General features: G+C 45.0%; 54 protein-coding genes and 1 pseudogene (1 of these 55 only partly in view). 25 read left to right on the top strand and 30 right to left on the bottom strand.

Features of this window, described 5'->3' with window-relative positions:
- Positions 1 to 90 precede the first annotated feature (90 nt).
- A complete protein-coding gene (locus tag O9X84_RS03515) occupies positions 91 to 1,050 on the top strand; it encodes an ion transporter (RefSeq protein WP_269518179.1) in 960 nt (319 codons plus the stop codon).
- A 170-nt stretch (positions 1,051 to 1,220) separates the two neighbouring features.
- Here the strand turns inward: O9X84_RS03515 and O9X84_RS03510 are convergent.
- The 10 genes and pseudogenes from O9X84_RS03510 to O9X84_RS03465 form a co-directional block, all read right to left on the bottom strand.
- Positions 1,221 to 1,412: pseudogene (locus tag O9X84_RS03510) on the bottom strand (dienelactone hydrolase family protein); the annotation flags it as partial.
- Between the two features lie 155 nt (positions 1,413 to 1,567).
- The gene (locus tag O9X84_RS03505; RefSeq protein ID WP_269518178.1) at positions 1,568 to 3,349 is read right to left on the bottom strand and encodes a lysophospholipid acyltransferase family protein; all 1,782 of its coding nucleotides are present in this window, start codon (positions 3,347 to 3,349) and stop codon (positions 1,568 to 1,570) included.
- Positions 3,346 to 3,801, bottom strand: a complete 456-nt coding sequence (locus O9X84_RS03500) for a hypothetical protein (RefSeq protein ID WP_269518177.1) — start codon at positions 3,799 to 3,801, stop codon at positions 3,346 to 3,348. Before O9X84_RS03500 ends, O9X84_RS03505 begins: the two co-directional genes overlap by 4 nt.
- Before the next feature lie 17 nt (positions 3,802 to 3,818).
- Positions 3,819 to 4,265, bottom strand: a complete 447-nt coding sequence (locus tag O9X84_RS03495; RefSeq protein ID WP_269518176.1) for a YHS domain-containing (seleno)protein — start codon at positions 4,263 to 4,265, stop codon at positions 3,819 to 3,821.
- Positions 4,266 to 4,312: 47 nt separating this feature from the next.
- Entirely contained in the window at positions 4,313 to 5,086 is a 774-nt protein-coding gene (locus O9X84_RS03490) for an NRDE family protein (protein WP_269518175.1), read from the bottom strand.
- Position 5,087: 1 nt separating this feature from the next.
- A complete protein-coding gene (locus O9X84_RS03485; protein ID WP_269518174.1) occupies positions 5,088 to 5,636 on the bottom strand; it encodes a hypothetical protein in 549 nt (182 codons plus the stop codon).
- Between the two features lie 15 nt (positions 5,637 to 5,651).
- Positions 5,652 to 6,779 carry a D-alanine--D-alanine ligase gene (locus O9X84_RS03480; protein ID WP_269518173.1) on the bottom strand — a complete coding sequence of 376 codons (1,128 nt, stop codon included), beginning with the start codon at positions 6,777 to 6,779 and terminating at the stop codon, positions 5,652 to 5,654.
- Positions 6,766 to 7,359: a DedA family protein gene (locus O9X84_RS03475; RefSeq protein ID WP_269518172.1), complete on the bottom strand. Its 594-nt coding sequence runs from the start codon at positions 7,357 to 7,359 to the stop codon at positions 6,766 to 6,768. Before O9X84_RS03475 ends, O9X84_RS03480 begins: the two co-directional genes overlap by 14 nt.
- Positions 7,360 to 7,489: 130 nt before the next feature.
- Positions 7,490 to 9,199, bottom strand: a complete 1,710-nt coding sequence (locus tag O9X84_RS03470; protein WP_269518171.1) for a DUF1223 domain-containing protein — start codon at positions 9,197 to 9,199, stop codon at positions 7,490 to 7,492.
- Between the two features lie 9 nt (positions 9,200 to 9,208).
- Positions 9,209 to 10,660 (bottom strand): radical SAM protein, encoded by a 1,452-nt coding sequence (locus O9X84_RS03465; protein ID WP_269518170.1) that lies wholly within the window; start codon positions 10,658 to 10,660, stop codon positions 9,209 to 9,211.
- Between O9X84_RS03465 and O9X84_RS03460 the strand changes: the two genes are divergently transcribed.
- Complete coding sequence (locus tag O9X84_RS03460) at positions 10,659 to 11,813, top strand: hypothetical protein (RefSeq protein ID WP_269518169.1); 1,155 nt, start codon at positions 10,659 to 10,661, stop codon at positions 11,811 to 11,813. The genes O9X84_RS03465 and O9X84_RS03460 overlap by 2 nt on opposite strands.
- 55 nt (positions 11,814 to 11,868) lie before the next feature.
- Positions 11,869 to 12,378 carry a hypothetical protein gene (locus O9X84_RS03455; protein WP_332108313.1) on the top strand — a complete coding sequence of 170 codons (510 nt, stop codon included), beginning with the start codon at positions 11,869 to 11,871 and terminating at the stop codon, positions 12,376 to 12,378.
- 210 nt (positions 12,379 to 12,588) lie between these two features.
- On the opposite strand, the gene O9X84_RS03450 is transcribed toward O9X84_RS03455, so the two are convergent.
- From O9X84_RS03450 to O9X84_RS03425, 6 genes are all read right to left on the bottom strand, one after another.
- Complete coding sequence (locus tag O9X84_RS03450; RefSeq protein WP_269518168.1) at positions 12,589 to 12,843, bottom strand: DUF2442 domain-containing protein; 255 nt, start codon at positions 12,841 to 12,843, stop codon at positions 12,589 to 12,591.
- Positions 12,824 to 12,982 carry a DUF4160 domain-containing protein gene (locus O9X84_RS03445; protein WP_332108312.1) on the bottom strand — a complete coding sequence of 53 codons (159 nt, stop codon included), beginning with the start codon at positions 12,980 to 12,982 and terminating at the stop codon, positions 12,824 to 12,826. Before O9X84_RS03445 ends, O9X84_RS03450 begins: the two co-directional genes overlap by 20 nt.
- 152 nt (positions 12,983 to 13,134) lie before the next feature.
- Positions 13,135 to 13,446, bottom strand: coding sequence for a helix-turn-helix transcriptional regulator (locus O9X84_RS03440; RefSeq protein WP_269518164.1), 312 nt, complete (start codon positions 13,444 to 13,446; stop codon positions 13,135 to 13,137).
- A gap of 8 nt (positions 13,447 to 13,454) precedes the next feature.
- Positions 13,455 to 13,844: an immunoglobulin domain-containing protein gene (locus O9X84_RS03435; protein WP_269518163.1), complete on the bottom strand. Its 390-nt coding sequence runs from the start codon at positions 13,842 to 13,844 to the stop codon at positions 13,455 to 13,457.
- A gap of 4 nt (positions 13,845 to 13,848) precedes the next feature.
- Positions 13,849 to 14,298, bottom strand: coding sequence for a hypothetical protein (locus O9X84_RS03430; RefSeq protein ID WP_269518162.1), 450 nt, complete (start codon positions 14,296 to 14,298; stop codon positions 13,849 to 13,851).
- 158 nt (positions 14,299 to 14,456) lie between these two features.
- Complete coding sequence (locus O9X84_RS03425; RefSeq protein ID WP_269518161.1) at positions 14,457 to 17,315, bottom strand: DUF2339 domain-containing protein; 2,859 nt, start codon at positions 17,313 to 17,315, stop codon at positions 14,457 to 14,459.
- Positions 17,316 to 17,467: 152 nt separating this feature from the next.
- Here O9X84_RS03425 and O9X84_RS03420 point away from each other — a divergent pair, with 152 nt between their 5' ends.
- The 4 genes from O9X84_RS03420 (at position 17,468) to envZ (ending at position 21,951) form a co-directional block, all read left to right on the top strand.
- On the top strand, positions 17,468 to 18,376 hold the full coding sequence (locus O9X84_RS03420; protein WP_032095351.1) for a phosphoribulokinase: 909 nt from the start codon (positions 17,468 to 17,470) through the stop codon (positions 18,374 to 18,376).
- A gap of 110 nt (positions 18,377 to 18,486) precedes the next feature.
- Positions 18,487 to 19,620, top strand: coding sequence for a DUF2855 family protein (locus O9X84_RS03415; protein WP_269518160.1), 1,134 nt, complete (start codon positions 18,487 to 18,489; stop codon positions 19,618 to 19,620).
- Positions 19,621 to 19,861: 241 nt separating this feature from the next.
- A complete protein-coding gene (gene ompR, locus O9X84_RS03410) occupies positions 19,862 to 20,584 on the top strand; it encodes an osmolarity response regulator transcription factor OmpR (protein WP_269518159.1) in 723 nt (240 codons plus the stop codon).
- A gap of 41 nt (positions 20,585 to 20,625) precedes the next feature.
- The gene (gene envZ / locus O9X84_RS03405) at positions 20,626 to 21,951 is read left to right on the top strand and encodes a two-component system sensor histidine kinase EnvZ (protein WP_269518158.1); all 1,326 of its coding nucleotides are present in this window, start codon (positions 20,626 to 20,628) and stop codon (positions 21,949 to 21,951) included.
- Positions 21,952 to 21,969: 18 nt separating this feature from the next.
- On the opposite strand, the gene O9X84_RS03400 is transcribed toward envZ, so the two are convergent.
- The 5 genes from O9X84_RS03400 to hslR form a co-directional block, all read right to left on the bottom strand.
- Positions 21,970 to 23,139: an MFS transporter gene (locus tag O9X84_RS03400; protein ID WP_269518157.1), complete on the bottom strand. Its 1,170-nt coding sequence runs from the start codon at positions 23,137 to 23,139 to the stop codon at positions 21,970 to 21,972.
- Between the two features lie 221 nt (positions 23,140 to 23,360).
- Positions 23,361 to 25,760, bottom strand: coding sequence for a TIM-barrel domain-containing protein (locus O9X84_RS03395; RefSeq protein WP_269518156.1), 2,400 nt, complete (start codon positions 25,758 to 25,760; stop codon positions 23,361 to 23,363).
- Positions 25,761 to 26,034: 274 nt separating this feature from the next.
- On the bottom strand, positions 26,035 to 27,597 hold the full coding sequence (locus tag O9X84_RS03390; protein ID WP_269518155.1) for a phosphoenolpyruvate carboxykinase: 1,563 nt from the start codon (positions 27,595 to 27,597) through the stop codon (positions 26,035 to 26,037).
- A 437-nt stretch (positions 27,598 to 28,034) separates the two neighbouring features.
- A complete protein-coding gene (gene hslO / locus O9X84_RS03385) occupies positions 28,035 to 28,934 on the bottom strand; it encodes an Hsp33 family molecular chaperone HslO (protein WP_269518154.1) in 900 nt (299 codons plus the stop codon).
- A gap of 21 nt (positions 28,935 to 28,955) precedes the next feature.
- The gene (hslR, locus tag O9X84_RS03380) at positions 28,956 to 29,360 is read right to left on the bottom strand and encodes a ribosome-associated heat shock protein Hsp15 (protein WP_269518153.1); all 405 of its coding nucleotides are present in this window, start codon (positions 29,358 to 29,360) and stop codon (positions 28,956 to 28,958) included.
- Positions 29,361 to 29,486: 126 nt separating this feature from the next.
- Between hslR and gspC the strand changes: the two genes are divergently transcribed.
- The 14 genes from gspC to O9X84_RS03310 all read left to right on the top strand — a co-directional run bounded on the left by gspC (position 29,487) and on the right by O9X84_RS03310 (position 43,421).
- Positions 29,487 to 30,410, top strand: a complete 924-nt coding sequence (gspC, locus tag O9X84_RS03375) for a type II secretion system protein GspC (RefSeq protein WP_269518152.1) — start codon at positions 29,487 to 29,489, stop codon at positions 30,408 to 30,410.
- 106 nt (positions 30,411 to 30,516) lie between these two features.
- Entirely contained in the window at positions 30,517 to 32,562 is a 2,046-nt protein-coding gene (gspD, locus tag O9X84_RS03370; RefSeq protein WP_269518151.1) for a type II secretion system secretin GspD, read from the top strand.
- Position 32,563: 1 nt separating this feature from the next.
- Positions 32,564 to 34,126, top strand: a complete 1,563-nt coding sequence (gene gspE / locus O9X84_RS03365; RefSeq protein ID WP_269518397.1) for a type II secretion system ATPase GspE — start codon at positions 32,564 to 32,566, stop codon at positions 34,124 to 34,126.
- 1 nt (position 34,127) lies between these two features.
- Positions 34,128 to 35,354 (top strand): type II secretion system inner membrane protein GspF, encoded by a 1,227-nt coding sequence (gspF, locus tag O9X84_RS03360; protein WP_032095340.1) that lies wholly within the window; start codon positions 34,128 to 34,130, stop codon positions 35,352 to 35,354.
- Positions 35,354 to 35,791, top strand: a complete 438-nt coding sequence (gene gspG, locus O9X84_RS03355; protein ID WP_032095339.1) for a type II secretion system major pseudopilin GspG — start codon at positions 35,354 to 35,356, stop codon at positions 35,789 to 35,791. The genes gspF and gspG overlap by 1 nt, the downstream gene beginning before the upstream one ends.
- Before the next feature lie 18 nt (positions 35,792 to 35,809).
- Positions 35,810 to 36,436, top strand: coding sequence for a type II secretion system minor pseudopilin GspH (gene gspH / locus O9X84_RS03350; protein ID WP_269518148.1), 627 nt, complete (start codon positions 35,810 to 35,812; stop codon positions 36,434 to 36,436).
- A 2-nt stretch (positions 36,437 to 36,438) separates the two neighbouring features.
- Positions 36,439 to 36,837, top strand: a complete 399-nt coding sequence (gene gspI / locus O9X84_RS03345; protein WP_269518147.1) for a type II secretion system minor pseudopilin GspI — start codon at positions 36,439 to 36,441, stop codon at positions 36,835 to 36,837.
- Between the two features lie 4 nt (positions 36,838 to 36,841).
- Positions 36,842 to 37,471, top strand: a complete 630-nt coding sequence (gene gspJ, locus O9X84_RS03340) for a type II secretion system minor pseudopilin GspJ (RefSeq protein ID WP_269518145.1) — start codon at positions 36,842 to 36,844, stop codon at positions 37,469 to 37,471.
- A complete protein-coding gene (gspK, locus tag O9X84_RS03335) occupies positions 37,468 to 38,571 on the top strand; it encodes a type II secretion system minor pseudopilin GspK (RefSeq protein ID WP_269518144.1) in 1,104 nt (367 codons plus the stop codon). Before gspJ ends, gspK begins: the two co-directional genes overlap by 4 nt.
- Entirely contained in the window at positions 38,571 to 39,770 is a 1,200-nt protein-coding gene (gspL, locus tag O9X84_RS03330) for a type II secretion system protein GspL (RefSeq protein WP_269518143.1), read from the top strand. The genes gspK and gspL overlap by 1 nt, the downstream gene beginning before the upstream one ends.
- Complete coding sequence (gene gspM, locus O9X84_RS03325; RefSeq protein ID WP_032095335.1) at positions 39,767 to 40,246, top strand: type II secretion system protein GspM; 480 nt, start codon at positions 39,767 to 39,769, stop codon at positions 40,244 to 40,246. The genes gspL and gspM overlap by 4 nt, the downstream gene beginning before the upstream one ends.
- On the top strand, positions 40,243 to 40,998 hold the full coding sequence (locus O9X84_RS03320; protein WP_269518142.1) for a type II secretion system protein N: 756 nt from the start codon (positions 40,243 to 40,245) through the stop codon (positions 40,996 to 40,998). The genes gspM and O9X84_RS03320 overlap by 4 nt, the downstream gene beginning before the upstream one ends.
- Before the next feature lie 51 nt (positions 40,999 to 41,049).
- Positions 41,050 to 42,492 carry a YdgA family protein gene (locus O9X84_RS03315; RefSeq protein WP_269518140.1) on the top strand — a complete coding sequence of 481 codons (1,443 nt, stop codon included), beginning with the start codon at positions 41,050 to 41,052 and terminating at the stop codon, positions 42,490 to 42,492.
- A 38-nt stretch (positions 42,493 to 42,530) separates the two neighbouring features.
- Positions 42,531 to 43,421 carry an alpha/beta fold hydrolase gene (locus O9X84_RS03310; RefSeq protein ID WP_269518139.1) on the top strand — a complete coding sequence of 297 codons (891 nt, stop codon included), beginning with the start codon at positions 42,531 to 42,533 and terminating at the stop codon, positions 43,419 to 43,421.
- Positions 43,422 to 43,556: 135 nt separating this feature from the next.
- On the opposite strand, the gene O9X84_RS03305 is transcribed toward O9X84_RS03310, so the two are convergent.
- From O9X84_RS03305 to yrfG, 3 genes are all read right to left on the bottom strand, one after another.
- Complete coding sequence (locus O9X84_RS03305) at positions 43,557 to 44,936, bottom strand: NAD-dependent succinate-semialdehyde dehydrogenase (protein ID WP_269518138.1); 1,380 nt, start codon at positions 44,934 to 44,936, stop codon at positions 43,557 to 43,559.
- 376 nt (positions 44,937 to 45,312) lie between these two features.
- Complete coding sequence (gene yjjX, locus O9X84_RS03300; RefSeq protein WP_269518136.1) at positions 45,313 to 45,858, bottom strand: inosine/xanthosine triphosphatase; 546 nt, start codon at positions 45,856 to 45,858, stop codon at positions 45,313 to 45,315.
- 2 nt (positions 45,859 to 45,860) lie between these two features.
- Positions 45,861 to 46,559 (bottom strand): GMP/IMP nucleotidase, encoded by a 699-nt coding sequence (gene yrfG / locus O9X84_RS03295; protein ID WP_269518134.1) that lies wholly within the window; start codon positions 46,557 to 46,559, stop codon positions 45,861 to 45,863.
- A 76-nt stretch (positions 46,560 to 46,635) separates the two neighbouring features.
- Here yrfG and nudE point away from each other — a divergent pair, with 76 nt between their 5' ends.
- The 3 genes from nudE to O9X84_RS03280 all read left to right on the top strand — a co-directional run bounded on the left by nudE (position 46,636) and on the right by O9X84_RS03280 (position 48,784).
- Entirely contained in the window at positions 46,636 to 47,199 is a 564-nt protein-coding gene (gene nudE, locus O9X84_RS03290; RefSeq protein ID WP_269518132.1) for an ADP compounds hydrolase NudE, read from the top strand.
- A gap of 3 nt (positions 47,200 to 47,202) precedes the next feature.
- Positions 47,203 to 48,048 carry a 3'(2'),5'-bisphosphate nucleotidase CysQ gene (gene cysQ, locus O9X84_RS03285; protein WP_269518130.1) on the top strand — a complete coding sequence of 282 codons (846 nt, stop codon included), beginning with the start codon at positions 47,203 to 47,205 and terminating at the stop codon, positions 48,046 to 48,048.
- Between the two features lie 154 nt (positions 48,049 to 48,202).
- Positions 48,203 to 48,784, top strand: a complete 582-nt coding sequence (locus O9X84_RS03280) for a YceI family protein (protein WP_269518129.1) — start codon at positions 48,203 to 48,205, stop codon at positions 48,782 to 48,784.
- 168 nt (positions 48,785 to 48,952) lie between these two features.
- On the opposite strand, the gene mdoH is transcribed toward O9X84_RS03280, so the two are convergent.
- Positions 48,953 to 50,929 (bottom strand): glucans biosynthesis glucosyltransferase MdoH, encoded by a 1,977-nt coding sequence (mdoH, locus tag O9X84_RS03275; RefSeq protein ID WP_269518395.1) that lies wholly within the window; start codon positions 50,927 to 50,929, stop codon positions 48,953 to 48,955.
- A 4-nt stretch (positions 50,930 to 50,933) separates the two neighbouring features.
- A complete protein-coding gene (locus O9X84_RS03270; RefSeq protein ID WP_442864503.1) occupies positions 50,934 to 52,553 on the bottom strand; it encodes a glucan biosynthesis protein G in 1,620 nt (539 codons plus the stop codon).
- Between the two features lie 722 nt (positions 52,554 to 53,275).
- On the opposite strand from O9X84_RS03270, the gene O9X84_RS03265 reads away from it, so the two are divergent.
- Positions 53,276 to 53,845 (top strand): outer membrane beta-barrel protein, encoded by a 570-nt coding sequence (locus tag O9X84_RS03265; protein WP_269518126.1) that lies wholly within the window; start codon positions 53,276 to 53,278, stop codon positions 53,843 to 53,845.
- A 62-nt stretch (positions 53,846 to 53,907) separates the two neighbouring features.
- Here the strand turns inward: O9X84_RS03265 and O9X84_RS03260 are convergent, their stop codons facing one another.
- The 4 genes from O9X84_RS03260 to O9X84_RS03245 form a co-directional block, all read right to left on the bottom strand.
- Entirely contained in the window at positions 53,908 to 54,144 is a 237-nt protein-coding gene (locus O9X84_RS03260; protein ID WP_269518125.1) for a YheU family protein, read from the bottom strand.
- Between the two features lie 45 nt (positions 54,145 to 54,189).
- Complete coding sequence (locus O9X84_RS03255; RefSeq protein ID WP_269518124.1) at positions 54,190 to 55,230, bottom strand: hydrolase; 1,041 nt, start codon at positions 55,228 to 55,230, stop codon at positions 54,190 to 54,192.
- 69 nt (positions 55,231 to 55,299) lie between these two features.
- Positions 55,300 to 55,866, bottom strand: coding sequence for a TIGR02444 family protein (locus tag O9X84_RS03250; protein WP_269518123.1), 567 nt, complete (start codon positions 55,864 to 55,866; stop codon positions 55,300 to 55,302).
- Positions 55,847 to 57,671: the 3' portion of an ATP-binding cassette domain-containing protein gene (locus tag O9X84_RS03245; protein WP_269518122.1), read on the bottom strand. 122 nt of this gene lie beyond the right edge of the window; 1,825 of the gene's 1,947 nt are visible here — the last part of the coding sequence; its start codon lies off the right edge, out of view; the stop codon is at positions 55,847 to 55,849. The genes O9X84_RS03250 and O9X84_RS03245 overlap by 20 nt, the downstream gene beginning before the upstream one ends.

Here is a 57,671-nt window from a genome sequence, read left to right as displayed (position 1 = left end):
TGTTTCAATCATTTTGGTTTCTTGCTGCTCTATGCGAACTGGTATTAAGTTGCTACATTAATGATGTAGCATTAACTAAGTTAACTAACAATGACATTGCAACAAGCCTGCTATCACATACTTGCGCCCGCCTCTGAAGCCACTCATTTTAAAAGGGCGAGCCGTCTCTTTGACTTCTGCCTAGTTGTTATCATTACAGTTAATGTTGCTGCAATGATGCTCGAAACAATTCCTGATATATCCCAAGCTTGGTTAGTCAAACTTCACACTATTGAAATTATTTCGGTGGTTTTATTCGCCGTAGAGTACGTACTGCGTGTTTACAGCAGTGCATCAGACCCAAATATAATTAATAGAGCATCTACACCTGCAGGCTCTGCAAAAGCTGGCTCGCCATGGCAAAAGCGCTGGCATTACATTAAAAGCCCTATGGCTATTATAGACTTAATGGCCATACTGCCGTTTTTCCTCAGTATGTTCTTGGTGTTCGATTTGCGTATTTTACGTATTTTCAGAGTGCTAAGAATATTAAAAATTGGGCGCTACTCTCGCTCTATCCAAACCCTCGTGGATGTAGTGCGCAGCGAGGCCCATTCTCTTATCGCCGCACTGAGTGTATTAATGCTGTTTACGGTGATTGCCGCTACCTGTATTTACTACATCGAACACAATGCCCAGCCCGAGGTGTTTAGCAGTATTCCTGCCTCGCTGTGGTGGGCCGTAGTGACTTTAACCACAGTGGGCTATGGAGACGCTGTACCCATCACGTCACTCGGTAAAGTCTTTGGCGGCTTTATTACCATAATGGGGATTTGCTTTTATGCATTACCAGCGGGGATTTTATCTTCGAGCTACACAGGAAAAATGCAGCTTAAACGAGACCGATTTAAAGATACCGTTCGCACCGCGCTAGATGACGGTGTGCTCAGTGAACATGACGCTCATCATATTGAACGGGTACGAGGTTTACTTGATTTAGACGAAGAAGAAGCCCACCTTATCATTCGCTTACTGCAGCACCATCACAACGGTAAGTCGAAAGATGAATGATAGGTGCTGGTCTGTTAATTATTGGTCTATTAATTGACTGGCCCATTATTTAATTAGAAAGCTACAGATTGCGTTAAACGCAGTGGCTAATATCTAAATTGACACTTTTTATTCTTTGGTTTATGTACCATCTGAAAGGCCGATTAGGCAAATTGCAGGCATTCATTAGAAGGTTCGGCAGCGTCTAACTTGTCAGGTATGCTGGCTACTAGAAAATTAGCAATATACCCACCAAAGCAAACACCCACTTCGCCCAGCTTGCCTGTAGTCTTTTCGTGATCTTTTAACCACAGCGCTACCATATCTTGTTCTATCTTGTCCTTATCAAGGCTCTTTTGCATAGCGCGGCCATCGTCATCATTTGAAGAGCTTCTTCTACTGAATTACTTAACTTTGCGCTTTCATCTGATTTCATACCGTTCAATACGTTAAAATATAGAAAATTTCACCTACATGGTGCCCAAATTACATTCTGATAAACGCTGTAAACCAATGGAAAAACAATGAGAAATTGTGTTTATCCACTTTTTTTATTCTGTTGTCGTTGTGTGTATCGCTGAGCGTTTTCTTTACCCATATACTTACCCAAAGTACGCGTATCCACTTTCGTGAGATTAACAACAATCAAACCATCCAACGCATCATTAAATGCAGGATCAACGTTAAAACAGACAAGTTTTCCGTTCAGCCCCAGATACTGTTTCAGTAAAATCGGAATTCCTGGGCCCTTCTCTAGACGGGACAGCACTTTAGAAAATAAACCTACGTCGCCTAAGGAAGACAACATATCTGATTGCCAAAACGTATTATTAGAGGGCGCTAAAGGAGTGGTCGGCTGAACAAGTTTCGCCTTTTCATTGTCATAATGAGTGACCGTCATCACTGAAGCAATAAGTTGTCTAGCAATAGGGCTATAGTCGTTGCTAATACTCACCGGCCCAAACAAATGAGTATATTTAGGGTTCTTGGCAACGAAATGAGCAATACCTTTCCATAACAGTAATAAAGGCTGTAGTTGACGCTGGTACGCCGGCGCCACCACAGAACGTCCCACTTCAATACTGTCGTCCATGCTGTTCAAAAAAGCAGAATCATAGTTAAATAAGCTGCGTGAATATAAGCCTTCAATACCGCTTTGTTGAATTAGCTCTTTTGTGATGCCTAACCTATAGGCTCCCACAATATCGTGTTTTTGTTTTTGCCAAACGAAGAGCTGTAAATAGGACCGGTCGTACTCGTCTGTATCACTAGCATTTCCACTTCCTTCTCCAACTGCGCGAAAGCACAATTCCCTGACCCTACCAATTTCCAAAAGAATATTGGGAATCCGGTTTGAAGATACGCAATAAACTTCAAAATCACCTTGAGAGAGTAACAAATCATCATCGTTAAGTTCTTTAACTTCTTCGACGAGTAATGCCTTATCTACAGCCTCCATCACCGGAGTAGCATAATAATTACAGTTTTCATCTCCATTTATTGAGGTGCTGTCACCATTTTTTGAGGAATTCAGCAAATAGGTATTAAGTCTTAGGTAATCAGCAATGCGCTTATCACTATCAAGCTTATTTAGCTCCTTCGCCTCAATAACATCTCCTAAAGAAACCGTTATTGTTTTCCCGCTTTTATTAATAAGCTCACGAGGAAGCAGCAGCGTTCTTAGCAACGGGTGTACTCTGCCAGCTTGGTAAAACAACCGGCTATTCGCTCCACCAATAAACAAAGGCAATACTTGCGCTTTTGAACGTCGCACAAAACCGCCAATAGACTTACTCCAATCTTTGTCGGTAATTTGATTTTGCCCAGATTGCCAAGACGACACCTCGCCAGCGGGAAAGACAATGAGTACACCACCTTCGCTTAAATGGCGATGCGCTTCCTTTACTGCCCGCGTATTTGTTAAGCGAGAAGATTTAGTTTTAAAAACATCCACACCAATAAATAATCGAGCAAGCTGTGGAATTCTGGATAACATTTCATTGGCAAGCACTTTTACGTCTTGACGGACTTTGCCGATTAGCGCAGCAAGGATCACTCCCTCTAGACCACCTAATGGATGGTTGGCAACGACGACTAACGGCCCTTTTTTCGGAATATCACCGATGCTACCTCGCTCTATTTCATAACGCGTATTAAGCTGCACAAGAACTTCGTTAGCAAACTCAAACGAATCGTCTGAAAAAGCGTATTTTTCATAAATAGCATCAAGTTTAGATAACCCCGATACCTTCTCAATTACCTTTTCACCGAAGCCAAAAGGGGTTTTTCTAGGCAGCTTGAATGGGCTAACAGCACTCATTTAAGCCCCTTATTAAGTAGCTTGTAGGTGATCCCTTCTGGGTTTTTCATGTCTTTAACAAGCAAAATCACGCCGCTTATCCACACTAAACATGCCATTACGAATAAGGTGCCACTATCATTTCCAACTATGTTTCCGGCTGCATCAAATTCAGGCATAGCAATGCCTAATGGAGTAAATAAATGAAAGAAAATTGCACCCGACATGATACCAACAGTCATTGCGGCGCCTAAACCATGCAGCCGGCTAAATAAGAGAATAGATGTGATTAACTCTGCTGTACCAACTAAATAGCCACCATATTCTTTGAACCAAGCTAGATTTGCCCAATCACCCAAGGTACTAAAAATATGAATTGTTTCTATCGAATTAGTAAATTTAAAAAACAATGATTGGACAAAAATAAAGGCGACAAAAACCGATAGAACAATCTTTAATGGTGGTTTTTTCATGTTTTATATATCTTTCGTTATTTACTAAGAATTGGCCAATTCAAATCAGCTTGTGAAATGTGTAAAGCGCGATCAGCGTCCCAGTCATTTTTGACTTTTTTGTTGTAATTTAAATATAGCTTGCCATCAACAATTGCCCAGTATTTTGCATCGCCTGGCGCAAAATCATTCATAGCTGAAACAGCCCACGCGCAATACCCACCATATTGCGGAACATAGCGTTCAGGATCCGCCCTAAACTTTTCAAGGTTAGTTTTAGAAGAAAAGTACCAATTAGCACCTTTGTATTCGGTAACCCAATCACTTTTTCCTTTCACAGGAGCATCGCCTTTATCTAGCGAAAAATAGGCAACTGTATCGTACCCACCCACCGCTTCACTGCTAAATAAACCTGTGTAAATTGCATCTTCTGCAAATGTATTAAAGCTAATTATTGCAATAAAAAGTAACGCTATTCTCTTCATATTTTGACCCTTAGTTTTTGCATTGGCACAGCGTTGTCACTTACCAATTAATTTTGTTCTACTTCGCAGAGCGAATCGTCTATAGCCACTTTGACTATCACCGCCTCATTTGAGGCGCATTTGTGAACGGCGGCTTCGCTAAACAGGCTGTCCTCTATCGACTCGTAATACATGTCTTGTAACTCTTTAGAAACAAAAATAGACGTTAAACTTACCGTTCTAGCGTCTTCTCTATTCATGAGAGGTGAGAGAAAAGGCTCCTGTTTATTATAAGACCGGTGAAATTGCGGCCCTATTTCATTGCTAGGTAAGGTTTTACATAGGCGGTTAAAAAGTGAATGGCGGTATTGATAGGCTTCTTCAAAATGAAGCGCTGCTGAAACTAGCGGTGGTTTAACTTTCTTTTCAGTAAGGTTGTGTCCATCCCAGATCCAACTCTGAATTTCCTGCCCTGTGAAATCTCTGTCAAAAATGGCTAGCGTAAAAGGCGCTGTTCGCTCAAGTTCATAGCGTCGTAATCGGAATAACACGTCGCTGTAGGAATTCGCGCTAGCTAAATGTTTTACCAACAAACCTCTGCTAATTAGCGGACCCTGAGGAACTTCTCCTTGGTAATAGTTCAATAGGCAAACAGCTAAACCGTATTCGTTTACAGAAATCCACGTTCCCTGCCCCTCAGGGTCTATAGGCATGGTGCAATAAACGCCATCGAGTAGAAAGGTCTGTGGTTTTAACGCGCTTTTTCGTGTTCGCTGCTCGTCTCTATTAAAGTAAATACGAGTGGTTCCATCTTCTGTCTTTTGCCAGCTTAACGTACACATACTATTGCGCCCGTCTAAAGCTTGCAGTACTAGGGGCCACACCAAAATTACTTACCGCTTTTATTCCCTGCATAGAAGCCGCTAGTTTGGTCATGGCAAAATGGTGGGTGGCATGAAGAGCGACGAAGCTAAGCTCTCGTCCTAACGTTGATGAGGCTTCATCAATAGCCTTTTTTGAAACTAATGTTTCAAGCTCAACTTGTATAACTGCACCCAAACAAGCATCGCTAATATCACAAAGCCAGTTATTCAATATTGCGATCTCTTTTTTTGCGACCTCTATATCTCTTTCTACTGCGTGCCCACGCCGGCGAATGTTGTAATCTACTTTGTCTTCAGCACTGGCTAATGAATGAAATAAATCTAACCAGTGCCTAAAGTGTTCGCCTATTGAACTTTCCATGTGCGGAGTGCATACCGCAACATAGTCGCTCTGAGAAATACTCTCTAAAAAATCTAACCCCTGGTTAAGTACTTCTTCACACCCTAAGATAATGGAAGATACTGACGATCGTTGACTCGTCTTTTCGTTTAAATGAATGGATTTCATAATACCTCGCAAAGACTAATCAGTAGACGGATAGTGCTGTACTAGCTGCTTTTCTTCTTTCCAAGCTGAAAGTAACTGCTTAATTGACGGTGGGTTAATGCCTCGCTTTTTTTGTTTATACCCAATTTGATATAGCAAGCGATATTGATACATTAACGTAGAAAAGATGTCGGTAAGCGAAGCATCACTATCCCAGATATGGGCGGCTTCACTGCTTGCGCCGTTAATTTCTAAAATATCAAAGTCACCACCCAACATTAGCTGGCTAATGTCGTCGAACTTAATATCCAGACGCCCGTAATGAAAACCATCAAAATCTTTAAGTACTTCGTCAAACTTCTGTTCCATCTGGGGGGTTATAAACGCGTTACCATTTTTAAAAATAGAACCGCGCGAGTGACTCCCAGCAAAGGCTAATTGAAACTCCTCGCCTTCTGGCACTACCCAATTAAGCTTTTCTTTATGCCTTGGCAAATACAAATGCGCCAGTTTCCCCGCACGAGGATCTCGTTGGATAAGTGCTTCTAAGGTATCTACACCGTTACCCACAACGCATGCAGCATATTTGAAGGTCATTGAAATTATCTTGCCCTTTTCTTCATCAGGTTGTCGCACATAAAACACCCCTGCCTCGGCTTGATAAATGGACTTGGCTTGCAGTAAAAAGCGGCTGTCCGTAGGAAAGCTTTCGATGTAATTAAACAAGTCCTTATTATTTTTTATCAGCTTAACGCCTGCCCCTCGACAACCCAAGTCTGGCTTCGCTACCAGCGGATATTGAAGACCTTGGGTTTCAAGTGTAGGTAAAAGTTTGGACAAAATATCATCGCTGTTGCCTGTCGTCTTTTTAACCGTATAAAAAGGGAGAATATACTGTTTGGTAATCGGCCCCACTGCTTCGAAAATATCGTTTTTTGACTCGCCCACCATACCGCTTAGTTTAATTGCGGGGTTTGCAGAAAGTGGAAGTGCCCAGTCGAACCTCGCCAAACCTATGATCAAGCTTTGCAAAACGACAGGGGCGTAAGCCACCCACGCAGGAATAAATTCAAATGGCGAGATATCTCGTTTAGAAATAGGAAGTTGGGGCAACCCTGCATTAACGCGACCTTGCTCGATTACACAAATATTATTTAGTGGCACTATAAGCCTCTCTTTTAAAATAGCTTTGCAACGTTTTATTAACCAACCACATGATCACCGCTGCACTTAGAACAAACAAAAGCATGTTTTGCTGAACCACATTAATTGAACCTAATTTATGAAGCGCACCAAAAATTATGCTAGTCCAAAGCACGCTAGCCAAAAGCACTGCTGCCGTAAAAATCCACACGGGAACGGCTATAAAACCACTTACAGAGTAGCCCACTGTTCTTAAGCCTGGTACAAAACGAATAATGAACAAATGAACGAAAGCGCGCTTCAGTAGGCGTTTTTGAATAGCACGAAACTTTTGTTTTTTTACCAGCCTGAAACGCATAGCCCTTACTTTCCTTGCCATTCTTCCTAACCAGTAAAGCCCTAAATCACCGGTGGCAATGCCTAGAAAAATAGCTAAAAGCGCTAAGTGCGTGGGCAACAAGTCGTTTGAAGACATAGCTGCTGCCGTGACGATAGCGACGTCCTCTAATAAATAAGACAGAATTACAATGCCAACCATCAACAGGGCTGTAGAGTGCGAACCATTTAAAAGCCCGTGTTGAATTGATGTAACAAACTCCATGCTGTTCTTCTTAAACTTTAGGTATACGTCTTAAAAGATAGCTGTAAGACAATAAAAATTTCTTAAACATCTAAGAATTAGACTAATTAACTAATTTTTCTGGCAAAAGACATAGGTTTAAAGTGGAAAATCAATTCAACCAAGATGCTGCGACCTGAAGTGGCGAAGGGTCGCTTTCTTGCGATACCCAAACCACAATAGCCTTTCGAGTTGTACTAGTTTGACTATTTTCTGGAAACGGTAAATGCCCTTGATAATACTGAGTATCGAAGCTCAACGAACCCTGTTCATAGTCGATAACAACAAAATCATGAACGAGTTTCCGCCCTGCGTTTTCACCTCGCTTTACCGATGTTTCTATGCCAAAACCAAGTAATGCCGCGTGAACCGTAAGCGAAGGATTATCCTTATTGGCGTTTATTTTATTGAACGTCACGTTTATATTGTCGTTGTCTGCCGAAGCATGGAGTACGCCAGTCAAAGGGGCAGTTTTGTTCGGTAAAGACTGCCCGCGAAACCACCCGTTCCAAGCACGGCCATTTAAGGCAAAACCGGGCGTGGCAATAGTGTTGGCTTTGCCTACACGCTTGTAGTCTCGTTGTCGTTGACTAAAAGTGCTATCAGCAAACGGATCTTTCCAACCCAGATAATCCCAGTAGTCCACATGAAAGTTAATAGGAACCAACTCAGTCCATAACTTCTCGCTATCTACAAAGCCTGAAATCCACTTCTCTGCCGGTGGGCAGCTACTACAGCCTTGGGATGTATAAAGTTCCAACACTGTCGTTTGATTTGGCGTACTGGTAACTAAAAAGGGCGCCTTTGATGCAGCTTCCTGCTCAGGTTCATAAGTATTAATTTCCCGGGAATGAAGCGCAAAAGCAGCTTCCACTATGGGATTCTTTGAAGTTTGGCTAGGCGCTTTGTTTAAACTGCTAGCAAGGGCCTTTGTATTATTGTTTTGTTCCGGCTGTGCATTAATACGCCAGTCGTAATCAATAAAGCGAAGCTTGTAGTTCGAAGGTATGGATTGCTCAATATATTGGTTAATATATTGGGGTAAGTCTTTGGCTCTGCCCGACGCTACGAAATCCTCAGTGTAAAAATCTAATATTTCTGATACATACGCTCGCTCATGTTTATCGTCCAAATAGAAGTGCTTTTGCTTGTTGAAAAATTCGTGAGTAAGTTGCTCTAGCGTTTCATTTAATGATTCTGGGTAAAATGGCGTTTTGGGTAGTCGTGGACAATCTTTCACCATACAGTTAAGTGCGAAGTGAGCCCTTGGTTCGTTAAGCGGCCTTATCACGTCATTTTCATAGTCGTATAGATTAGTGACTTTCCCGCCAATCACCACATCCCGAAACTTAAAAAAAGCGGCGCGAGAGAAGAAACTTGTAAAGCCATCTGGAATACCTTTTTCAATCACGCCAAACATTGCCAATGCGTTGTAGCTATTAATGTGATAGCTCATTACTTCTTCTGGCGAACTGAACAACTCTGGTGTTGCTGCCGGGCTAGCAAAGCCAATAAAAGACACAACGTTTTCTAGTGGTGCAATATCGTCAGACAAGGCCTTAAAATTAGTTCGCCCTTCTTCATCGACATAATTTGCTAATACATACTCCCAGTCTTGGGTCGCTTGTTTGTAAGCTTGCTTCAGCGAAACACGCGCTTGTTGTTCAGCGTTAGCACTTATTGAATGTACTTCACTTGGCTTTTCGCTTGCACTAGCATTTTGTACAAAAAACAACACGAAAAATGCCAAAACCCATGACGCAGACACCCACAATGCGTCACCGAATGCACTGTTAAACTTAAACGAATTAGAATACTGCATGGCCTTTCCTTATCCTATTTCTGAAGTTTGTTGATTTGAGGAAACGCTACTTGGTCTAGCGCCAAGATCGTTATTTACCCCGTGAATTAACTCATGAGTTAGCTCCTGGTTTATCTCGCTAACTGGCTTACTGATTGATTCATTCGATGACTTTTCATTGGGCTCGTGAGCAGGCCTATCATCGGCATGCAGTCGAATAGGGATCACGTTATCCTCTCGATAGCGCTCTCCCAACGGCTGGTATTGCTTTACCTGCCCGCGATGGTTGGTGTATGTCAGTGGTTTTAATATATGCTCATCACGCTCGGCATTGTGTTTGCACATGGAAACAGGGCCACCTGCGGTCATCACCATGAATGAACACGCATCAATTCTGTCTTGCTGCAGCGCACTGGCATCCATAAAGTTTTGAACAAAAAACGACAGTTTATGCACACGCCCGCGACTTTTAATTAAACTGCTCCGCATTTCTAACAGCTTTGCCGATGTTGCTTTGGCGAGCTTCCAAATCCACAGTGGACGAGCAAGCATTGCTTTGCTGTAATCCCATATAATCTTAGCGGTGCCGTGCTGCCTGGTTGTTTGTATGTACTTAAAGTCTTCAATAAATTGCGCAAACAATTGCGCGTCATCAACGACAGAATAGACCTGCTTATCGGTCACTAACGTTGGCATGTAGCTATGGCAATCACTATGCCCGATACGTACCTTTTCCCATGGCAAAGCTTTAGAAATTGTTTTCTCGATTGCCGCTTTCACGGTAAGCGGGTCGACTACATCCGTTCGTGCGCCCCACTCGCCACGGCCAGTTTCAGCTTGTAGCTGAAACGAAGCAAAACTTACCGCATCTGCGTGCTGTACAAAAAAATCCACCAGCATGGGCAGTTCGCTGAAGTTGCCGGTGTGCACTGTGGTATTAAAGATAACCATAAGGCCCAGACCTTTAGCTCGCACTATGTATTCCTCACGAATAGCATTTAGCGATGCTTCATCATCATAACCTTTGCGCTCTTGGGTGGTGTCTACATGAAATGCAATGTCGTTAAGCCCAGCTTCAGCAAGCTCAGTGAGCAGGTCTCTAGTGGCAGCAATACCATTTGTAAATAGCGCCGTATGTAAGCCAAGTTGATTTGCATAGGCAACAATATCGATAAGCTCGCTGCGTTTTCTTAACGTAGGGTCGCCCCCAGTAATTTGTACGCTGGTTCCAGGCCCATAGTGTTTAAGCACGTTGTCTAATCGCTTGAATACTTCTTGGATGGGAATATCACGAACTGCTTGCGAATGCTCTGACAAATAGCATAAGGTGCAATCAAGATTACATTTTTGCGTGATTTCGACAGCAACACAGCCAATGGTATGCGTTCGCCCCAAGAGTTGATTGGGAGTAAAATGTTCGCCCATTCGCTTTTGTGTAGAGGCAAGTTGTTGATTTCTTGTGGTACCAGGGGAGCACGCCATGTCAATGCACCTTCTTCAAACTATTCAGTATCAACAAAGACCTTTTACATTTAAAAATACTTTCACGGCATGTCGTTTTTTTGCACTGACCACATTATTTAATTGTGTAACAACTTATGCCGAAACTGGTGGAAACCAGTTGGGTTTAGCTACGCCGTTGAGGCCGTTCGAGGAAGTGAAAAGTCTTGTTTTTTCTGACCCTTACGCAAGCCTTCCGCAATATGAAGTGTCGCGCAAACACTTTGATATTAACGGCGAAAACATACTTTTAAAACACGCCCAAAGAACCCTTTCATCTGATGCAAATTTTATCGAATTAGGTACTGAACATAAGCTACTTCAAGCCAACGGAATATGCTTTGTTGGCACATGGAAGATGAATCAAAGCAGCCCTTACTCTGGGCTTTTTCAACCGGGTACAGAGGTACCTATTATTGTTAGGGCTTCAGTCAGTTTAAGCGGAACAAAGCAGCGAGATAAGCGTGCTTTTGGTATGGCAATTAAGCTCTTCCCCAATGCCCATAGTGCACTTACTGAGAACATATTTCTCATGCACTCCCTTGGTGGTACAAAAACAAAGCATGTTGCAAACTTGCCTATGACTAACGAACCAGCGCTTGGTGAACTGCCGCCCTTTAGCCAATTGCTTACCGCCTATCGATTGGAAAGCGACCTTGAGAAAGCCGATAAAGCCTCTAGCGGTAAAAAAGCCAACGCGCGGTTTAGACCCGTTTCTCATTTAGCCGCGGTAAAGATCGGTGATGCAAAACCCAGACTGGCACAACATACAGAAGAAAGTATGTTAAAACTGAGCATTTCAGCGCCAATTACTTCGAAAGAAATCGAAATAGAGCGCGAAGCTGATAAAAAAAGCGAAGCTGAAATAAAAACCGACAAACAAGGCCCTCATTGGCTGAAAGCATCGTTAAAACCAAATACACTGCTGGTAAATAAAGATGACTTTCGGGATGAACTGTCGCTACAACATTACCCCAATCAGGCGCTGTCTTGGATTTTATCTGCTTCCAATTTCAACGATGCAGGAATAGAGAGAGCGCATTGGCAAGAAATTGGCGAAATTATATTAACCGAGTCAGTCGTTTCACTTACCTGCGATACAAGGCTTCACTTTAATCACCCCGCAATTAAATGACACCGGATAATTCCGTTTAAATGGAAAGCAATTCGCCTTATTAAAGCCAGCAACCATATCCAGAATAGACCTAGGTAAATCCGTCGTTCCAATAGCCGCTTACGCATTTGAGGCCCAACGGCCCATTGATTGTACTCAAGACAAGAAACAGTCTCCCAGGGTTGTTGACAAAGGACCCAAAATTCGCGGTATGGGCGCATACTCTCCAACTCCCGTTGTTACTCAAGTTATTAACGACCACGTTATGAAAGTAGTGATCATACCTACGGTTGAAGGCATGGCGGCGGAAGGTAAACTGTTTGGCGGCTTTATTACCATAATGGGAATTTGCGTTTATGCATTACCGGCGGGGATTTTATCTTCGAGCTACACAGGAAAAATGCAGCTTAAACGAGACCGATTTAAAGATACCGTTCGCACCGCGCTAGATGATGGTGTGCTAAGTGAACATGACGCTCATCATATTGAACGGGTACGCGGTTTACTTGATTTAGACGAAGAAGAGGCCCACCTTATCATTCGCTTACTGCAACATCATCACAACAGTAAGTCGAAAGATGAATGAAAGGCACTGGGCTGTTAATTGATTGGTCTGTTAGTTGACTGGCCCATTAATTGATTAGGCAGCTATAGATGGCACCAAACGCACTATGGACCTTGCCGCGACCTCAGCCTATCTTATAGGATTATTAAACAAACTCATGAAGTATCCTTCTCTGAATCACATAACTGCTGTTTGTGTCCCAGTGTGCTAGCGCATGACTTGAAACATTTGTTATCTTCTTCCTTGGTTGCCTAAAAGAAGCCCATTTACACTTAGGTCTTCGTCCAGTTGGGGCCAGTGGATACCTTCCCCGTCCCCAAGTATTTCCCAATCTTGGAGTTGACTAGCTGTCGCAGATGACAGCGTTGGATACCACGCCAAAGGAACGGATAAAGTGCGCCCGTCGACAAGGCTGACAATAAGTGAATCGGTATCAAAGCTTACTGAATGAGCAAGGGGATGATGTTCAACTGCTAAAATAGCCATTCCAAGCCTCCAAAAACGTATCTTTATTTTCGACCACCAATTGCTCAAGTTTTCTTAACTCTTTTGGTGAAAACCGAGTAGAACTCGCAAGTGCTACTGGCGTTAACCAGAATTTAGCAAGCATCTTCTCGCGCTGAATATGAATGTGAGCGGGTTCGCCGTTTTCATTACTATAAAAGAAGAAACGTTAAGGCCCTAATCTTAATACTGTAGGCATAGTTGAAGATTATCCTAGAAGAGCGCGGATGCCAATTGGAAGATAACAATTTAATATGTTAACACTAAGCGACTTTAAAGCAGCGCTAAAATCGTTGTACTGGCTCCACCACCAACCACAAGACCACATATAAAAATAAATAGGTATGCTTTTACTGGATTTTGTCGTACTGGCTCTACTTCTGCAACTTCCGGTACTTTGAATAATGTCTGACGCTTTACATCAAAGGCAACGCATAAGGCCATGATGGTCTCTAGCGATGCGTTCCCTTTATTTTCCACCCGCTGAATGGTGCGCAAGTTTACGTCGCATAATTCTGCCAGCTGCGCTTGGGTCCACGCTCGCTCTATGCGCATTTCTTTAACAATATCGCCTCTCACTTCCATGTGTTATGTCACCCTGCAAAGTGCATAACTGCAAAATAACCAAACACCGCCCCCAAAGCGGCAATACCGGCAATCACAGCGATGTTTTTAAAGAGCGAATTTTTGCGAGACAGCATAGATATGGTCTCTCTCTGCACAGTACGTGCACCTTTTTTTAGGCGCACCTGCGTACGGTAAGTGAAAGGGTTCTCCACTTCCACTTCAAGAGTATAATCTTGGTTGTTTAGCCTAAGCGCATGTCGCCCCGTAAACCGAAACAAGTTGCGATGTTCTGATACAGGGTGATCGTCCACATACACAACCTCTTTGCCCGACCACAAACTGCAGTGCACTGCTATATTGTGGCCTTCGTGTTGCAAGTGACACCAAAGCCCCTGCCTCATTGTTATTTGCGTCATAATACTATCCGGAGAAACTCATAAAGCCTAAATAACCGCAAAGAAAGCCCACAATTAACCCTACGAATAAAAACCTATCCATACTGAAAAAGGATTTCAATAAATTCCCTTTTTCCAATTGCGATAACGTCTCGCTGGCCACTTCTTTACCATCACAAAACAGCGTGACGTTTAATTCACCCCGTAAAACATGGGTCATGTGTGTTTTTACTAGATACTCATGACCATTTTTAGTAAACGCATGTTCACTTTTTGTGCTGCTTAAATTTCTAAACGACGATACCACTTCGTTATTGAAAGACACTTTTTCCTTACCACTAAACACCGAGCCCCACATAGAGATATCATTACCCTCGTGGTCGAAATAAAACCAATACCCATTGTTTAGCGATACTTGACTCATATGTTCTCTTCTTGATACCTGCGATTGTTTTATAACTTCATTTGATTGCATGATTGTTCTCCTTTGTCTCAATGCCAGCGTATTTCACCGGAAATAGCGAGAAGGTGAAACGGCACTAATGCGACAGGACAGTAAATCATCGGTTTTTGTCATACGACACCCCTGTGTCGTATAGGTAAACTATTAAAATATAAAAAGAAAGTAAAAACTCATGCATTAAGCAATTCAGCATCGCCACGAAGCTTTTGGAACAGCCATCCAATGCCTACAAGGCTAAGTCCCAGCCCAATGAAGGACAGCGCACGGTATAAACCTTCAAGGTTTGCCATATCAACAACGAATGCTTTTAAAATAACTAACGCGAGTAAACCAAAACCCAGTTTTACCGCAAGCTGGTGTTGCTTAAATTGGCCAATAAATATGGTTGCAGTAGCGATTACTAACCAGCACACAGAATACGTATAAAGCTCAGGCTGAGTGAAGCCATTCTCCAATAATAGGTTTGCATTGTGAAAGGCGCCGCGAATGATGCTGTTAATGTATAAAAAGGCGAATCCACCTGCAATTACACCTAAATTAATGCGGACTTTTTTGCTTAAAATAGTATTCAGCGCATCGGGAGCGCCCAAAATCATGCGCTGCAATGCACTAGACAACACGCTTGTGACGAGTAATGCTGGTAGTAGCCATTGCAATAGTAACCAGTTAAACACGGTTCCCTCGCCAGTAGGTTGAGAGTGAATAAAGGGGTTATTGGCAACACTAATATCCATATGAGTAATACCTACCCCGATTAACAGCACCAATGCAGCAACGCGATACAACACTGTCATAGACTGAGCAATAAACGCTCTATAACAGTAGGCCGCAGCGAGTGCACACCACCCTAAGGCTACCAGCACTCGCTCTTGATAATCACCTGCCAGTAAATCAGGGTAACTTCCGATGAGGTAATAGCTTGGTTCCGTTGTAATGAAAAGGGCTGCAACGTGAATGAGTGCACCTTCTAACCACAGTTTTAACGTTGTGGATGGGTTGTATTTTTTGGCAATAATTAACGCTGCAAAAATAAGAGGATAAATAATGGCGGTCCAGTGAACCCCCAAAATGCTCTCGTTAGCATAATCTGCCACCCACGGGGCGGCCGTAATTCGCACTAATACGGCAGTTAGCAATATTTTGTATAACCAATCAGGTAGTGTCACTTTATAGCGAGCACTTAATACGCTGATACTTGCTACCTGCAAGGCCAAGGCGAACGATAAAACGGCCGCCTCTAACAGCATGGTAAGACATAAAGTAAGGCACGCATTAGCCAGCACGGCATAAGTAAGCTGACCTAAACCACGAGACTTTAAGGCCACTGTTGTACTGACTATTGCTAATAGCGCTAATTCGAATGCCCAAACACGATATAAAGCCTCCTGCGCCGATGCCGTACTTACCACATAGCTCACACCATATAAAGCAATTGGAAACACGACAATATAAAACCAAAATGCTGGACGACCTGTTCTATGGGCCATAAGCGCCACATAGGATGTAAAGGCAACCACGGCAATCTGCACGTATAAATAATACCCTGTAAATAGCGTTGCCAAGTCTTGCGAATTAAGCGCATCTGGAGCAAGACCAGCTGCGTTACCAGAATTGGCGTAAGCGAAAGGCATGATATCTTTTAACAGCAGTATATGAATGATTGAGGCAACAACCAGTAGACATGGCCAACTGTCGAAGGTGCTGTGTCGGTAAGAAGGCAATAACAATAAAGCGCCTAAGACAGCACTGCTTACCCAAATATGCATATCACTGCCATGAGCCATTAAATAGACGTGCAGCAACGCAAAAGGCAACAGTATGCCAAATAATTCACGAGAGGGTGTTAGCATCGCCTTTACTGACTTAACATCGCTGCACTGCTCTTGCAGTGACCAGCCCAGCGTATGGGTAAAAGAAAACAAATATACAGAAAAAGTAGTAAAGCCAAGCCACACCCAAATATCGAGAGGACCGGTATGATTCACAGCGACAAACGCCCACACAAAGTGCCCAATCATACTTAGCCGCCAGGGCCATATTTGCCCGACCTTCTGAGACACCCACACCCCAGAAAGTGACACTAAAGACACAAAAACAAGCAAAGTGGTAATACTGTTAGAGTCTGACTGAATTAACGCTGGAATGGCATAAGCGCCTGCAATGCCAATTAACGCCAGTAGCGGACCGTAGCGAAGCGCCAGAGAGATAGCGCCAAATGCCACTGCAGCCAACAACGAAAATGCAAATAGTGGCGGAAAAAACTGATAAAAGTCGTAGGCCACCAGAATGATGGCATAACAGGTTATTACCCCGCCACTAGCCAGTGCCGCGCAGATGGTAGGTGAGTAAATGCTGAATTTTTCTCGATGGCGTGCAAGGTATTCGGCCAACCCAACAAGACAAAGACCAAAAGCAGCTCCGAATACAATGCGGACCTTGGCAGATACCAGCCCTGCTTCAATAGAATAAACTGCTAAAAAGACACCGCCAACAGCAAGCACTGCCGCACCTAGCCACAGTAATGCGTTGCTTTTTATGGATGCCATTAAACTGGAGTCGCTGGAAAAGAAACGTTTAAAAAACGAAGGTGTACCTGCGTTTTCTTTTGATTCTGATTGGTGAAATACACCGTCTGCTGCGACATCGTCTGGGCTCTCTACCGATTCTGAAGTAGCACTGAATGCGCTAGAAGAAGTGCTTGGAATATCTGATGAGTCTGCGGAGCTTAAATCTAAGGGGCTTGAATCAGGAAGGCTTAAATCTACGTAGCTTGGATCGTTTGAGCCTGATTTCGTGAAGCTTGAGCCTAACGAGCTTTCACCTGGGGAGCCTGCACCTACAGAGCCTGCATCTAAAGAGCTTTGAGTTTCTATGTCATTGCTTTCATGTAAGGAGTCTCGTTGTGACATCTGCTTTTTAAGCAGTTTTACTTCTTTCACTAACGCCGTTATTTGGCTTTGCTGGGCAAATGATAAAATAGCTCCAGCGCATATAACGATGGCGAAAAGAACACCGAATAAGAACAACATAACCAAGGTCCCTGTAGTAATGTGTCGTAAATCGACAGTGTGCTAAGTTGCGTTAAGCGCGTTAAAATGTCAACTTGCTATCCCGCAGTACCCTTGATTCTTCAGCCACATCAGCTTATAACTAGTCACTGTCATGTCCAACAAGAAGTCCTATGTCTGTCAAACACCCTATTATTGCTATAACAGGTTCATCAGGTGCGGGTACAACCACAACCACGAACGCCATACGTCACATTTTTAGAAATCTCAATGTGAATGCCGCTGTGGTGGGTGGTGACAGCTTTCACCGTTTTACTCGACCTGAAATGGAAGTAGAAATTCGCAAGGCACAGGAACAAGGTAGGCACATCAGCTACTTTGGCCCGAAGGCCAACGATTTCGAACTCCTTGAGTCGATTTTTAGAGAATATGGCAGTTCGGGCACCGGACAATTCAGACAATATCTACACACCTTTGATGAAGCGGTTCCGTTTAATCAAATGCCCGGTACCTTTACACCTTGGCAGGACTTACCAAAAAATACCGATTTGCTTTTTTACGAAGGGCTTCACGGCGGTGTAAAAACCGAAGAAAACGATGTAGCAAAGCATGTGGATTTACTTGTAGGCATGGTGCCTATTGTAAATTTGGAATGGATCCAAAAAATCGTTCGCGACACCACAGACAGAGGCCACTCTCGAGAAGCAGTAATGAGCAGCATTGTGCGTGGGTTAGACGATTACTTTCACTATATTACCCCTCAATTTTCCCGTACCCATGTTAATTTCCAGCGAGTGCCTACGGTAGATACTTCAAACCCGTTTAGCGCCCGTGAAATACCCACTCAAGACGAAAGTTTTGTAGTGGTGCGGTTTAGGCGTGAAATGAAAAATGTGGATTATCCCTATCTTCTTAAGATGATTGATGGCGCGTTTATGTCCCGTATCAACACTCTGGTGGTACCTGGCGGAAAAATGGGATTAGCCATGGAACTTATTCTGTCTCCATTACTTGAAGACATTTTAAATAAAAAGCGCCGCGCAGGGCATCAAATGGATTGGTTGAATTCAGACGAGGAGTAAAAAGCGCCGTCTATATCTGTTTCCTATAACAATATATTAACAACAACTAGTCGCAATACTCACTCATTTGCGTCATGGTGGTGCTATAAGATTTTATTAAGGATATCACCATGGCCTCGTCTACACCGTCATCTGCACCAGAAGCAAATTCACCCGTTACTTCAACCCAAATATGGTTAAACCAAAACAACCTCAATGAGACCAAAGTGGTGGATGTACAGCTTGATAGCGAGCACCTCAGCGAAGGCGAACTCATTTTAGAAACTGACAGCTTTGGCTTTTCGGCTAATAACATCACCTATGCTGCGCTGGGTTTTAAAATGGGCTATTGGGGATTTTTTCCCGCTGAAGAAGGTTATGGCATCGTTCCGGTGTGGGGTTTCGCCACAGTAAAAGTGTCTCGCCACCCAGATATTCAAGAAGGTGAAAAGGTATTTGGCTATTTACCAATGGCAAGTCACTGGGTCATTAAGGCAGGCAAAGTAGCAGCTCATGGCTTCTCTGATATTCATGAAAACCGTAAAAGTATTAGCCCCGTTTACGACCAATACCTTCGCTGCAGCGCCGACCCTGGTTACGACGCTAACCGTGAAGCGTGGCAGCTTAACTTTCGCCCTCTGTATATGACCTCTTTTGTATTAGACGATTACGTAGCAGAGCTTTCAAAAGGCGAGTCGTTACTACTTTCAAGTGCTTCGAGCAAAACAGCACTAGGTACCGCACAGCTGTTAAAAGACCAAAAAGCGCAAAGAGGTGCAAGCTACAAAGTGATTGGGCTTACCTCACCGGCAAATGTAGACATGGTGAAAGCCACCGGCTGTTATGACGATGTTATGAGCTACAGCGAGCTAAATAAGCTGGATAAAAGTGATACTTTCTGGTTACTCGATTTTGCTGCCAACGGTACCTTGATTAACAATATTACTCAGGCCATAGGCGATAAGTTGAGTAAGGTATCCCTTATTGGCGCCACCGACTGGGAAGCCCAAGAAAAGCCTAATCCGAAGTTGCTGGATGCAGAGATATTTTTCGCGCCATCACGGGTAAAACTGCGCCAAAAAGAATGGGGACACGACGTCTTTTTGAAAAAATATGCTAAAGCATGGCAAGGCTTTGCTAGCAAAGTGGACAACACCTTTTTTGAGCAGAGCCATAAAGGAACAAAAGACATTGTTGCGCTTTACAAAGAAACCCTTAACGGCAACGCCGATACTAAAGCCTTGAACGTAGTCTCATTTAAGTAGTGTTCGCTCTTTGCTAAATTTCTACTTTTTAGGCAGCAATCTGTGGTTTGCTGCCTTTTTTGATACGTTATTGAATGCCTTATTTGCTAAGTTATACCGAATAAATTTTGCACAGCAACAATTGACTCGACCTTTGTTGACACTATTTGTAACAAACCGCCCTCTCATTTTACACTTTCTTGCTTTTGTATTTCTCGTCATGTGGTTATAGTGAATCATACGTATTTTCAAGGGTATGGTTATGGGTCAGGAAACCTCAAAAATTCTCGTTGTCGATGATGACATGCGCCTTCGCAGTCTGCTTGAGCGCTATTTATTAGAGCAGGGCTATCAGGTTCGAAGCGCGGCTAATGCTGAGCAGATGGACAGACTATTAGAGCGGGAAAACTTTCACCTTATGGTGCTAGATTTGATGTTACCTGGAGAGGACGGGCTTTCAATTTGTCGTCGCCTACGCCAAACCGGAAATGACATGCCCATTATTATGTTAACTGCGAAAGGTGACGAGGTAGACCGTATAATTGGCCTTGAAATGGGTGCCGACGATTACCTCCCCAAGCCGTTCAACCCCAGAGAGTTACTTGCAAGAGCGAAAGCGGTTTTACGCCGGCGCAGTAGCGAAGCGCCAGGCGCACCGTCGAAAGACGTTCAAATTATCGAATTTGGTAACTACACGCTTAATTTAGCCACACGAGAAATGACCGCAGGCAATACACCGCTAACCCTGACCAGTGGGGAATTTGCTGTTTTAAAATCGTTAGTGACTCATCCAAGAGAGCCGCTGTCTCGTGACAAGCTTATGAACCTAGCCCGCGGTCGGGATTACAGCGCATTAGAGCGCAGTATTGATGTTCAAGTGTCTCGCTTACGTAGAATGCTCGAAGAAGACCCAGCAAACCCGAGATACATTCAAACCGTGTGGGGTCTTGGCTATGTTTTTGTACCTGATGGCGAACAAGTATAAATCATGACGCCCCAGCAGCATTCCGCGCAGGTGAATCCCACGTGCGCCTGACCCCTAAAAGTGCCTTCGGGCAAACCGTTATGCTAATAGGCGTGTTGCTGCTTATTAACCAAATTGTGTCGTACATTTCTGTTACTTACTATTTTATTCAGCCTAGCTACCAACAAATCAATAGTTTGCTCGCCACTCAAGTAAAATCAGTATTGGCCAATGACTTACTGGTAAGTAATCAGGAAAGCCGAACGGCTTATTTCAACGAAACACAGGTTCGGGTGTTGGATGAAAGTGTGGCGCGACAAAACGGATTAGAAACGGCAGTGTATTATGGCTTTATGTCCTCTCAAGTCAGTGACAATATTAATCAGCTTGCCGACGTTCGCATTAGTACCGAATCTCAAGCGAATGATGAGAATGCTCCTTACACTGTATGGATCTCGCTAAATCGCTACCCCGACACGTGGATATCCATTCCAATTTCTGGGCTAAACGAAGCCAATATCTCGCCCCTCACCATGTACCTTATGGTAATTGGCATTCTCAGTGTTGCTGGAGGCTGGTTGTTTGTAAGGCGCATGACTAGGCCATTATCGGCTCTACAAAAAGCGGCGATTGCGGTAGGCAAAGGTGAGCACCCCGTTCCACTTCGCGAGCAGGGCAGTACTGAAATGATCCAGGTAACCCGAGCATTTAATCGCATGAATCAAGGCATAAAGCAGCTCGAAACCGACCGAAACGTAATGACAGCCGGCATATCTCACGACTTACGAACGCCTTTAACCCGCATTCGCTTAGCCTCAGAAATGCTGCCAGAGGATCAAGACTGGATAAAAGACGGGATTGTGAATGATATTGAGGATATGAACGCTATTATCGATCAATTCATCGACTACGCCCGCTACGACACCGAAGAAGTAACACAAGAAACCGATTTGAACTCTATTATCGCAGATTTAGTTCAGGCTAGGCATTTAGACGAAAAGCACCATATAGAGTTAAAGCTAAACCCTATTCCAGCGCTTCCCCTTCGTCGCATTGCCATGAAGCGGGTGATAGATAACCTTATTGAAAACGCATTTAAATATGGCTCTGATGATATTGCCATTAGCAGCTTTTACAACCGGCACAAGAAACGCGTGTACTGCAAAGTACGTGACTTTGGCCCGGGCATTCCTCAAAACGAACTGGATAATGTGTTTATGGCGTTTGCCCAAGGAGATAAGGCCAGAAACTCCTCTGGTTCCGGCCTAGGGCTTGCCATAATAAGGCGTATTGTCGAAGCACATAATGGCGAAGTGAGTTTGCGTAATCACCCGCAACAAGGCTTAGTAGCTGAATTCTCGTTACCTTACTCTTCAGTAAAAAGTTAAACACACCACAAAAGGCTGTTACCTTCGCTGCTTTAACATTCTGCTGTATCCGTAGGATGCAAACCACAGTACGCCACCCGCGATTGGAATAACCCAGAACGCAGTGGTAAGGGGCGCAAAATTTGCCCATAGACCGGCAGAGAATGATGCCACCTGCACACCAATAGCATTTGCAATTAAAGCAATACCAGAGACAACCGGACCATTGTCGCTATCAATATTCATTGCCGCAGACAGCATTAACGGAAACAGCCCGCCCAATCCTAAACCCAGTAATAAATTACCAGCGCCAATACCATATAACGACGACATAACTTTCAGTACGAGTACACCGACGAGCGAGGCTGTGGCCATGATTATTATGAGCCGGTGCACTGACACGAAGCGCAGTAAAAATGGAAACAAGAGGCGGCTTATTACCATTCCTGCGGTAAAGCAGGCTAATAGATTTCGCGACTGCTCGCCGGTAAAACCAATGCCTTTTTGCGCATAGCTTACAAACCAATTTGCATTGCCAAACTCTACAGCACCGTATCCGAAGGCCAGAAGCGCCATAAACATAAACACGGGTTGCTTAATAATTACGCCGAAACTTAGGGTTTTCTTTACAGTTTTTTCTGCACTAGCGCTAATTTTTGCTTGTGAGCGGGCAGTAATATAGATGTAGCATGACAGGATAGCCATTACCCCTGCCAGCACTTGAATGGGCAAACGCCAGTTGTGCTCTACAAGATACAACAGGGTAACAAAAAAGGACGCAGCGAACGTACCAAGGCTAAACATAAAGTCCATAAGCCCCATCATGGTAAAGCGTTTTTCAGCGTACATTCTGGCAATAAGTGTATGACCGATGGTTAGAATACTAGAGCTAACTACACCAATAAGTATCGCCAATACAAGAAACCACTGCCACGAGGATAACAGCGAGACCAAAACAAGCAGCAGGGTATTGACACTGAACAGACTGGCCAATAAGGGCATGTATTCAAATCTACTGGCATACTTTCCGCCTAACATTGCTCCAAACATCATACCAATAGAGAACAGCGAAAATAACGCGCCGCTCACCAATTCAGTCATGTTTAGGTTTTCGGCAATGTTAGGAAGCAAAATTCCCCAAAGCAGAAACAATTTACCAATTAAAAAGAAGCCAGAAAAAATAATGATGGTGGCAGGTGCGCGGCTCATTTGTGCTCCAAGGTATGTGGAACGGCTCAAGAACGCATTATTTGGCATTCATAAGGTTAAGTTATTACATGACAGCCAACTTATGACAATCGCATAATGACAACCACCTAATGAAAACCGCCTAATGAAAAACAGTATATGAAGACCAATATTGAGCCGAGCTTACGTGAAAGCCCTTTAGTAAAAGTGCTTGCGTAAAAGCGTGAAAACGGCACGCTAGATTACATGATTTTAATCTCTACAGACTGCTGATAATCGCAGGAAATTGCAAGTGAAAGGGTTTTCCCTTTTTCATCCCACGTGAAATCACTCGACACACCGTTTACCTGTACTTGCGTAGGACGAGTACCTTGACCGTGTACCACCATAGTAAGCTCACGTCGCTGAGGCATACCCATGTAGCTTCCCGCACTATCGATATGTAAGCTAAGTTGCTCAGCATGCTCGGCAGTAAATGTTATTGCTGTATACAAACCGTATTTTACGGAATCTGGGCTTACCCCGTCATCTTCATATAGGGTGTAGGAAGCGTGGGAAACCGAGTTGTCGGCCCAGTAATGCACCGTAAGCGCAGCAGGGTTGTAATCTTCGGTGCGCGTTAGCTCATCTGACATGGGCATAAAACTACCCGCCTTCACCCATACCGGAAAAGTGTTGTCTTGCAATGGGTATTGCACAACGTTGCCACCTTCAAAACGGGTATCGGAAAAGAAGTCAAACCAAACACCCTTTGGTAGCGCAACATCCCAGCTCGATTGGTTAGGCTCAGTGACAACAGACACTAACAATGCATCGCCCCACATGTAACTTTGTGCATTCTCAAACCACCTTTTCTGGTTGTAATCAAACGCGAGTGGACGCATCAAGGGCGTGCCGTGTAAGGCATTTTCAAAGGCCAACGAATAGTTATAAGGAAGCATAGCGTAGCGCAGTTTAATAAATTCGCGGGCTATAGATTTAACCGGATCGTCGTGGAATACAGGTTCAGGCGCAATAGCGTCTTGGGCGTGAGGGCGAAACACCGGTGAAAACGCGCCAAACTGCAGCCAGCGGGTGTAAAGTTCAGGGTCAAACGCTTCGCCTCCAGCAAAACCACCTAAATCAGAGTGAGTATACGCCAGGCCAAACACGCTCATTTGAAGGGCGAGTTCCACTTGGGGCTTAAGGCCTCCCCAACTTCTGCTTACATCTCCAGTCCAGGGCACCATTCCAAAACGCTGACTTCCCAAGAAGCCCGAGCGCATGAGTACAAAAGGGCGAGTATCAGGCTGCAATTCACGAAGGTTGCTGTACACCATTTTAGCCCATTGGTGCCCGTAACCGTTGTGAAGTACCTGTCCTTTTACCTTTTTAGAATGCCACAAATGAACAGAATCATCGGGATGCACTTCTGGCTCGCCTAAGTCGCCCCACCAACCAGCAACACCTTGCGCAGCTAATTTTTTATAATACTGCCAGAACCACTGCTGCCCCTCTTCGCTAAATACATCAACGAGCCCGGTGTTTCCAAAGTAAAAATCGAAGGTATAAGCGCTGCCATCATCTTTTTGCGCTAGCGCGTTGTTAGCGACGGCGCTTTCCCACTGTGAAGAAGAGGTCAGTATGAAAGGCTCGGTGATCAAAACCGTTTTAATATCTTGCTGCTTTAGGGATGAAATCATCTTTTCAGGGTGTGGGAAGGCTTCTTTATCCCAGTTCAAATTACCCATGTGACCTATAATATCTTTACCAAACCAATAGAGATCTAGCACCACTGCGTCTAGGGGAATATCTTGGTCGTTAAATGCTGATACAACGTCGGCCACCTCTTGTTGTGATTTGTAGCCAAAGCGCGATGCAAAATTACCAAACAACCAACGGGGCACAAGGGGCTGCTTGCCAGTAACGGCTACGGTTGAAGTGGCAGTATCTTTTAAACTTTCACCGAGCACCACAATGTAGCTTGCCCGACCGCCCCTTGCAGAAAAGCGCAGTTCGTCAGGATTGGTTTTTCCCATATCGAGCTCGCCCGACGCTGAGTTGTCAAACAACACACTGTAATGCTTCGATGACATCACCGCAGATAGGCCGAAATACATTTGATTAGATGGCGTGGTATACCCGTAATGCGCTTTATTATAAAGCGGCATGGTATGACCTCGACGGTCCATACCCAGCACACGCTGTCCGCCGCCATACAGTTTTTCGCTATCATCAAGAGCAAGGGATAGCGACACCTTCTCAGCACTGGCGGTTAGCCCGCCACGCTCAGCCACTCGAAGCTCGCCATCATAGAAATAGGATAAGGCGTGACTGTCTTTGTCGATGACCACCGAGCTCTTACCAATGCTTAACGACACCTCAGTGCTGGTTTCTTTAAGGGTAGGTGAGAATGTGCCCTGATCTGCAATTGCCATACTGGGAAGGTTGTAGTATGCCTCGCCATGCTCGTTGGTGAGTAGAGTAATAGCAAAGCTGTTATCTGCCACCGCAGACACCGAAAAATCATAGGTGTTGGTGCCAACTATCAAAGTGCTGTCTTTCAACGTAACACTTTCTACGTGAGCAAAAGCAGGCACACTAACGAAGGTTGAAACCGTTACAAGAGCAGGGACAAATAGGGTCGACAAGCGAGCTAACATAGGCGCATTTCCTTATAGACTACACGCACTTGCCACTCAACAGCACCGCCTGATTGGTTGCTAGGCGAGCACGAAAGGTAACGTTATAGCCACATTACATTAATAGCATTCATAATACCCAGCCCCGTGAGGGAACAAAATAAACATACGTATTCATAATGTTAAAAATGTTAAAAAAAAGCCCACAATAGAGTGTGGGCTTTTGAGGGTAAACAATACCTGTATAAACGGCGCGTGTTTTTTGATTTTTCTTTTTTATCGCCTTAGACAGTGACTAGTTACCTGGCCCTGCTTTTGCGATGGCGTCGGCAACATCGTATTTTTCAAAGTTTTGCTGAAAATCGCTAACAAGATTAGCAGCAAATGCTTCATAGCTAGCTTTATCTGCCCAAGTGTTTTTAGGCACCAATAGGTTGCTGTCTACGCCTGGCACCGCCACAGGTACATCAAGGTTCAATCCTTCGATGTGCTGAGTTTCAACGTCGGCCAATTCACCTGAAACAATGGCGTCGATCACCGCGCGAGTCGTTGGAATATCAAAGCGACTGCCGGTGCCGTAAGGTCCGCCTGTCCAACCTGTATTCACTAAATACACTTTTGCGCCAAACGCTTTTACTCGTTTGATTAAAAGCTCTGCGTAAACGCCTGCGGGACGAGGGAAAAATGGCGCACCAAAGCAAGTAGAAAACGTTGATTCTATGTCGCTGGTTGAGCCAATTTCTGTAGAGCCCACTTTTGCAGTGTAACCACTTAAGAAATGATACGCCGCGGCCTCTTCGCTTAATACCGACACTGGCGGTAAAACACCGCTCACATCACACGTTAAAAATACCACCGAGCGGGGCTCACCGCCTCTATTTTCTGCCACGCGCTTTTCAATATGCTCAAGAGGATAAGCGGCACGAGAGTTTTGAGTGAGCGACGTGTCTTTGTAATCAGGTTTACGCGTGTCATCAAGCACTACATTTTCTAAAATGGTACCGAATTTAATCGCGTTCCAAATAACAGGCTCATTCTTTTGAGATAGGTCGATACATTTTGCATAGCAACCGCCTTCAATATTAAACACGCTACCCGGTGCCCAGCCGTGTTCATCATCGCCAATTAAGAAGCGCTTAGGATCGGCAGATAAAGTTGTCTTTCCCGTGCCTGACAGGCCAAAGAAAAGCGTAACGTCGCCTTCTTCACCCACGTTTGCAGAGCAGTGCATTGGCAGCACGTCTTTAGCAGGCAACAAGAAGTTTTGTACTGAAAACATGGCCTTTTTCATTTCGCCGGCATAACGCATACCCGCTAAAAGTACGCGTTTTTTAGCGAAATTAATAATCACCGTGCCGTCGCTGTTAGTACCGTCGCGCTCTGGAACACATTCAAACCCAGGCACATTCAGTATCTGCCAAGGCCGCTCACCTTTCGTGTTCCACTGTTCAGGAATAATAAACAAGTTACGAGCAAACACATGCTGCCATGCAGTTTGGGTACGCACTTCTAAAGGCAGTGCGTGTTCTGGATCTGAACCCACTTGAAGGTGTGACAGAAAGTGCTCTTGAGTCGATAAGTAAGCGTCAACGCGTTCCCACAATGCATCAAACTTCTCTGAATCGAAGGGTTTATTCACTTTACCCCAGTCGATATCATTCTCACTCGATGGTTCTTTTACGATAAATCGATCGTTGGGAGAGCGCCCTGTTCTTTTACCTGTTTGTACAACAAGCGCACCGTTTTTATCTAAGATGCCTTCACCGCGCTCAAGGGCACGCTGAATAAGCTCGGCAGAGGTGAGGTTGGTGAGCGGTGTTACTTTCAAATCCGTCTGAAATGATTCAGCAGCAGTCATAGTTGTTACCCTTTATGTAATATTACAAATTGCCTTTCAAAAAAGTAACACCATCAAGAACGGCAAGTAAACAAGTATATAGAGAGCGTTAATAAATAGAGGCAAGGTTGAAACAGGCTCAACTTTCAAAAATTATGTAATTTTATTACATGAAAGCGTTTCCCCTCTTGGAAAAGGGCAAATATCCGTCGTGCATTCGTTGTTTATATTCATTTTCGCCAATAAACGATGCTGAAAAAACATGCAAAAATTGATATTTACAACGAAAGGTAAGAGGTGGGGCAGAGGTAGGAAAAATCAACACATTGACCAGTGTTGATTTTTTAAGCAATGGTAAATTACGCCCACCTGACTTGCGGTCATTTCTCGATGGGCGTAGTGAATAGCGTTCAAAGGGCTAGAGCGTGTTGCCCTTGCCGACTACGTAAGGATCTTGACTATTGGTTTGTAGCAGGCCCGCCATAGTTGCCGCTATGAATCGCTTCTACGTCGATACTGTCAAAGCGATATTCCACATGACAGTACTGGCAATTCATTTTCACTGCACCTTCTTCTTCGATAATAGAATTAAGCTCTGCCTTCTCTACATGTCGAAGCGCTTCAGCACTGCGCTCTTTTGAACACGTGCAGGCAAACGATACCGCCTTAGGTGGGAACACCTCTACCTCTTCTTGGTGATACAAGCGATACAGTATTTCTTCTACCGACAGCGAAAACATCTCTTCTTGCTTTAATGTTTCCGTCAGCTTAGTGATGTGTTCAAAATCATTGGCTGAAGCCACATCTGTCGCACTTGCTTGGGCAGGCAGCACTTGAAGCAGCACGCCAGCGGCCTTAGCACTTTCTGCATCTTGTAAGTCAGTCATTAGCTGAACCTTGGTAGCCAACTGTTCAGACTGCTGAAAATACCCCTCGATACATTCGGCAAGGCTAGGCTTATCTAGCGCAACTACGCCTTGGTAACGCTCACCTTCATCAGGGGTAATGGTAATAACAAGCACAGCGTCAGTGAGTAGCTCGGAAAAGCTCTCCGGTAACGTGGTTAGGCTTTCATCCCACCGGGCAACACCTCGAAGGGTTTGATTGTGCGTGGCATTGACAACCGCATAACTTACCGGCCCTTTGCTTTGTACCTGCAGGCCAATTTCGCCTTCAAACTTAAGCGTTGCGGTCAGTAACGACGTGGCTGCTGCCATCTCGCACAGCAATTGCTGAATTTGAACCGGGTACTCGTAGCTATGCACAATGTTTTTTAAGCTGTCGTTTAAACGCACTAGCTCACCGCGCACATTGGCTTGGGTAAATAAAAAGCGGTGTAAATTGTCGAAGTCGCTCATAACTAATCCTGTTTACAGCAATTATTGCTGTTTAAATTTAATAATCTGTCGTCGCTGCTTTTTGTCTGGTCTGTTATCTGGCGCAGGACTATGAAAAGCGTTTAATTTACGCGCAGCTTGGTTTTCTTCACGTTTTGTTACACTTTCAGCCGTTTCCGCGTAAAGCTCCTGTGCCAAAGGCGCGCTTAACCGTTTGTCACTAAGCCCGAGCACCTCAATGTCACGAGAATCGAAGCCTGAGGGAACTTTCACCCTAGCGCCAAGCTCTACGTTCCTGCTTGGTTTGGCACGTTGACCGTTGTAGTGAACTTTGCCTGACTGAACCATATCTCGAGCTATTGCGCGGGTTTTGAAAAATCTTGCAGCCCACAGCCACTTGTCCAGCCTGACATTTTGTGTTGTATTGTTGCTATTCGATTGGTTCATATAATAATTTCGTAACGGTGTTGCTTTAGTGTTGTGACCCTAACCTTTACTAGGCTATTATGGATTCGCTAAAGCGCGGTTAACCAAAAATTCACTTTATTTTAAAGCAGTACCATCAGTGGCAGCATGACATTCAATAAACCCAATCCACAATCTCTGGTTGTTTTTGTGAACCAGCATCAAAAACAGCTACACACCCTTGTAGTGGTTCTGCTAAGTCTGTATTTAATTGCATTCACAGCCAAACTTGTTTGGCAGATTATACCTGAACCATCGCTGTCTGCGACACCAACAGCATCACGCATTGCTCCCATCAGTACGCCTAATGGGAAAAGTGGGGTCAATCTTGGCAAAATACAACAGCTAAATCTTTTCGGAGATGCCGCAGCCGTACCTCAGTCAGCCCAAACTGAAGAAGTTACAGATGCACCCGAAACCCGTTTAAACTTAACGCTAACCGGTGTGGTAGCAAGTTCCGAGCAAGAATCCGGTACTGCCATTATAGAAAATAATAACAGCCAAGCCGTGTATGGTTTGGGTGAAAAAATTGAAGGGACCAATGCTACTCTGCAAACGGTGTATAACGATCGCGTCATAATCAAGAATGGGGTTCGAAAAGAAACCCTCATGCTCGATGGTATCGATTATGAAGAGGCGAATCGCAGACGAGATCAGCGGGAACGCATGGGTCCATCGCCAGCTAGTAACGACGAAATTCAAGCACAAGAGCTCAGTGAAGAAGCCCTTGAGGCCACAGCAGCCTTGCGTGAGCGACCTGCAAACTTTACCGATTTTATTTCAATATCACCAAAAACTGAGGGCGGTCAGCTGATTGGCTATCAAGTAAGCCCTGGCCGTGAACCTGCACTGTTTGCTTCTGCAGGTCTTAAAGCCGGTGATGTGATTTCACAAATTAATGGGTTGGACTTAACTGACCTACAGCAGTCGCAAGAGGCATTATCAGAGCTTCGTTCTGCGCAATCGATAGAATTAACAATTATTCGTGATGGTAGTTTCACCACGCTGTACCTCGACTTGCCTGAGTCATAAAACGCTAACAAAAAACTTGCATTCTTTCCCGCTAGGGAAAGTTTCAGTTAGGCAAGAAATACAGCTTAAACGGCCGTTTACAGATTAAGAAATAAAGGAAGTTAGAATGAAAAGGCGCACAAGCCACAAATTGTTATCTCGCTTAGCCACCACTGTGTGTACAGCGCTGCTGTGTTTCTCTGTGACCGCTGCCGAGTACATGCCTAATTTTAAAGATACCGACATTAACGAATTCATTAATATTGTGGGTAAAAACTTAGAGCGAACCATTATCGTCGACCCTAACGTTCGCGGAAAAATTAGCGTGCGCAGTTACGATATGCTCAGCGAAGAGCAGTACTATCAATTTTTCTTGAACGTGCTGCAGGTATACGACTTTGCTGTGGTTGAAATGCCAAGCGGCATTTTAAAAGTCGTGCGCTCTAAAGATGCAAAAACCTCAAATATTCCGGTGGTTGAAGGCGCAGAACAAGACGGTGATGAATTTATTACCCGAGTTGTCCCCGTTTACAACGTACCTGTTCGCGAGCTAGCCCCTATTCTTCGCCAGCTAAACGACCAAGCGGGCGGCGGAAATGTAGTCAGCCACGACCCTTCAAACGTGATGATGCTAACCGGCAGAGCAGCGGTAGTTAACCGTTTAGTTGAAATTATCGAACGTGTTGACCGCGCCGGTGACGAAGAAGTCGAAATTGTGAAGTTACGCTACGCATCAGCATCTGAAATGGTGCGCATTATTGAAAGCATTAACAAATCTCAAGGCAAAGCAAATACGGGTGCTAAATCTGACCCCCGTGTTGTGGCAGATGATAGAACCAACTCGGTGATTGTGAGCGGCGACGTTAAAGCCCGCCAGCGACTCATCACGCTTATCCAACGTATGGACCAAGAGCTTGAGTCTAACGGCAACACTCGCGTACTGTTTTTAAATTACGCAAAAGCAGAAGATATGGTGAAAGTACTGCAGGGTGTTTCAGCCAGTATTCAGGCAGACACACAAGGCAGCGCTACCAACTCTACCCGTCGTTCTTCATCGAACCGCGACATCAGCATTGACGCCCATGAAGATTCCAACGCCATTGTAATTACCGCAGAGCCCGACATGATGCGCTCACTAGAAGAAGTGGTGCGTCAACTCGATATTCGCCGCGCCCAAGTGCAGGTTGAAGCCATCATTGTTGAAGTCTTTGAAGGTGACGGCACTACTCTTGGCGTGCAGTGGGTATCTGAGCAAGGCGGCGGTACACAATTTAACAATGGCGTTGTTCCCGTAGGCGCATTAGGTGTGGCGTTGCGCCAAGCAGAAGACCGTCAGGTACCACGCTCTCAAACGTCAGCGAATGGTGTAGTTACTGAAACAACAGATACTATAGAAGGTAACTTCCAGCCTCTGGCAAACCTACTTGGCGGCGCCAACGGCATGATTGCAGGAATTATCGAAGATGGCTGGGGCGCGGTTGTGCAGGCGGTAAGCACCGACACCAATTCAAACATTCTCGCTACTCCTCACCTTACTACCATGGACAACGAAGAAGCGTTTTTCATTGTCGGTCAGGAAGTTCCTATCATTACGGGTACAACAACGGGCGCTAACAACTCAAATCCTTTCACAACGGTAGACCGCCAAGAAGTGGGTATAAAGTTAAAAGTAACGCCACAAATAAATGAAGGTGATGCGGTTCAACTTCTCATTGAGCAAGAAGTATCAAGCGTAAGCGGCGCTACCTCGGTGGACATCTCTATCAACAAGCGTGAGATTAAAACCACCGTTATTGTAGATGATGGCGGCACTATCGTGCTTGGCGGATTGATTGATGAAGACATTCAAGAAAGTGTGTCAAAAGTACCTCTACTTGGCGATATTCCTATTCTTGGTAACTTGTTTAAATCTACCTCTACCAGCAAGCGTAAGCGTAACCTCATGGTATTTTTAAAGCCCACCATTGTGCGTGATGCTGCAACCATGAATTCTATCAGCCATAGAAAATACAATTACATCCGCGCGCTGCAGCTCAAGCGCCAGCAAGAAGGCGTGTCGTTAATGCCTAATTCACACACACCAACAATGCCTAATTGGGACGACGAGCTGACGCTACCGCCTTCTTTTGAAGAGTACTTAACTGAAAAAGAAGCGCTTGAGGATAATGACTAATATGTCAGGGCAAGACGAACAACTTACTCAGGCACTTGAAGCTCAGGAAGAAGTGCTTGAGGCCATGGCCGAAGAGGGCCTTCCTGAACAAGAAGGTGGGCCCAAACAGCTTTCATTTAGTTTCGCGAAGCGCAATCAAGTGCTGTTAGAAATAAACGAATCACCGGCTGTTTTGTATTTTACCGAGAACACGCCTTTTGACGTATTTGCTGAAGTACGTCGTTTTTACGGTGAGCCTTTTGTGCCAAAATCCATTCCGGCAGATGAGTTTGAAAGCTTCTTAACGACGGCTTTCCAGCGAGATAGTTCGGCGGCTAAACAGCTCATGGAAGATTTAGGTAATGAGAGCGACTTGTTTGCACTTGCCGAAGATTTACCCGACACCGAAGACTTGCTAGACAGTGAAGATGATGCGCCTATTATCAAGCTGATCAATGCCATGCTTGGCGAGGCAATTAAGGAAGGGGCATCTGATATTCATATCGAGACCTTCGAGAATCAACTGGTTGTGCGCTTTCGTGTAGACGGCGTATTGCGCGAAATACTGCGCCCTAATCGCAAGCTATCCTCTATGTTAGTGTCGCGAATCAAAGTCATGGCCAAGTTAGACATTGCCGAGAAACGAGTGCCCCAAGACGGTCGTATCACCTTGCGCATAGCAGGCAGAGCGGTAGACGTACGTGTATCTACTATGCCTTCAAGTCACGGCGAGCGAGTGGTGTTGCGTTTACTTGATAAAAATAATGCACGCCTTAATCTTGAAGATTTAGGCATGACTCAGGGAAATAGAGACTATTTCTCTACGCTTATCAGAAAGCCTCACGGTATTATTTTGGTTACAGGCCCTACCGGCTCAGGTAAAAGTACCACCTTGTATGCAGGGCTAAGTGAGATTAACTCTCGCGATAGAAATATTCTTACCGTTGAAGACCCTATTGAATTTGATTTACCCGGCATTGGACAAACTCAGGTTAACCCTCGTGTAGATATGACCTTTGCAAGAGGGTTACGAGCCATATTACGTCAAGATCCAGACGTGGTAATGGTGGGTGAGATTCGAGACATTGAAACTGCCCAAATAGCGGTTCAGGCCAGTTTAACCGGTCACTTGGTACTTTCCACGCTGCATACCAACACGGCTGCCGGTGCAATAACACGATTAGAAGATATGGGTATTGAGCCGTTCTTGTTATCGTCGAGTCTACTGGCTGTGCTGTCTCAGCGCTTGGTGAGAACCTTGTGTAAAGAGTGCAAACAGCCTCATACGCCGGATGCTTCACAGCGTGAAGTATTAGGCACTGATGCTGATGCCAACACCATTATTTATACCCCTCGTGGATGCGCTGCATGTAATCAAACTGGATATCGCGGTAGAACCGGTATTCATGAATTGCTGCTTGTTGATGAGCGCGTGAGAGAAATGATGCATGAGGGCGTAGGCGAACAGGCAATCGAGCGTTACATAAGAGCCACAACGCCAAGCATACGAGAAGATGGCTGTCGAAAAGTGCTGTCTGGGGTAACCTCACTTGAAGAAGTATTACGAGTAACGAGGGAAGACTAGTATGGCAGCGTTCGCTTATAAAGCGGTCAATGCCCGCGGTAAAAATGAAAGTGGTGTACTTGAGGGCGATAATGCTCGGCAAGTGCGCCAACAGCTTCGCGAGAAAGGCTTAATTCCACTCGATGTAGAACAGGTGGCTGAGCGTGCGCAAAATAATGGCTCGGGGTTTAGCTTCTCGCTGTTCAAACCGCGCATATCTGCCTCTGACTTAGCGCTACTTACTCGCCAAATGGCCACCTTGGTAGAATCTGCATTGCCCGTTGAAGAGGCCCTATTAGCCGTTGCCGAGCAGTGTGAAAAACCACGTCAGAAAAATATGATGATGGCGGTGCGCAGTAAAGTAGTTGAAGGGCACGGCCTTGCCGATGCACTAGGTGAATTTCCCAGTGTTTTTGACGACCTTTATCGCTCTATGGTGGCGGCAGGTGAAAAGTCAGGGCACTTAGACACCGTATTAAATCGGTTGGCGGATTACACCGAACGACGTCAGCAAACCCGCAGTCAAATAACCCAAGCGCTAGTCTATCCTTCACTCATGCTGTTTTTTGCCATGGGTATAGTGTTGCTATTGCTTACCGTAGTAGTACCCAAAATTGTGGGGCAATTCGACCACATGGGTCAGGACCTTCCCGGTATTACCCAATTTCTTATTTCATTGAGTACATGGCTACAAAACTATGGCCTGTTTTTATTGATAGCTATCGCGGTACTCGTTGTCATTATGCAGCGTGTGTTGCAACAAAAGCTAATGAAGCTGCGCTATCACAAGGCACTATTAAAAGTACCGCTCATTGGAAAGGTAACCCGCGGCCTCAATACGGCGCGATTCGCCCGTACTCTCAGTATTCTTAGCGCCAGTGCAGTGCCGCTATTAGAGGCAATGCGAATCTCTGGTGATGTGCTTGAGAATCAGCATATCAAGAACCAAGTTGCCGATGCCGCTATAAACGTTAAAGAAGGCAGCAGCCTGAGAGCAGCATTGGATAATACAAAAATATTTCCACCTATGATGATGCATATGATTGCATCGGGTGAGAAGTCGGGTGAATTGCAACAAATGCTCGCCCGGGCCGCAGATAATCAAGATAGGGAATTCGAGTCGCTTATTGGTGTCTCACTAAAAGTGTTTGAACCTTTATTGATAGTCACAATGGCAGGGATTGTATTGTTTATCGTAATGGCAATTCTGCAGCCAATTTTAGCATTGAATAACATGGTGAATATGTAATGAAATCTTTAAAACGTAGTTCTGGATTTAGTTTGATTGAAGTAATGGTGGTGCTGTTAATCATCGGCATTATGGCGTCAATGGTGGCACCACAAATTTTGGGAAACCAAGAAGAAGCCCAGCTTAAAAAAGCGGCGGTAGATATTCAACAGTTAGAAAGTGCGCTTGAAATGTATAAGCTGCGCAACAATCGCTTTCCTACTACCGAGCAAGGCCTTGATGCCCTAGTGACAGCGCCAACCTTAGACCCTATTCCTCGCAACTATCCAGAAGGCGGTTTTATTAAGCGTCTACCAGAAGATCCATGGGGAAATCCTTACGCACTTATTAGCCCAGGAGAGCTTAGCGTAGTTGATATTTTCTCTAACGGCCCAGACCGCGAACCCGGTACCGATGACGATATCGGCAACTGGAATATTAACGAATACCTTAACTAAGCGTAACTCAAGCACACTATGTATAAGCGTGGCAGTACTCCAACAACATCAAACGGCTTCACCTTATTAGAAGTCATGTTAGTGCTGCTGCTTATGGGCTTAGCTGCTGGCTATGTCATGTTTAATGCCTTTGGTGCCAGCAAAACAGACCTACTCAAAAGCCAAGCTCAGCGGCTGCAGGTTATTGTGGATATGGCCAGCGATTTTGCCGTGCTTAACCAACAACAGCTTGGCGTGCGCGTTGAGCAAAAAGATAACGAGTATTACTTTGTTTATCTTGATGATGACGACGAATGGCAGCGCATTGAGGGTGAGGACGTATACGCAGTGCACACCCTTCCCGAGCCTTTCACGCTTACCCTAAATTTAGATGACTTACCTTGGGTGGTTGAAGATCAGCTTTTCGACCGAGAGTTGTTTGATGAAAACCTTAGCGTGTCAGAAGACGGTGTTGAAATAGGCAGTGACGAAGATAAAAAGCTGCCTCCCCCCCAAATACTGATTATGTCGAGCGGCGATGTGACCCCGTTTACCTTGTCGTTCAATTACAATGGCGATGAGGGCGACGAGCCTGTTTACTTCAGCCTGCAAAATAAAGACCTTCCTCCCCTTGCGCTTGAAGGGCCGCTGGGGAGCCCGCTATAAGTATGCATCAGCACACAAACCCTCATAAAGATAAACAAAAAGGGCTAACGCTACTTGAAGTGATGGTGGCGCTGCTCATTTTTGCATTAACAGGTACCGCTATTTTAAAAGCTGCAGGCGATCACCTATCTAGCGTGGGGCAAATTGAATCCGTGACCTTTGCTAACTGGGTGGCGAGTAATCGATTAAACCAGCTTCAGCTTGAAACCACATGGCCGCCAAAAAACAACTTAAAAGGCAGCATGGAAATGGCAGACCGCACATGGTTTTGGCAACAAACAGTCACCAAAACTAACGACGCAGATTTGCGCGCGGTCACCATTTCTGTTGGTGAAGATAAAAATTACGTGAGTACTGTAACCTCAGTGACTACGTTTGTCGCCAAGCCTTTGAAGAGCTAAATTGATGCAGCGCGGTTTTACACTCATTGAAATTTTAGTGGCCATGGCCATTTTTACGCTTATTGGCTTAGCGTCCACGGGCCTGCTCACCACGGTGATAGACAGCAACAGCTTGTCACAAGAGCGCTTTGAAAAGCTCCAGCTTCTACAGCGGGCCATGGTGACCATAGAGCGTGATATCCAGCAGGCAGTATCAAGGCCACTTCGTGTTAACGGTGAAAAGCGAGAAATTGTGATGGCCGGCGGTGAAGTAGACGGCAGTGATGACGACGGCATCGGTTTTGTACGCGGCGGTTGGCATAACCCCCAGTTAATGCTGCCTCGCAGTACCCTACAGTATGTGGCTTATCGATTACGGGATAATAGATTAGAACGCCTATACAGCAATTACGTTGATAACGTGATTGGCTACGAGCCAAAGGTTCGTGTGCTGCTTGAAAATATTGAGAGCTTTAAGGTTGAGTTTTTATCTGGCAACAGTGCCTCGTCGACGATAAAAGACGATGACGATATTAAGTGGAGCGAAAAATACCAAGACACTGTGCTTCCACGCGCCGTCGCTATTGAGTTCGTGAGCAAAGACTTTGGTATGCTTCGCCGTGAATTCACCCTTGTTAGTGGTGACTCGCAATGAAGCATAGCGCTTATTTAAAAACGAGTGTTGAGAAATCGCCGCGTGTAAAGTCGGCTCGTATCAGATCGTCTCGAGCAAAGTCCTCTCAAAGAAAAGCGCCTCGCCTTCAGTCGCCAGCAAAGCAGCAGGGTGTGGCATTGATGATAGTGCTTATGATTGTTGCCCTAGTGGCGGTTTTAGCCACTGAAATGGGCACTCGGCTGCAGCTTCAAGTGCAGCGCACTATGAACTTAAAAGACAATAATCAGGCGTATTGGTATGCCTTGGGCGCAGAAGCTTTTGCTAGGAAGTCGATTAAAACACTGATTGAAGAGACGCCAGACAAGATATCCCTTGATCAACCTTGGGCACAAGAATTTGCTTACCCCTTGGAAGGCGGTGGGCTTACCGCCAACTTAAAAGACTTACGAGCATGCTTTAACCTAAATGCAATCAACTCTGGTGAGGTTGCCACAAACCCCAACAGCTCAAGAGATACCACCGAAGCCATGGAGGCGTTTAGCAGTATGCTGTTGGCACTTGGGATAGACGGCCTTGATAGCTACACCGCAGATACGTTTCGAGACGGTTTAGCCGATTGGGTAGATGAGGACGATAACCAACGCTCCTTGGGCGCTGAGGACAGTGAATATGAATCTCGAGAGTTTCCTTATTTAGCGGCTAATGGCCCACTGGCATCTACCAGTGAATTGCGTATTATAAATGGCGCATCACCACAGTGGCTGGGCAACGTAATGCCATTAGTGTGCGTTATTCCAGATAACGACGAGTTAAAAATAAACGTCAACACATTAGACGACGAAGAGGCGCCGCTTTTAGCTGGGCTCACCGGATTAGATTTGCAGCAAGCCACCAGCCTTTTAGCTAATAGACCCCAAGAAGGCTGGGACAAGGTGGACGACTTTTTAAACGAGCCGGCTATACAAGCACTGACCCTGTCTAATTCGCGCAGAGACTGGTTCACGGTTAAAACCGAGTATTTTATTTTGCATACAAAAACTAAATATAATAAAGCAACGTTTAAGCTTTCCACCGTGTTTCAAGTAAGCACAGACAACGGCGTGAACATACTGAGGCGCGAGTTCGGAGGAACACAATAATGGAACAACTACTGGTAAGGCTGGGCGCGAATAAAAGCGACGCCGTCAGCTGGTTGGTTTACTCAACTGCCGATGATGAAATAATGGCATCGGGCGAGTTAGAGAATGCCGACGCGTTAGGTACGCTTACAGAGCGCACTGGCCAGCGAAGCGTTATTGCATTAGCGCCAAGCAGCGACATTTTACTCAAATGGGTAACACTGCCACCGCGAGCTGGCAGAAAAGTGATTGCCGCACTGCCCTATATGCTTGAAGAAGAGCTTGCCACAGATATTAGTCAGCAGTTTTTTGCATTAGGCCCCAAAGTGGGTAACGAGCAAGCGGTCGCTATTGTGAGTCATGAAAAAATGCAGCAATGGCAACGATGGCTGCAAGACGCTAATTTGGCGTGTGACACCATTATTCCAGATGTACTCGCAGTGCCTCACACAGCAGACGGTTGGTCTATATTAACTCTCGGTGATCAGCTATTAGTTCGCCAGGATAATTTCAAAGGCATTCAAGGCGAGCAGCAGTGGCTACTGCCAACACTTGCTCACTTTACTTCACAGCATTCGACACCCGTAAGCGTGACTAATTATGCCGGTATCGACCTATCTGGTTTGCCCAATATAGAAGAAACCGAAACGCCTTTAGAGCTTCCTATGCAGGTGCTTGCTAAAGAGGCAACGGCTACAAGCTTTAACTTATGCCAAGGCGAATACAAAGTGAAGCGCAAACGTAGCAGTGCCCTGTCGCAATGGCGCGTAGCTGCTGTGTTAGCGGTGTTGGTACTGTGCACAAGCTTAATTGATAAAACCGCCACGCTGTATCAATTACAGTCGCAAAACGACACTTTGCGCAGTGAAATTAGCAATACCGTGAAAAGTGGCTTTCCCAATATTGGCACCTACAGGGACGTGCGTCGCAAGCTGCAAAGTGAAATGGCCAAATTAGAACAAGGGGGCGGCAATGTATCCATGTTAATTATGCTAGATCAGCTTGCTCCCGCATTTGCTGCCACCGACGTAAAACCACAAACCCTTCGCTTTGACGCCAGTCGCACTGAAATACGCATTCAGGCCGAAGGCAAAAGTTTTGAAGCACTGGAGCAGTTTAAGAAAACCGCCGAGCAGGCTGGTTTTTTGGTTGAGCAAGGTGCGATAAACAATCGCGATAGCGGTGTGGTTGGCACAGTGTCTATTAGGAGTACGTCATGAACGCGCTATTAGAAAAATATAAAGCACTGACAGAGCGCGAGCAAAAGCTTGTACTGATATCTGGCGTATTCGTTGTGATCGCCATATTTTATTTTGCTATTTGGTCTCCCCTTAACAATGCACTTTCGCAGCAGCAAAAGTTACTCGATAACCAGCAGTCATTGCTGGTATGGGTAAAAGACAGTGCCGCAAGAGCAAAACAACTGCGCCGTGTCTCTGGCACTAGCCAAGGCTTTTCAGGTTCGCTGCCGCAGGCAGTCAATCGCACGGTAGCAAAGCACGACATCGCTATTTCACGTATGCAGCCACAAAACGATGAGCTACAAATTTGGGTGGATCAGGCTCCGTTTAACAATGTACTAGAGTGGCTTAAAACCATGGAAAGTATGGGGGTGGTGATTTTACAAGCGGATATAACATCGGCGGATGCCGAAGGGTTTATCAAAATTCGTCGATTACGATTAGGTAAAGCATGAAGTCAAAAATAAGCTGGATTGTAGGCGGAATAGTCGCATTTTTATTATTTGCCATTGCTTACATGCCCGCGGTACACGTTATTGGCCGCGTAACACTGCCGCAAAATGTCTCCATTGAAGGGGTGAGCGGAACGCTGTTTAGCGGAAAAGCACAAACTGTGGTAGTAAACGGTCTTCCTATTAACAATGTAAAATGGGAATTAAACCCGCTTTATATGCTCATTGGCAGCATTAACCTTGATGTAAAAGCAGGCAATGTTCGCGATAAAAACGACATTGCTTTTGAGGGTCCAATTTCCACAGGGCTATTTAGTCAAACATCGGTAAGCACAGAGGCATTTACACTGTATTTGCCTGTCGATAGAGTACTAGCGCAAGTTCAACTACCGCTGCCAGTGAACGCAGGAGGTCGCTTTAAAGTAAAGTTAGACGAGTTGCACTATGGGCCGACATGCCGTGCATTGTCTGGCACGGGTGACTGGCTAAACGCGACAGTGGCTGGCACCAAAGGCCCTATCGATTTTGGTACCTATTCGGCAAAGCTTCGCTGCGAAGGTGACGACATTGGCATTACCGTAAACGAGCCAAACATGCTCGGGCTGTCTATTGATGCGACCGTTCAAGCAGACATGCAAAAATTCCAAGTCGCTGGAAAATTTAAGCCCGACGATAGTTTGCCCAATGAAGTGCACCAAGCGGCGCGCCTCTTCGGCACACCTGACGCCAATGGCTACACGCAAATTAAGCTTTAAATAGTAAGCGTTAAATTTTGACTTTTAATTACACAAACAAAGGACTGTACTTTGAATAAAGCGTTCATTTTAGGCGGCGGAGTCACCCTTGCTGCGCTGTTAATTGCCCCCACTTTTATCGGCAATAGCATTGAAACAAAAACACGCAGCACACTTGCTGCATTAAACGAGCAACCGCTGTATTCTGCATCAATTATTTCTTACGACAAAGGTTGGTTTAGCAGTAGCGCACAAATAGAAATCGCGCTAGATATCAACGGTATATTAGCCGCGCAACAAGTGGGTAACACTCAAAACGTTAGCGCTGAAGACGTTAGCATGGAGAACCCAACGGTAATCGCTAACGTCAACGCCTATCATGGCCCCATCTATTTTGGTGACGGCGTGGGTATTGCAAAAGTGAAATACAACATTGCCGTTCAAGGGGAAGCACTTCGCGAATACGTAACCTGGCCCGACGACGTGCCGCTGTATGTTAACGAAGGCACGTTAGGCCTCTTCAATGGCCTCAATTACTCCGACGCTATTCCAGCACTACAGGGTGTAGATGACGAGCTAACCCTTAAATTTTCAGGCTTTAGTGGTGAAGCGAAGCATGATGGTGATGGCATTCGCTATCAGGGACAGGCAGAGTCACTTTCTATGAACGATGGTACTTTCTCATTTGAGATGTTGAACACCACCGCTGATATTACCTACAGCGACGACGTAGATATGCTTGCGGCTATGAACGGTGAATTGTTTGAGGGTGATGCGGCTATTGCCATTGAAGAAATGGTATTTTCAGATGAAACAGGAACGAACATTCTCGTTGAAGCGCTGCGTGTTATTACCAACACGGATATTGATGAAGACACCAATACGGCTAATGTGTATGTCGAATATGCCGTTGGTAAAGTTGAGGGTGCTGCACAAGATGCTTCTGACATGGTGATCGGCATTGCCATCAACAACCTTGATGTAGACTTTATCAAAGCCTATCAAGATTTTAGCAACGCTACGCTATCAACGCCTGCCGACGAATTGCAAGAAAAGCTTCAAGCGTTTATCAAAGATAATTTATTGCAACAGCTACAAGCTGAGCCAGAAATTAACATTACCAAGCTTGCCATGACCTTACCTGAAGGCAGTATTACTGGGACGGCCAATTCCAAGCTAGTGGGTGTAACTGCGCTTCCTGACACCCTTGAAGATCCAAGCTACTGGGTGTCCCACTTACTCGCTAATGCACAAATTAAGGCCGACAAAGCATTCGTTGAAAGCATGGCTTCAGGGTATATGGTTGCTGAACTTGCTGCTAATCCGCAAACCCAAGGCATGACAGCAGAAGAGCTGCAAAGCCTTGCAGCGCAACAGGTTCCCATGGTGTTAAACACCTTTGTAGAACAAGGTTTTATCAAGCAAACTGAAAATAGCTACGACGCAGAGTTTGTATTAAAAGACGGAAAGGCTAACCTTAACGGCGCCGAGATCCCGTTACCATTTGCTCAGTAGTGAGGAAGCAAACCAATAACTGAACAGGGCATTCGAACATGCAGTTAACAAAATGGCAGAGCGGCGGCGAGTATTTTACTTATCACCAACAGGCGCTATTTTACCGAACTGATGGCGAAGGCCCTGTTTTGCTGCTTATCCACGGTTACCCAACAGCAAGTTACGACTGGGTTAAGCTATGGCCCACGCTAACTCAACACTTTCGCTGTATCACCTTGGACATGTTGGGGTTCGGATTCAGTAGTAAGGCGCCCACTAAATATCAAATCACTGAACAAGTAAGTGCTATTTGCGCACTACTGAACCACCTAGACGTATCCAAAGCCCATGTGGTTTCACACGACTATGGCGACACGGTTGCCCAAGAACTTATGGCCCAGCAGGCAGACGGTACGCTGTCATTTCACATTGACACCCTACACCTTTTAAATGGTGGCCTCTTTCCCGAAACGCATCGCGCACTGCCTATTCAAAAGCTTCTTCTATCACCTTTAGGTGGGCTGCTAATTCACCTCTTAAATAAAAACGCGGTGAGAAAAAGTATGCGGGGTATTTTTGGCGAAAATACACCGCCAACAGAGCAAGAGATTGATGATTTTTGGACGTTGATCAGCACCAACAACGGTCATAAATATATGCACCTGCTGCTGGATTACATGAAGCAACGCAAAAAGCACAGAGAGCGCTGGGTGACGGCACTTCAAAATGCCACCGTTCCTATTCGGTTAACGATTGGAGCAGCGGATCCTATTTCAGGTGCTCATATGGCAGCCCGATATAGGGAACTAATGCCTAACCCCAATATTGTAGAATTGGAAAACATTGGTCATTACCCACAAATAGAAAGCCCTCAACAGGTTTTAGCGTCAGTGCTTGAACATATTGAGAGCAATACGAATAACTCGTTGTTTGCTGAAGGCGGAAAATAGTAACGTTTGAAGACTAACGGCTAACATCTAACTACAGTGACGCATTTCAAGGCGAGACAACCCACGCAAAAAAGGCAGAGTATTGGCTCTGCCTTTTTTGATTTTCTTACACTGTACCGAAGTACATAAGCGATTTTAGTTACTCGCTACCATAATTGTTTTGATATTCACAAACTCACGAATACCGTAACCGCCGTGCTCTCTACCATAGCCACTATCCTTTACACCACCGAAGGGTAGGTTAGGCTGGGCGAGTGAATAGCCGTTGATATTTACCATACCGGTATCAAACTCATTTTTAGCAAGTGCAATGGCGTTATCTGTATCGGTACTAAAAATACCGCCGCCAAGTCCATAGCGTGAATCGTTTGCAATTTCCATGGCTTGCTTATCGTCACGGGCACGAATTAGTGAGGCTACTGGGCCAAACAACTCGTCATCATAGGCTGGCATACCAGGCGATACGTTTTCTAATACCGTCACTGGATAAAAGTAGCCAGCTGCATCAGGCACTTCGCCACCTAAAGATAGGGTTGCACCCGCATCTAAAGACTCTTTTACTTGGTCATGCAGTTCGTCGCGAAGGTCTTCACGAGCCATAGGTCCTAGGTCTGTCCCTTCTTTTGAAGGGTCACCGACCGTTAGCTTTTTACACTGCGCAACAAATTTATCTCTAAATTCATCGTATACACTATCTGAAATGACAAAACGCTTTGCTGCCACACAGGTTTCACCGTTATTAATCACTCGGCCTTTAATGCACATTTCCACTGCATTATCGATATCGGCATCAGCCAGTACAATAAAGGCGTCGTTACTGCCTAACTCCATCACTGTCTTTTTCGATTCGCCGGCCGCTTCTTTTGCCACTTGCTTGCCCACACTGTCGCTTCCAGTGAACGTAACACCACGAACATGCTTATGTTTTATAAGACCGCTTGCCGTGCTGCCGTCAATCATTAGCGACTGATATACATTTTTCGGAAAGCCTGCGTCTTCGTAAAGTTGCTGAATAGCTTGCGCCATACCAAACACGTTTTGCGCATGCTTAAGCACCGTTGTGTTACCGGCCATAATGTTCGATGCGCTATAACGAATCACTTGGTATAATGGGAAATTCCACGGCTGAATTCCTAAAATCACACCCGTTGGCTGGTAGGTGATAATGGCTTTTCCACCCTCGTACACTCGGGCTTCGTCTTCTAGAAATGATGCCCCGTGTTCGGCAGTATAGCGACAAATTTCGGCGCACAATTGCACTTCCTGCTTGCCTTGTTCGGCCACTTTACCCATCTCAAGCGTCATTAAGTTAGCAAGATCATCAATGCGTTCTTCCATCAAATCCGCTAAGTTATTAAAAATTTCGGCCCGTGCCCCAAAGGAAGTTTTTTTCCAATTTAGATAAGCTTCGTGAGAGCGCGTTACCGCTTGCTCGGCATCTTCCGCTGATATCAATTGATAATGATCAAGTTGCTCACCAGTTGTCGGGTTATACGTCTTAATTGTATCGCTCATTGTCAAACTCCTTGTTCTGTAGATGCATTGAGTAGTGCAACTACAACGCCAACAATCGAAATAAAAAATTAATGATTTAAAATCATATACTTATACATTTAACCCACGCATTATCACGTACAGAAACCAGAGAAGATATTGGGAAAAGATTACTAATAATGGTAAAGATTTCAGAAAATTGATGTTATTACACAGAGGATTTCGCAAAGAAAGGAGGAGAACGTTACCTGTTGGTGTCATCAGACTGTCGGCCTTTGCCCTGCAATTCTGCAATTCTGCAATTCTGCAATTCTGCAATTCTGCAATTCTGCAATTCTGCAAAGACCTTTTATAAAAGATTTTTGTGAATGCCAAGGCAAAGAAGATGATTTACTGGCTAATCGGTATAGAGGTCGGGAAAGTGAAATTTAGCCATCGCTAAGGTAAGCGCCACTTCATAAACGCTTTGGCGAGTGGCGTGATTCAGCGTAAGCAGACCAATGGCACCACCTTTTTGTTTCACATTCACGGTATCGAACAAGGCATCCATCACTGGGCCGAGTTCTTCCCCGCGCTGAAGTGCTTGAAACACCGCTACGGGAAGAGGCAAACTTGCACTTCGCGTAACCGACCAGTGCCCTTCGTGGTAAATAGCCACGTATGCAAAGGTTGCCGGGCCATCTTCAAACACATCCACTCCGCCCTCTATAGCGACATACCATGAATCTGGAAAACCACCTTCATGTAAGCCCAGCATGGCTTTCACTCGGTTAATGGCTCCCTCTCGGGTTTCTGCTTCAGACATGGGTTGTTCAGCTACGCCACTATCTACCGCTATGCCCTCGGCATCAAAGTCATGCTCTAACGTGTCAGATAGGGTATTGAGCGCAGCGTTGATCTTTACCGGGTTTTTAGACCCTACGTAAATGGTGTCAGGTATCATGCCTAGCTCCTTGTAACCGGGTTATTGATGATATCATCAACCATCAAACGATAGTCACGCACCGCGGGAAACTCGGTTATATTTCTGTCTGGCAAGGTTCGGTCAGGATTGTCCACCGCCAGCAAATGTTTAATACCAAACGTTTTAGCCGCGTTCAGTATAGGCAAAGAATCATCGACAAACAGCGTTCGCTCATTAGTAAACTGAACCCGCTCTTGCAACCGTTGCCACAGCAATTGAGACTCTTTCGTTACCCCAAATTCATGAGTGGAGATAAGGTTGTCTATATGCTCATCTAATTGGGTATGCTCTAACTTTAAGGCCAAGCTGTTTGGGTGGGCATTGGTCACAAGCACTACTTGGCGACCAGAAGTGTGCAACGCGTTTAAAAATGGGACCGTGTCTTCGCGAATAGAGAGCAAGTGAGACAGCTCGCGTTTAAGCGGCATAAACTCAGAGTCTAAATCTAGAGATAGAGACTCCGCCCAGTAGTCTAGGCAATACCACTGAATTTGACCAAAAACGCTGTCATAGCGCTTTTTCATTTCGGCTTGGCTTTGCGCTTCTGAAATACCGCGAATGTCAGCTAATCGTTTAGGAAGGTGATACAACCAGAACTGATTATCGTAATGTAAATCCAGTAGTGTACCGTCCATATCAAGCAGTACGGTGTCTATTTCATTCCAGGGCAGAAAGGGCAAGCGATTTTCCTTATAATGAAGTAAGCTAGATTATGAGCAATTCAATGAACATGATAACAAAGTTGTAGCGAGAGACATGCGAAAAATTGACCCAAATAAAGCATTACCACAAATACATTCTCGAAAGATTGTGGCACAAAGTAATCTCTTCAGGGTAGAAAGTTTAGATTTAGAATTTTCTAACGGTGAAACCCGTCAATTTGAGCGTATGGCTGGCGGAAATCGCGGTGCCGTAATGATTGTCCCTATGCTAGATGCCGATACCATGGTACTTATCAGAGAGTACGCGGCCGGCACACATTCCTACCAACTAGGTTTTCCAAAGGGCCTTATTGACCCTGGCGAAACTGCGCTTGAAGCCGCAAACAGAGAGCTTCAAGAGGAAGCAGGCTTCGCCGCACGGGAGCTTACCGAGCTACATCAAGTCAGTATGGCGCCTACCTTTTTTAATGCCAGCATGACAATTGTGATGGCTCGAGATCTGTACCCCAAAACACTTGAAGGCGATGAGCCTGAACCTTTAGAGGTCATAAACTGGCCGATTACTGAGGCAGATGCTTTACTTGCACGAGAAGATTTTGTTGAAGCCCGTTGTATTGCTGCTCTATTTTTAGCTCAGAAGTGGTTAAAGGAACAATAAATTATGCCCGACGATGCCCACCCCGACCTACTAGAATTGGCAAAAGAAGTTGCAATAGAAGCCGGCAAAGCAGTCTTAGAAGTATATGAAAATCGCGACTTTGACGCGTTTCAGAAAGACGATGACTCACCAGTAACCAGTGCCGATTACCTTGCAAACGACATCATTAATAAACGTTTGTCAGAAGCAACTCCAGACATTCCTATTCTTTCAGAAGAAAATAAGCATGCGAGTTTAGACGAGCGAAAACACTGGACTCGCTATTGGCTCATTGACCCTATCGACGGTACGCAAGAATTTATTGCCCGCAGCGGCGACTTTGCTGTGAACATCGCCTTAATAGAAAACAACGAGCCGGCTATTGGCGTTATCTTTTGGCCTCCGGGTCAATCGCTTTATTATGCCCAGAAGGGAAAAGGGGCATTTAAATCTTCGCCCGAGGGCGATGCGCCTATCTCGGTACGTAAGTTAAGCGACCCTAAAAGTAGCGTTGTTATGATTGCGATTAGTCGTCGCCAGTCCCGTGAAAAAGTGCTCAATCGCATGTGTGCCAAACGCATTTATGACATGTTACCACTTGGAAGTTGCTCGCTGAAAGCGTGTTTTATCGCCGAGGGCAAAGCAGATGTCTTCATGCGTATTGGCATTACTGGCGAGTGGGATACCGGCGCTTCTCAGTGCATTGTATCTGAAGCTGGAGGCAGTATCGCCACCGCAAACTTTGAACCGCTGACGTATAACAGGCGACACTCGCTAGAGAACCCAGATTTTGTGGTAATGGGCGATCAACGCGTGCCATGGCAGGACATTGTGAAGTATGATGACTTTGTGAACCCATACACAAAATAAGACGTGTGTGTTTTTAAATATTGCATAAATACCTTTACGGTTTACTCACAGTAGGCTGTATAATCTGGCCGTATTGCTACCCAATAGATTTCGTTGGCTTTTTCATGTAGTCAATGCCAACAGAAAGTAATGCATCAACAGGAGTAATCAAACGATGGCAAAGTACGTTCGCACTTTATCAACAGCTTTACTGGCATGTGGACTCTCGTTTAACGCGTCTGCAGATTGGACAATTAACAAAGATACCAGCGCATTACATTTCATTTCGACTAAAAACGCGCAAGTCACTGAAGTGCATCAATTCGATAGTTTTAAAGGCACGCTATCAGACAACGGTAAACTTAACATTGAGGTAGACCTTTCATCCGTTAACACAGCAATAGACATTCGCAACAAACGCATGCAAGAAATGCTGTTTAACGTGAGTGAGTTTGCAACGGCGAACTTTGAAGCAACCTTAGCAAAACCTATGATGCAGCTTAAAGCAGGTGAAGTGATGAAAGGTAAGGTAGACGGCATACTAACGCTACATGGCAAGGCAGTACCCACCGCATTTGCAGTGACTGTTAGCCAAGTTGATGCTGATACGCTAACTGTTTCAACCAGCGCACCTACGCTCATTAAAGCTGAGTCGTTTGGACTGGCCCAGGGCGTTGCAGCATTGCAAAAAATAGCAGGGTTGAATAGCATTACAACCACGGTACCGATTACGTTTTCAGTGACCCTTAACCGCTAGTTCTTACACGCTAGCTCTCATAGACTGAAAGCTCACAGGTACAAACAAAAGAAGCCGCTTAGAAAAGCGGCTTCTTTGTTTGTGGCTGTCCTTTTAGGGTTCTTTGTAGAGATTCTGTTAAGGGCTAGAGCTCTTAAGAACTCCTTAAGGGAATTAACGTTTAAAACCCTAACCTTGTACAACAAGCACAGGTTTTTTAGGTGTCGGTTGTTGATTTAGCGCCTGCTCAGGCATAGTTAGCCATAAGCTCTCAGGTAAAGCGGGCACAGTAGTCTCATGTTTAGGTGCAGCAAAATGAGAAACAGTAAAATGTTTCATGGCTACGTTGAGACGTTTAAGCGCTTTACACTCATTCACTTCCTCACCAATAACAAACACACCCCACTTACGCATTGTTTTACCCAGCACATCACTGCTTGAAAGGCGAATAACGGGAGCCGCTAGCACCATGCCTGTTAGCACAGGAAGTAACCACATAAACAGCGACGGCGTGAAATAAAACGTCGTTACACCCCAGGCTATGGCTAGTGAACTCATTATTTGTGTGTGCTTAATGGCGACAGACCAGGGTACTTTGCGTCCTTCACGCTCCTGAGCTTCCCATTTTACTGAAAACCCGACGAACACACTGATAACAAAGTAACTATGGTAGAACATCATAAGCGGAGCAATAAGCACAGCCATAATAAGTTCAAGAGAAGCACCTTTAAGCAACGACCATGCGCCGCCAAACTCACTTCTACGCTTAATTAGGGCAAGAGTAATACCGAGTAACTTAGGTAAAAACAACAGTGCTGCCGTGCCCCACATAGTCACCATCATCATATCTTGTCTAGCCACCTGCCAACTTGGAAATAACTGATATTCAGACATGAAGAAATCAGGCACTGTAGTGGCGCGAATCAACGCATCGGCTGTGCCTAGTGCCAGCATGCAAAATAGAATAAGCGATGAAATATAGGCAAACGCGCCAAATAGGAAATGCAAACGGTTAGCCGTTTTAAGGCCTTTCACGTTAAGCAGACCAAGATGCTGAATGTTGCCTTGAACCCAGCGACGATCGCGAATAGCATAATCGACGATATTACTAGGCACTTCTTCATAGCTTCCCGTCGTGTCGGTAAGTAAATATGCCTGCCATCCAGCACGTGACAGTAACGCCGCTTCAACGAAGTCATGACTCAATACTTCACCGCCAAACGGTGCACGGCCTTCAAGGGTAGGAAGACCACAATGCTGCATAAACGGCGCTATACGGATAATAGCGTTGTGTCCCCAATAATTGGCGCTGTCGGTTTGCCAAAAAGAGAGACCTGTAGCCAGCATAGGGCTATATAAGTGTGCTGCAAATTGCACGAAGCGTCCGAAAAACGTATCTTGACGCACCGGCATAGGAATGGTTTGAATTAGCGCGGTATCAGGTGCTTGTTCAATGCGTTTCGCCAAATCTTCCATGCGTTCGCCAGTCATAACACTGTCGGCATCTAGCACAATCATAGATTCGTAGTGACCGCCCCAGCGCTCGCAGAATTCTTTAAGATTACCCACTTTTCTATGGGTGTTATTTTCGCGGCGGCGATAGAAAACCTGTCCAGCGTAATCACCTAAACGTTTTTGCAAACGAGTAAATGCATGAAGTTCTGCTTCGGCTTTATCGCTATCCCGTGTATCGCTTAACATGAAAAAGTCGAAGTTTTCTTTGCTGCCACTCTCCATAAGCTCGCGAATACACGCCTCGAAACCTACCATAATGCGCTTGGTATCCTCGTTATAAACGGGCATAACCACGGCATGGCGCTGTGTTAATGCAACGCTTGATTCGGGTGCCGCTAAGTTCTTTTTCAAACTCAGCGGATCTATATTGAACAACTGTAAAACGAACCCAATTATTCCTGTCCAAAATGCCATACACAGCCAAGCGAACAGGGTTAACCCAAGCCCTAGCTGTGCAATTTCTAGGTTTGTTAATCCATTGGGTAGAAATATCTCATACAAACTCCAACCGGCCAGCGCCGTGCTCGGAATAACGAGCATTGCCATTATAAATAAACGCATATGTGCTCCTTTGATGATCTGGTTACGTGACGATCTGATTTCTGACGATCTGTTTTCTGATGACGGCCCTGACTGCTGATTAGCTTCCATCGATTTATTTAGGTTGGTAGACATAATTCCATACCTCGCTCACTCGCTTGCCGTCCTGCTCAATATAAGCACGCATATCAGTGGTTTGATTTTCCGTTGGCTGCATAAAGAAGGTAGCCCGCCACTCTGCGCCATCTGCTACAGGATATAAACGCTGTTGAGATACCGTACCGTTAGCGCTTTGCACTACGAGTTTTGTGGTTTTATCATCAAACCCTTTTGCCTCTGGCGCTGAAAAATCAACGGTAAACTGACGTGTAGTTGCCAAAGACTCATCTTCAAACTCATCACCGGGCAACACTGCGCTACCTTGTCTGGTGCGCTCTACAGTGGCTAATGCGCTTTCAAAGGGGTGTTGCTCTACCGTTTTAAGTTCGTAGGAGAAATACATTGAATCGCCTTCGTTAAACGGCTCTTCTGGTGTCCAAAACGCGACAATATTGTCATGAATTTCAGAGGTAGTCGGAATTTCAACAACCTCTAAACGGCCTTTATCAAAACCTTCTCTAGGCGTAACCCAAAGTCCAGGGCGAATATGATAATTTGCTTCTGCGTCTAGGTAGTTATCCCATTGCCCATCGCGCTGTAACATACCAAAGCCCTTAGGCTTACTGTCGCTTAGTGAGGTAATTTGCAGGCGAGACGGGTTTGTTAACGGTCTGAAAATTTCTTCATCGGCATGAGTTACCATTAATACACCATCGCTATCGTGCACTTCAGGGCGGTAGTCGTCATGACTCTGTTGTGTATTTTCGCCGTACAAAAACATACTAGTAAACGGAGCAACGCCAAGCTTTTCTACGTCTTCGCGAGCAAACAACCAGCTCTCAACCTCAACGGAAGTGTCTTCACCTGGCTCGATAACAAATTTATAAGCGCCAGCGACAGATGGACTTTCCAAACGGGCATAAATGGTAATGGGCTGGCCTGTCTCTGTTCCTTTTTTGCTTGGCTCAACTATCCAAAATTCGGTAAAGTGAGGAAACTCTTCACCTTTAGCTAATGCCGTATCAATGGCGAGGCCTCGTGCAGAAATGCCGTATACTTGGTTTTTACCCACTAAGCGAAAATAAGAAGCGCCTAAGAAAACAGCAAATTCATCTTTGTACTCGTCACTTTTAATAGGGTAATGAACGCGGAAACCTGCAAAACCAGATTTCTCGTCAGTTAATCCTTTGAGGGCTGATGATTGTCCATCGTAGCTGAACATCTCGCTGTCAAAAGCTAAACGCTCAGGGGTATTGCTGCTCCCGATGGTATGAATAGTAACGGGATATTCGTAAAGAAAGCCGGGGTGAAAAAATTGAAGTTCGTAGTCGTTCTCTTTATGCCAAAGGCTTTGCTCTGGTTGAAAACGAATAGAACGGTATGTTTGGTAGTCAATTTCCTTGAGCTTACTGTTTAAGTTGTGATCGTCTTGTTCATAACTTTCACTTGCAGAAGCTTTGGCTGCGTTAATAACCGATTGTAGAACCGGTGACGCTTTCTGCGGCTGATTGCTATCATCTACAGGTGTCGCCATTGCACTTGGTAAAATAACAAACGCAAGAATGCTTGAAACGCAAACCAATGCACGAGGCACTGCACAGCTTATAGATACGTGTTGCTTAACTATATTTCGCATGATAATTGATAATCGTGGCACGGCCATTTTCCTCTCCTTTGGGTAATGGGCTATCGCATCTGCTCTATGTATCTAAGCAGTAGAAAGGTGCTCTATTCCTTTCCTTTGGATTAACGCAGTAAAGGGAAAACTAAAACTCTGCGTCTACTCTCAAATGCAATAACTCTCACAGGAATGAGCAAAACACGTTCCAACGCGTTCAAAAATACAACCAAATATAATAAAAACCAATATTTTCATAACGTTAGGAAGATAAAAAAGATATCAACACACTCAACATGCTCATTTTTCCCAATTGAAAAGCCTTAGCCATCTACTATTTATCATAAAAACTGTTGGTTTTTAGAGACAGTTTTTTCACCTACTATCCACTCCACATCTCTATTCTTTTAGCCAAATACCGATTCACCTCATTAATTGCTTTTATATTTTCTTTATTTTTCATCATGTTAAATATAAAAAGCGTATTAGCTTATGTTTTAGGGGAGAGTTGGCAAAGGCCTTGCAATTTCACTAGTAGGACGAGGATGACACGGTAAAACGTAAAATTTTCATATTTTGTATGTCATCGTCATTTTTTTTCAGTGCACTATTAGGCGTTTTATTTAGACGCATTTCATCCTCTTAGCTAATGCAGTTGAAGGAGCAATTGAGCTGGAACAGACCGATATAAACACGCTTGATTTATGAATTAGGTACTGAACATACTAAGGAGTTATTACATGAACAAAGCAATTTCACTTCTCGCCTCTACTTCTGCAATTGTCGCCTTTACCGCCGCTATTGCTCCTGCAACAGCTTTAGCTGATAAGCCAGACTGGCGCTATGTTGAAGGTGGTTATACAAAGCTAGATTTTGATAACAACGAGTCCTTTGAGCCTGATGGATTTACCGCTAGTGGCAAATACCTTCTTAATAGCAATTGGTACTTAAACGGCGAATACAGCTTTTTTGAAGAAGGTAATTTTGATTTTGATATGATAACCGTTGGTGCTGGCTATCGACTTCCAGTGAATGCTACTACAGATGCTTACTTCGGCGCGAACCTCGAGCGTGTAGACGGCGACATAGACGATGATAATGGCTACAGCGTGAACGCTGGGCTTCGCTCTATGGTCACAGAGCAAATAGAGTTAGCCGGTGAAGTTGGCTATTACGATGTAGACGGTGGTGAAGCAACGATTAAGGTAGGAGCGAATTACTACATTACGCCTCAGTGGGCAGTTGGCGCCAGCTATGAGTTAATTGATGAGCTAGATATTATGCAAGTAACGGCTCGTTACGCGTTTTAAGCCTCCCTCTCCTCAGGAAGGTTAGCCGGGTTGCTCGACCCGGCTTTTTTATTCAGCGCTTTCTATTCACCCGCTTTGTCTTCGGGCAATAAATCTTCTTTACGCTTTATATCCACACTTTCGTGTAATTCTGAATACACCAGTACCGCTTCTCCCGACTTTAAGCCATCGAGTACCTGCTGTACCTTAGTTTTAAATTCAGTTTCTTGCTCGCCGTAATCTGTACCTTCCCGCAGCACAAATGATTCAGCCAAGCTATAAACCGTATCGGCTTCTAGTGCTTCGATGGGAATTATCATATTTGCTCCAATTTATAAATTTCACAGCACTCACCCACAAAGACCTTAGTAGCTGCGGCTTGAGTAGCTGCACGTACTGTCTGTTGGCAGCACTTCGCTGACAAACTGCTTCACCCTTTCATGTAGCCATACTCGAGGATTGAATACAGAGCCTTGCATAAAACCTACATGCCCACCCCGTTCGCTTAGTTCAACGGTTACATTTCTAGCTAGCTCTTCTTCTTTCGGCACAATGAGGTGATTCATGAAAGGATCGTCAATGCTATGCAGTACTAGCGTGCGACAGTGTATAGCGCTCAAAAAGTGATACGCACTGCACTTCTCATAATAATCTTGCGCATCTTCAAAACCATGAAGTGGCGCCGTTATCTTTTCGTCAAACTGCGTAAAACTCGTCATATCGTCAACGTCTTCTTTGGTAAGCTGTATAAGCTTTCGATAGTCAATATATTCCATTTTCTGACGCAGCGTGCTTTTCATGCTGTTTAGTAGGTACTTTTGATACACCCGAGAAAAACCGTGGTTAATCGACTTTGCACACTCCGCCAGTTTCAGTGGCGATGAAATGGCAACAGCGGCTTGAAGCCATTTCTGTGCTGGATTTTCGCCTAACAGCTTAAGCAGCATGTTACCGCCTAAGGAAAAACCAATAGCCACCTTGGGAATACGTGGAAACTTATCGCTAAGCCAGTCTAAGAAAAAGCTAGGATCGCCGGTTTCACCGCTGTGATAGGCTCGAGCGTTTAAGTTAGGTACACCACTGCAACCGCGATAGTGCATCATCACCACCTGCCAGCCATTTACCGACAGCTGTGCCATCATATCGTTGGCATAGTGAGACTTAATACTTCCCTCTAACCCGTGAAAAAGAACAACAATGCCTGCTGTTTCCTTTGGTTTCGGGCCCCACGCCACATCAACAAAGTCATCATCAGGAAGGGTTAATCGCTCCATTTGATAGGCTAATGGCAACCGTTTTTGAATAAAACGTGGCCATATTGTCTGCACGTGACGATTTTTAGCCCACCCAGGAACGGTGAAGCTACTTTTTATTATTTTTCCGTGTGCTCTCGCTAACTTACTCATTATGTCTTCTTATTTTAATGCTTCTTATATCAATTTTCGTCTGTATCATTTCTTCACAACAAAAGCAGCTTAAGGGAGCTGGCTAACAAGCTGACTCACAAGACTTCGCGCCTCGCTGTTTTCCCTAAGCGAGTAAACATTGATAAACGCAGCAATAGACGCATTTAAAATGCGTGTACCATCCCCTGAAGGCTGGACAGACATGCGGTGTACGTCTAATCGATTAAAAGCTTCGATAATGGCTTCTTGCTGCTGCTTCTCGAGCGCTAGCTCTTGCGTTTTTAGCAGCTCGTAAGTCTCAACGCTTCTTTCACAGCTTGCACCACTTTCATCATTAGCGTTAGTCGAACTTTGCACCGTTGTCGAGTGCTTCGGTTTGGCCAACTTACGTTTATTTCTGTGTATTTTTAACTCACTTTCACTTTTCGCTGCTGCCTCAATAATATCTTTTAACTGGGGCAAATTAACGATGATATTGTTTTCTAAACACCAGCACACCAATAAAAGCACATTCACGTTTACCCCATGCTGATCTTGAAGCAGCAACGCTAAAGGGGCTACATCACCTGTGGCATAGCGGCTAAGGCTATATTGCCAAAACATCTCACCATCAATACTAACCATTTGCGATGTCATAAGCTTCCCGGTGTTGTTCTATTTGCTCTTGGGCATCCAGCCATGCCATTTCCTCTTCTTCAATACGCTGCTTCAGTGAAGTCTGCTTATCGAGTAACGCCATAAGCTCAGATTTTTTGTCCTCACCGTAAAGGCTGGTATCTGCCAATGACTCCTCTACATTGGCGAGGGAGGCTGAATGGGCTTCCATATTCTTTTCATGCTTTTCTACGGCGCGCTTCAAAGGAGCGATCTGTTTTCTAAACTCAGCTTCTTTGCGTTTCTCTTCTTTGCGATCGAGTTTCCGCTCAGGCTTACTGATTTGCTCCCCTTGCGCTTCGTCTTTGGCATCTTGATTCGCTTTTGCCTTTTCAGCCGCCTGCTGCTTTAAGATCCAATCACGATAATCATCTAAGTCCCCGGTGAAAGAGGCTACATGACCACTATCCACAAGATAGAAGTCTTCGCACACCGAGCTCAGTAGAAACCTATCATGCGATACCAACACCATGGCGCCTTCAAAGCCTTGCAGGGCGATATTGAGGGCATGACGCATTTCTAAATCAAGGTGGTTAGTCGGTTCATCTAAAAGCAGCAAGTTTGGCTTTTGATACACAATCAGCGCGAGTACCAGGCGGGCTTTTTCACCACCAGACATAGGGGCAACAGGCGCGAGTGCTTCGTCGCCATTAAAGCCAAATCCGCCCAAATAATCTCGCAACTGCTGCTCGGTGGCTTTTGCATCTAGTCGCTGTAAGTGAAGTATAGGGGTGGCATGGGGATCTAAGGTTTCTAGCTGATGCTGAGCAAAATACCCAATTTTAAGCCCTTTGGCTGTATTAAATATGCCTTGCTTGGGCGAATGCACACCAGCCAGCAGCTTTATCAGCGTTGACTTACCTTGGCCGTTTCGACCAAGTAGGCCAATGCGGCTCCCAGGCACCAAGTTAAGTTTCACCTGTTCTAAAACGGTACGGTCGCCATAGCCTAACTGCACTTTTTCCATTTGCACTAGCGGGTTTGGCAGCGCTGATGGAGGCGCAAATGAAAAGCTAAAAGGGCTAGCCATGTGCGCAGGTAGCAGAGTTTCCATCTTCTCAAGCTGTTTGATACGGCTTTGTGCTTGCTTGGCTTTACTCGCTTTGGCTTTAAAGCGTGTAATAAATGAATTCAGATGAGCGACTTTTTGCTGCTGCTTATCATACTCAAGATTTTGCAAGCGAATTCGTTCGGCGCGCTGCGTTTCAAAGGCAGAATAGTTCCCCGTATAAGCCACTAGTTTTTGTTGCTCTACACTGATGATTTGAGCAACCGTATTATCGATAAATGCCTTATCGTGAGAAATAAGTAGCAAGGTACCAGCGAACCGCTGTAGCCATTTCTCAAGCCAAATAACCGCATCTAAATCTAAGTGGTTGGTTGGCTCATCAAGTAATAGTAAATCTGAAGGGCACAACAAGGCTTGCGCTAGATTTAAGCGCATACGCCACCCACCAGAGAAGTCGGTAACGGGGGCAGTAAGCTGTGAGTTGGTAAAGCCCAAACCTGAGAGAATAGTTGCTGCTCGAGACTCTACGTCATAAGCACCTGCCTGTTCTAACTGACCGTGAATTTGGCCAATCTGTACGCCGTCTTCTTGCTGCTCGGCCAACGCGAGCTGCGCCTGAAGCGTGCGCAGGTGTTTATCGCCGTCCACCACATAATCAATAGCTCGCCTGTCTGTTGCCGGCGTTTCTTGAGCCACGCTGACTATTCGCCAGTCGCCAGGCACACTGCAATCACCAGCGTCAACCGTTAACTCGCTGCGCAACAGTGCAAATAAGGTC

The organism is Alteromonas sp. BMJM2, from assembly GCF_027257845.1.
GTDB lineage: Bacteria > Pseudomonadota > Gammaproteobacteria > Enterobacterales > Alteromonadaceae > Alteromonas.
Note: the sequence above shows the minus strand (reverse complement) of the source record. Positions and strands in the feature narration are given on the sequence as shown.

Coding starts and splice junctions, on each gene's coding strand:
- O9X84_RS03515 (WP_269518179.1), top strand. CDS start 91: ATGACATTGCAACAAGCCTGCTATCACATACTTGCGCCCGCCTCTGAA.
- O9X84_RS03505 (WP_269518178.1), bottom strand. CDS start 3,349: ATGAGTGCTGTTAGCCCATTCAAGCTGCCTAGAAAAACCCCTTTTGGC.
- O9X84_RS03500 (WP_269518177.1), bottom strand. CDS start 3,801: ATGAAAAAACCACCATTAAAGATTGTTCTATCGGTTTTTGTCGCCTTT.
- O9X84_RS03495 (WP_269518176.1), bottom strand. CDS start 4,265: ATGAAGAGAATAGCGTTACTTTTTATTGCAATAATTAGCTTTAATACA.
- O9X84_RS03490 (WP_269518175.1), bottom strand. CDS start 5,086: ATGTGTACGTTAAGCTGGCAAAAGACAGAAGATGGAACCACTCGTATT.
- O9X84_RS03485 (WP_269518174.1), bottom strand. CDS start 5,636: ATGAAATCCATTCATTTAAACGAAAAGACGAGTCAACGATCGTCAGTA.
- O9X84_RS03475 (WP_269518172.1), bottom strand. CDS start 7,359: ATGGAGTTTGTTACATCAATTCAACACGGGCTTTTAAATGGTTCGCAC.
- O9X84_RS03470 (WP_269518171.1), bottom strand. CDS start 9,199: ATGCAGTATTCTAATTCGTTTAAGTTTAACAGTGCATTCGGTGACGCA.
- O9X84_RS03460 (WP_269518169.1), top strand. CDS start 10,659: ATGTCAATGCACCTTCTTCAAACTATTCAGTATCAACAAAGACCTTTT.
- O9X84_RS03465 (WP_269518170.1), bottom strand. CDS start 10,660: ATGGCGTGCTCCCCTGGTACCACAAGAAATCAACAACTTGCCTCTACA.
- O9X84_RS03450 (WP_269518168.1), bottom strand. CDS start 12,843: ATGGCTATTTTAGCAGTTGAACATCATCCCCTTGCTCATTCAGTAAGC.
- O9X84_RS03440 (WP_269518164.1), bottom strand. CDS start 13,446: ATGGAAGTGAGAGGCGATATTGTTAAAGAAATGCGCATAGAGCGAGCG.
- O9X84_RS03435 (WP_269518163.1), bottom strand. CDS start 13,844: ATGACGCAAATAACAATGAGGCAGGGGCTTTGGTGTCACTTGCAACAC.
- O9X84_RS03430 (WP_269518162.1), bottom strand. CDS start 14,298: ATGCAATCAAATGAAGTTATAAAACAATCGCAGGTATCAAGAAGAGAA.
- O9X84_RS03425 (WP_269518161.1), bottom strand. CDS start 17,315: ATGTTGTTCTTATTCGGTGTTCTTTTCGCCATCGTTATATGCGCTGGA.
- O9X84_RS03420 (WP_032095351.1), top strand. CDS start 17,468: ATGTCTGTCAAACACCCTATTATTGCTATAACAGGTTCATCAGGTGCG.
- O9X84_RS03415 (WP_269518160.1), top strand. CDS start 18,487: ATGGCCTCGTCTACACCGTCATCTGCACCAGAAGCAAATTCACCCGTT.
- ompR (WP_269518159.1), top strand. CDS start 19,862: ATGGGTCAGGAAACCTCAAAAATTCTCGTTGTCGATGATGACATGCGC.
- O9X84_RS03400 (WP_269518157.1), bottom strand. CDS start 23,139: ATGAGCCGCGCACCTGCCACCATCATTATTTTTTCTGGCTTCTTTTTA.
- O9X84_RS03395 (WP_269518156.1), bottom strand. CDS start 25,760: ATGTTAGCTCGCTTGTCGACCCTATTTGTCCCTGCTCTTGTAACGGTT.
- O9X84_RS03390 (WP_269518155.1), bottom strand. CDS start 27,597: ATGACTGCTGCTGAATCATTTCAGACGGATTTGAAAGTAACACCGCTC.
- hslO (WP_269518154.1), bottom strand. CDS start 28,934: ATGAGCGACTTCGACAATTTACACCGCTTTTTATTTACCCAAGCCAAT.
- hslR (WP_269518153.1), bottom strand. CDS start 29,360: ATGAACCAATCGAATAGCAACAATACAACACAAAATGTCAGGCTGGAC.
- gspC (WP_269518152.1), top strand. CDS start 29,487: ATGACATTCAATAAACCCAATCCACAATCTCTGGTTGTTTTTGTGAAC.
- gspD (WP_269518151.1), top strand. CDS start 30,517: ATGAAAAGGCGCACAAGCCACAAATTGTTATCTCGCTTAGCCACCACT.
- gspE (WP_269518397.1), top strand. CDS start 32,564: ATGTCAGGGCAAGACGAACAACTTACTCAGGCACTTGAAGCTCAGGAA.
- gspF (WP_032095340.1), top strand. CDS start 34,128: ATGGCAGCGTTCGCTTATAAAGCGGTCAATGCCCGCGGTAAAAATGAA.
- gspG (WP_032095339.1), top strand. CDS start 35,354: ATGAAATCTTTAAAACGTAGTTCTGGATTTAGTTTGATTGAAGTAATG.
- gspH (WP_269518148.1), top strand. CDS start 35,810: ATGTATAAGCGTGGCAGTACTCCAACAACATCAAACGGCTTCACCTTA.
- gspI (WP_269518147.1), top strand. CDS start 36,439: ATGCATCAGCACACAAACCCTCATAAAGATAAACAAAAAGGGCTAACG.
- gspJ (WP_269518145.1), top strand. CDS start 36,842: ATGCAGCGCGGTTTTACACTCATTGAAATTTTAGTGGCCATGGCCATT.
- gspK (WP_269518144.1), top strand. CDS start 37,468: ATGAAGCATAGCGCTTATTTAAAAACGAGTGTTGAGAAATCGCCGCGT.
- gspL (WP_269518143.1), top strand. CDS start 38,571: ATGGAACAACTACTGGTAAGGCTGGGCGCGAATAAAAGCGACGCCGTC.
- gspM (WP_032095335.1), top strand. CDS start 39,767: ATGAACGCGCTATTAGAAAAATATAAAGCACTGACAGAGCGCGAGCAA.
- O9X84_RS03320 (WP_269518142.1), top strand. CDS start 40,243: ATGAAGTCAAAAATAAGCTGGATTGTAGGCGGAATAGTCGCATTTTTA.
- O9X84_RS03310 (WP_269518139.1), top strand. CDS start 42,531: ATGCAGTTAACAAAATGGCAGAGCGGCGGCGAGTATTTTACTTATCAC.
- O9X84_RS03305 (WP_269518138.1), bottom strand. CDS start 44,936: ATGAGCGATACAATTAAGACGTATAACCCGACAACTGGTGAGCAACTT.
- yjjX (WP_269518136.1), bottom strand. CDS start 45,858: ATGATACCTGACACCATTTACGTAGGGTCTAAAAACCCGGTAAAGATC.
- nudE (WP_269518132.1), top strand. CDS start 46,636: ATGCGAAAAATTGACCCAAATAAAGCATTACCACAAATACATTCTCGA.
- cysQ (WP_269518130.1), top strand. CDS start 47,203: ATGCCCGACGATGCCCACCCCGACCTACTAGAATTGGCAAAAGAAGTT.
- O9X84_RS03280 (WP_269518129.1), top strand. CDS start 48,203: ATGGCAAAGTACGTTCGCACTTTATCAACAGCTTTACTGGCATGTGGA.
- mdoH (WP_269518395.1), bottom strand. CDS start 50,929: ATGGAAGCTAATCAGCAGTCAGGGCCGTCATCAGAAAACAGATCGTCA.
- O9X84_RS03270 (WP_442864503.1), bottom strand. CDS start 52,553: ATGCGAAATATAGTTAAGCAACACGTATCTATAAGCTGTGCAGTGCCT.
- O9X84_RS03265 (WP_269518126.1), top strand. CDS start 53,276: ATGAACAAAGCAATTTCACTTCTCGCCTCTACTTCTGCAATTGTCGCC.
- O9X84_RS03260 (WP_269518125.1), bottom strand. CDS start 54,144: ATGATAATTCCCATCGAAGCACTAGAAGCCGATACGGTTTATAGCTTG.
- O9X84_RS03255 (WP_269518124.1), bottom strand. CDS start 55,230: ATGAGTAAGTTAGCGAGAGCACACGGAAAAATAATAAAAAGTAGCTTC.
- O9X84_RS03250 (WP_269518123.1), bottom strand. CDS start 55,866: ATGACATCGCAAATGGTTAGTATTGATGGTGAGATGTTTTGGCAATAT.